The organism is Clostridium sp. (genome assembly GCF_018372875.1).
Taxonomy (GTDB): Bacteria; Bacillota; Clostridia; order Clostridiales; family Clostridiaceae; genus Clostridium.
Genome location: NZ_JAHAIF010000012.1, coordinates 1 through 57,671, shown reverse-complemented (window position 1 = coordinate 57,671; position 57,671 = coordinate 1). Strand labels below are relative to the sequence as shown.

General features: G+C 30.5%; 50 protein-coding genes, 1 riboswitch and 1 other annotated feature (1 of these 52 running past the window's edge). Of the genes, 6 read left to right on the top strand and 44 right to left on the bottom strand.

Features of this window, described 5'->3' with window-relative positions; translation table 11 throughout:
- Both pcrA and KIB46_RS06075 read right to left on the bottom strand, forming a co-directional pair.
- Positions 1 to 698 carry the 5' end (the start) of a DNA helicase PcrA gene (pcrA, locus tag KIB46_RS06080; protein WP_291671185.1) on the bottom strand. 1,552 nt of this gene lie to the left of the window's left edge, so 698 of the gene's 2,250 nt are visible here — the first part of the coding sequence; its start codon is at positions 696 to 698; the stop codon falls past the left edge of the window.
- A gap of 75 nt (positions 699 to 773) precedes the next feature.
- The gene (locus KIB46_RS06075) at positions 774 to 1,451 is read right to left on the bottom strand and encodes a DUF554 domain-containing protein (RefSeq protein WP_291671184.1); all 678 of its coding nucleotides are present in this window, start codon (positions 1,449 to 1,451) and stop codon (positions 774 to 776) included.
- A gap of 140 nt (positions 1,452 to 1,591) precedes the next feature.
- Between KIB46_RS06075 and KIB46_RS06070 the strand changes: the two genes are divergently transcribed.
- The 4 genes from KIB46_RS06070 to KIB46_RS06055 all read left to right on the top strand — a co-directional run bounded on the left by KIB46_RS06070 (position 1,592) and on the right by KIB46_RS06055 (position 4,905).
- The gene (locus KIB46_RS06070; RefSeq protein WP_291671183.1) at positions 1,592 to 2,035 is read left to right on the top strand and encodes a DUF3887 domain-containing protein; all 444 of its coding nucleotides are present in this window, start codon (positions 1,592 to 1,594) and stop codon (positions 2,033 to 2,035) included.
- A gap of 68 nt (positions 2,036 to 2,103) precedes the next feature.
- Positions 2,104 to 2,664 (top strand): hypothetical protein, encoded by a 561-nt coding sequence (locus KIB46_RS06065; RefSeq protein ID WP_291671182.1) that lies wholly within the window; start codon positions 2,104 to 2,106, stop codon positions 2,662 to 2,664.
- Between the two features lie 180 nt (positions 2,665 to 2,844).
- Positions 2,845 to 4,506: a glutamine--tRNA ligase/YqeY domain fusion protein gene (locus KIB46_RS06060; RefSeq protein ID WP_156561041.1), complete on the top strand. Its 1,662-nt coding sequence runs from the start codon at positions 2,845 to 2,847 to the stop codon at positions 4,504 to 4,506.
- A 75-nt stretch (positions 4,507 to 4,581) separates the two neighbouring features.
- The gene (locus tag KIB46_RS06055; RefSeq protein ID WP_111938004.1) at positions 4,582 to 4,905 is read left to right on the top strand and encodes a DUF1622 domain-containing protein; all 324 of its coding nucleotides are present in this window, start codon (positions 4,582 to 4,584) and stop codon (positions 4,903 to 4,905) included.
- Positions 4,906 to 4,946: 41 nt separating this feature from the next.
- On the opposite strand, the gene gltX is transcribed toward KIB46_RS06055, so the two are convergent.
- The 22 genes from gltX to KIB46_RS05945 all read right to left on the bottom strand — a co-directional run bounded on the left by gltX (position 4,947) and on the right by KIB46_RS05945 (position 30,903).
- Positions 4,947 to 6,602, bottom strand: a complete 1,656-nt coding sequence (gltX, locus tag KIB46_RS06050; protein ID WP_156561040.1) for a glutamate--tRNA ligase — start codon at positions 6,600 to 6,602, stop codon at positions 4,947 to 4,949.
- Between the two features lie 52 nt (positions 6,603 to 6,654).
- Positions 6,655 to 6,852: a binding site (T-box leader), on the bottom strand.
- A gap of 437 nt (positions 6,853 to 7,289) precedes the next feature.
- Entirely contained in the window at positions 7,290 to 8,006 is a 717-nt protein-coding gene (locus tag KIB46_RS06045) for a pseudouridine synthase (RefSeq protein WP_291671181.1), read from the bottom strand.
- A gap of 166 nt (positions 8,007 to 8,172) precedes the next feature.
- Positions 8,173 to 8,862 carry a lytic transglycosylase domain-containing protein gene (locus tag KIB46_RS06040; RefSeq protein ID WP_291671180.1) on the bottom strand — a complete coding sequence of 230 codons (690 nt, stop codon included), beginning with the start codon at positions 8,860 to 8,862 and terminating at the stop codon, positions 8,173 to 8,175.
- A gap of 10 nt (positions 8,863 to 8,872) precedes the next feature.
- Entirely contained in the window at positions 8,873 to 10,876 is a 2,004-nt protein-coding gene (locus KIB46_RS06035; RefSeq protein WP_291671179.1) for a triple tyrosine motif-containing protein, read from the bottom strand.
- Positions 10,877 to 11,015: 139 nt separating this feature from the next.
- Entirely contained in the window at positions 11,016 to 11,462 is a 447-nt protein-coding gene (locus KIB46_RS06030; protein WP_156561055.1) for a YaiI/YqxD family protein, read from the bottom strand.
- A 1-nt stretch (position 11,463) separates the two neighbouring features.
- Complete coding sequence (locus KIB46_RS06025) at positions 11,464 to 12,813, bottom strand: glucose-6-phosphate isomerase (protein WP_156561036.1); 1,350 nt, start codon at positions 12,811 to 12,813, stop codon at positions 11,464 to 11,466.
- 290 nt (positions 12,814 to 13,103) lie between these two features.
- Positions 13,104 to 14,405, bottom strand: coding sequence for an O-antigen ligase family protein (locus KIB46_RS06020; protein ID WP_291671178.1), 1,302 nt, complete (start codon positions 14,403 to 14,405; stop codon positions 13,104 to 13,106).
- A gap of 109 nt (positions 14,406 to 14,514) precedes the next feature.
- Positions 14,515 to 16,056: a glutamine-hydrolyzing GMP synthase gene (guaA, locus tag KIB46_RS06015; protein ID WP_291671177.1), complete on the bottom strand. Its 1,542-nt coding sequence runs from the start codon at positions 16,054 to 16,056 to the stop codon at positions 14,515 to 14,517.
- Between the two features lie 63 nt (positions 16,057 to 16,119).
- Positions 16,120 to 17,574 carry an IMP dehydrogenase gene (gene guaB / locus KIB46_RS06010; protein WP_291671176.1) on the bottom strand — a complete coding sequence of 485 codons (1,455 nt, stop codon included), beginning with the start codon at positions 17,572 to 17,574 and terminating at the stop codon, positions 16,120 to 16,122.
- A gap of 148 nt (positions 17,575 to 17,722) precedes the next feature.
- Positions 17,723 to 17,820, bottom strand: a riboswitch (purine riboswitch).
- A 115-nt stretch (positions 17,821 to 17,935) separates the two neighbouring features.
- The gene (locus tag KIB46_RS06005; protein WP_291671175.1) at positions 17,936 to 19,168 is read right to left on the bottom strand and encodes a type II secretion system protein; all 1,233 of its coding nucleotides are present in this window, start codon (positions 19,166 to 19,168) and stop codon (positions 17,936 to 17,938) included.
- 24 nt (positions 19,169 to 19,192) lie between these two features.
- Positions 19,193 to 19,744, bottom strand: a complete 552-nt coding sequence (locus KIB46_RS06000; protein WP_291671174.1) for a type II secretion system protein — start codon at positions 19,742 to 19,744, stop codon at positions 19,193 to 19,195.
- Between the two features lie 18 nt (positions 19,745 to 19,762).
- Complete coding sequence (locus tag KIB46_RS05995; protein ID WP_291671173.1) at positions 19,763 to 20,335, bottom strand: prepilin-type N-terminal cleavage/methylation domain-containing protein; 573 nt, start codon at positions 20,333 to 20,335, stop codon at positions 19,763 to 19,765.
- Positions 20,336 to 20,359: 24 nt separating this feature from the next.
- The gene (gene pilO, locus KIB46_RS05990; RefSeq protein WP_291671172.1) at positions 20,360 to 21,001 is read right to left on the bottom strand and encodes a type 4a pilus biogenesis protein PilO; all 642 of its coding nucleotides are present in this window, start codon (positions 20,999 to 21,001) and stop codon (positions 20,360 to 20,362) included.
- A complete protein-coding gene (locus KIB46_RS05985; protein ID WP_291671171.1) occupies positions 20,994 to 21,539 on the bottom strand; it encodes a PilN domain-containing protein in 546 nt (181 codons plus the stop codon). The genes pilO and KIB46_RS05985 overlap by 8 nt, the downstream gene beginning before the upstream one ends.
- A gap of 6 nt (positions 21,540 to 21,545) precedes the next feature.
- On the bottom strand, positions 21,546 to 22,553 hold the full coding sequence (pilM, locus tag KIB46_RS05980) for a pilus assembly protein PilM (RefSeq protein ID WP_291671170.1): 1,008 nt from the start codon (positions 22,551 to 22,553) through the stop codon (positions 21,546 to 21,548).
- A gap of 16 nt (positions 22,554 to 22,569) precedes the next feature.
- On the bottom strand, positions 22,570 to 23,331 hold the full coding sequence (locus KIB46_RS05975) for an A24 family peptidase (protein WP_291671169.1): 762 nt from the start codon (positions 23,329 to 23,331) through the stop codon (positions 22,570 to 22,572).
- Between the two features lie 69 nt (positions 23,332 to 23,400).
- On the bottom strand, positions 23,401 to 23,796 hold the full coding sequence (locus KIB46_RS05970; protein ID WP_291671168.1) for a type II secretion system protein: 396 nt from the start codon (positions 23,794 to 23,796) through the stop codon (positions 23,401 to 23,403).
- A gap of 59 nt (positions 23,797 to 23,855) precedes the next feature.
- Positions 23,856 to 25,070, bottom strand: a complete 1,215-nt coding sequence (locus tag KIB46_RS05965) for a type II secretion system F family protein (protein WP_291671167.1) — start codon at positions 25,068 to 25,070, stop codon at positions 23,856 to 23,858.
- A gap of 18 nt (positions 25,071 to 25,088) precedes the next feature.
- Positions 25,089 to 26,786: an ATPase, T2SS/T4P/T4SS family gene (locus tag KIB46_RS05960; RefSeq protein WP_291671166.1), complete on the bottom strand. Its 1,698-nt coding sequence runs from the start codon at positions 26,784 to 26,786 to the stop codon at positions 25,089 to 25,091.
- Positions 26,787 to 27,158: 372 nt separating this feature from the next.
- Complete coding sequence (groL, locus tag KIB46_RS05955; protein WP_156561022.1) at positions 27,159 to 28,778, bottom strand: chaperonin GroEL; 1,620 nt, start codon at positions 28,776 to 28,778, stop codon at positions 27,159 to 27,161.
- Between the two features lie 13 nt (positions 28,779 to 28,791).
- Positions 28,792 to 29,076 carry a co-chaperone GroES gene (gene groES, locus KIB46_RS05950; protein WP_049177432.1) on the bottom strand — a complete coding sequence of 95 codons (285 nt, stop codon included), beginning with the start codon at positions 29,074 to 29,076 and terminating at the stop codon, positions 28,792 to 28,794.
- A gap of 336 nt (positions 29,077 to 29,412) precedes the next feature.
- Positions 29,413 to 30,903 (bottom strand): 4Fe-4S dicluster domain-containing protein, encoded by a 1,491-nt coding sequence (locus KIB46_RS05945; RefSeq protein ID WP_291671165.1) that lies wholly within the window; start codon positions 30,901 to 30,903, stop codon positions 29,413 to 29,415.
- Positions 30,904 to 31,095: 192 nt separating this feature from the next.
- Here KIB46_RS05945 and KIB46_RS05940 point away from each other — a divergent pair, with 192 nt between their 5' ends.
- Positions 31,096 to 31,392 (top strand): HNH endonuclease, encoded by a 297-nt coding sequence (locus KIB46_RS05940; RefSeq protein ID WP_156561020.1) that lies wholly within the window; start codon positions 31,096 to 31,098, stop codon positions 31,390 to 31,392.
- Positions 31,393 to 31,598: 206 nt separating this feature from the next.
- On the opposite strand, the gene KIB46_RS05935 is transcribed toward KIB46_RS05940, so the two are convergent.
- The 20 genes from KIB46_RS05935 to KIB46_RS05840 all read right to left on the bottom strand — a co-directional run bounded on the left by KIB46_RS05935 (position 31,599) and on the right by KIB46_RS05840 (position 54,579).
- Entirely contained in the window at positions 31,599 to 32,492 is an 894-nt protein-coding gene (locus KIB46_RS05935) for a DNA glycosylase (RefSeq protein ID WP_156561019.1), read from the bottom strand.
- A 185-nt stretch (positions 32,493 to 32,677) separates the two neighbouring features.
- Positions 32,678 to 33,856, bottom strand: coding sequence for a Na+/H+ antiporter NhaA (nhaA, locus tag KIB46_RS05930; protein ID WP_291671164.1), 1,179 nt, complete (start codon positions 33,854 to 33,856; stop codon positions 32,678 to 32,680).
- 650 nt (positions 33,857 to 34,506) lie between these two features.
- On the bottom strand, positions 34,507 to 35,892 hold the full coding sequence (gltA, locus tag KIB46_RS05925; RefSeq protein WP_291671189.1) for an NADPH-dependent glutamate synthase: 1,386 nt from the start codon (positions 35,890 to 35,892) through the stop codon (positions 34,507 to 34,509).
- Position 35,893: 1 nt separating this feature from the next.
- Positions 35,894 to 36,790, bottom strand: a complete 897-nt coding sequence (locus KIB46_RS05920) for a sulfide/dihydroorotate dehydrogenase-like FAD/NAD-binding protein (protein WP_099329866.1) — start codon at positions 36,788 to 36,790, stop codon at positions 35,894 to 35,896.
- A gap of 255 nt (positions 36,791 to 37,045) precedes the next feature.
- On the bottom strand, positions 37,046 to 37,954 hold the full coding sequence (gene murQ / locus KIB46_RS05915) for an N-acetylmuramic acid 6-phosphate etherase (RefSeq protein WP_291671163.1): 909 nt from the start codon (positions 37,952 to 37,954) through the stop codon (positions 37,046 to 37,048).
- Positions 37,955 to 38,100: 146 nt separating this feature from the next.
- Positions 38,101 to 38,580: a PTS sugar transporter subunit IIB gene (locus tag KIB46_RS05910; protein ID WP_291671162.1), complete on the bottom strand. Its 480-nt coding sequence runs from the start codon at positions 38,578 to 38,580 to the stop codon at positions 38,101 to 38,103.
- Positions 38,581 to 38,599: 19 nt separating this feature from the next.
- Complete coding sequence (locus KIB46_RS05905; protein ID WP_156561015.1) at positions 38,600 to 39,391, bottom strand: PTS system mannose/fructose/sorbose family transporter subunit IID; 792 nt, start codon at positions 39,389 to 39,391, stop codon at positions 38,600 to 38,602.
- Entirely contained in the window at positions 39,384 to 40,169 is a 786-nt protein-coding gene (locus KIB46_RS05900) for a PTS sugar transporter subunit IIC (protein WP_156561014.1), read from the bottom strand. The genes KIB46_RS05905 and KIB46_RS05900 overlap by 8 nt, the downstream gene beginning before the upstream one ends.
- A gap of 25 nt (positions 40,170 to 40,194) precedes the next feature.
- The gene (locus tag KIB46_RS05895; protein ID WP_156561013.1) at positions 40,195 to 40,608 is read right to left on the bottom strand and encodes a PTS sugar transporter subunit IIA; all 414 of its coding nucleotides are present in this window, start codon (positions 40,606 to 40,608) and stop codon (positions 40,195 to 40,197) included.
- Between the two features lie 224 nt (positions 40,609 to 40,832).
- Positions 40,833 to 43,553 (bottom strand): sigma-54-dependent transcriptional regulator, encoded by a 2,721-nt coding sequence (locus KIB46_RS05890; protein WP_156561012.1) that lies wholly within the window; start codon positions 43,551 to 43,553, stop codon positions 40,833 to 40,835.
- 165 nt (positions 43,554 to 43,718) lie between these two features.
- The gene (locus KIB46_RS05885; protein WP_156561011.1) at positions 43,719 to 44,567 is read right to left on the bottom strand and encodes a 3-hydroxybutyryl-CoA dehydrogenase; all 849 of its coding nucleotides are present in this window, start codon (positions 44,565 to 44,567) and stop codon (positions 43,719 to 43,721) included.
- Positions 44,568 to 44,600: 33 nt separating this feature from the next.
- Positions 44,601 to 45,608, bottom strand: coding sequence for an electron transfer flavoprotein subunit alpha/FixB family protein (locus KIB46_RS05880; protein ID WP_156561010.1), 1,008 nt, complete (start codon positions 45,606 to 45,608; stop codon positions 44,601 to 44,603).
- Positions 45,609 to 45,630: 22 nt separating this feature from the next.
- The gene (locus KIB46_RS05875; protein ID WP_156561009.1) at positions 45,631 to 46,410 is read right to left on the bottom strand and encodes an electron transfer flavoprotein subunit beta/FixA family protein; all 780 of its coding nucleotides are present in this window, start codon (positions 46,408 to 46,410) and stop codon (positions 45,631 to 45,633) included.
- A gap of 14 nt (positions 46,411 to 46,424) precedes the next feature.
- Positions 46,425 to 47,564 (bottom strand): acyl-CoA dehydrogenase, encoded by a 1,140-nt coding sequence (locus KIB46_RS05870; RefSeq protein ID WP_291671161.1) that lies wholly within the window; start codon positions 47,562 to 47,564, stop codon positions 46,425 to 46,427.
- A gap of 34 nt (positions 47,565 to 47,598) precedes the next feature.
- Positions 47,599 to 48,384 (bottom strand): short-chain-enoyl-CoA hydratase, encoded by a 786-nt coding sequence (locus tag KIB46_RS05865; protein ID WP_156561008.1) that lies wholly within the window; start codon positions 48,382 to 48,384, stop codon positions 47,599 to 47,601.
- A gap of 288 nt (positions 48,385 to 48,672) precedes the next feature.
- Positions 48,673 to 49,305, bottom strand: a complete 633-nt coding sequence (locus tag KIB46_RS05860) for a redox-sensing transcriptional repressor Rex (RefSeq protein ID WP_156561007.1) — start codon at positions 49,303 to 49,305, stop codon at positions 48,673 to 48,675.
- A 186-nt stretch (positions 49,306 to 49,491) separates the two neighbouring features.
- Positions 49,492 to 50,055 carry a manganese efflux pump MntP family protein gene (locus KIB46_RS05855; protein ID WP_156561006.1) on the bottom strand — a complete coding sequence of 188 codons (564 nt, stop codon included), beginning with the start codon at positions 50,053 to 50,055 and terminating at the stop codon, positions 49,492 to 49,494.
- A 544-nt stretch (positions 50,056 to 50,599) separates the two neighbouring features.
- Positions 50,600 to 52,777: a heavy metal translocating P-type ATPase gene (locus tag KIB46_RS05850; protein WP_291671160.1), complete on the bottom strand. Its 2,178-nt coding sequence runs from the start codon at positions 52,775 to 52,777 to the stop codon at positions 50,600 to 50,602.
- A 16-nt stretch (positions 52,778 to 52,793) separates the two neighbouring features.
- Positions 52,794 to 53,153 (bottom strand): metalloregulator ArsR/SmtB family transcription factor, encoded by a 360-nt coding sequence (locus tag KIB46_RS05845; RefSeq protein WP_156561004.1) that lies wholly within the window; start codon positions 53,151 to 53,153, stop codon positions 52,794 to 52,796.
- Positions 53,154 to 53,511: 358 nt separating this feature from the next.
- Entirely contained in the window at positions 53,512 to 54,579 is a 1,068-nt protein-coding gene (locus tag KIB46_RS05840) for a mannose-1-phosphate guanylyltransferase (protein ID WP_156561003.1), read from the bottom strand.
- A 314-nt stretch (positions 54,580 to 54,893) separates the two neighbouring features.
- On the opposite strand from KIB46_RS05840, the gene KIB46_RS05835 reads away from it, so the two are divergent.
- A complete protein-coding gene (locus KIB46_RS05835) occupies positions 54,894 to 57,542 on the top strand; it encodes a cation-translocating P-type ATPase (RefSeq protein ID WP_291671159.1) in 2,649 nt (882 codons plus the stop codon).
- The last annotated feature ends 129 nt before the right edge of the window (positions 57,543 to 57,671 follow it).

Genomic DNA, 57,671 nt, shown 5'->3' with positions numbered 1-57,671 from the left:
TTTATAAACTCATATTGTGCTCCATTTGTATCTTGGTACTCATCAACCATGATATATTGGAACTTTCTTTGATAAAACTCTAAAACATCTGGATTTTTCTTAAATAATTCTACTGTTTTAAAGATTAAGTCATCAAAATCCATAGCATTGTTTTCTTTTAATCTCTTTTGATACATTAAGTAAACATCTGCTATTTTATTTTCTCTAAAGTTAGATTCATTCTCTCTTTTAAAGCTATCTGCGCTTTGCATCTTATCTTTAGCTCTACCTATCTTACCCATAATTTCTCTTTGAGTAATATCTTTATCATTTATATTTAGAGACTTCATACACTCTGTAATAAGAGTCTTTTGGTCTGATGTATCATATATAGTAAAATTGCTTTTATATCCTAAATGTTGAATTTCTCTTCTTAAAATCCTTACACAAGTTGAATGGAATGTAGATATCCACATATCCTCTGCCTTGTCTCCAACAATTTTCTTAATCCTATCCTTCATTTCCTTGGCTGCCTTATTAGTGAAGGTTATCGCTAAGATTTTATAAGGTGGTATACCTAAATCTTCAATCATATGTGCCATTCTATATGTAAGAACTCTTGTCTTACCTGAACCTGCTCCAGCTAGTATTAAGACCTGTCCCTCTACAGTAATAACACCCTCATATTGTTCCTTATTTAATAACGACTTTAAATCCATAATTAAATTCCTCCTTCCTAATTCTCAACCATTATAACACAACATATGTTCTTATTTATATCTTTCCCCATTTTCTTAAAAGATTCCGAATATTATTGGAATAAATATAGCTGGTAAAAGATTAGCCACCTTAATCTTTGTAACCCCTAGCATATTTAGCCCAAGACCTACTATTAACAAACTACCTACGGCGGACATATTTCCTATAACTACTGTACTTAATATCCCTCCAAGAATTCCTGCACAAAGTGTAATACCACCTTGATATATTAAAACAGCTACAGCAGAAAACATAACTCCTATTCCTAGAGTTGATGTAAATATTATTGAAGATATTCCATCTAATATTGATTTAGCATATAAAGTTGTATGATTACCTTGAAGACCACTTTCTAAAGATCCTACTATAGCCATAGCACCAACACAAAATAGTAAGCTTGCTGTTACAAAACCTTCAGATATTGATTTTTCTCCATTACCTTTATTAATTTTACTTTCTAAATAATCTCCTACTCTTTTCAATCCTTTGTCAATATCAATTAACTCACCTATAAGAGCTCCAACCCCTACAGAAATTATCATCTGAAGAGTATTTTCTCCTTTTAGTGCTCCTGATATTCCTATGTATAAAACACACAAAGCTAGTCCGTTCATTATTGTTGTACTAACTTTTTCTTTTAATCTCCCCTTAACTACTAATCCTACAATGCAACCTAGTATTATTGTTCCGCAATTAACTACTGTTCCTAACATTCTCCACCTCCATACTACAACCTTTTATATTTATACTATATTTTACCACAAAATTATTTTTATAAATTCTTGTCATAAATATTATTATTTATATTAAAATGAAATTATAGTTTATTTATTAGCGCAAGGAGATGAAACTATTGAAAAAGAAATTATTTTCTATATCCCTATTACTACTCTTTATTCCTTCTATTTTTATTGGTTGTGTAAAAAAGCTAGATTATAGTGAGATAAATTCATATAGTGATGAAGTATTATCAACTGTTTTAACTGCTTTAAGCAATAATGATTATAATACATTCTCAAAGCACTTAAGTGACGATATGAAAGAATCTTATGATTATGCTACCTTTCAAAAAGAAAGCGCAATTTTAATCACTACAGTTGGAGTATTCGAATCACTAGAATTTGATTATGGAGAAAAAAGAAACGGCTATAACTTTTCCATATATAACACAAAATTTTCTGATGAGGAAGAAGAGGTTAGAGTATCTGTAGCTTTCAAAGAAGGTGATGAAAATCATAAGGTATATGAATTGTACCTTTCTTCAGATAAACTTGAAAAAGCTAATTCTACCAATTAATTTTTATAGATTTTCCTATAGTTTAAATATATAATTATCTTATAAATTGACAAAAGGAGAATACTCTTATGAGCAAAAAGTCCATATACTTAGTTTTTTCTAGGACAGGCACTTGGTTATCTCGTTCAATCGGATTTGTTACACAAACTAAATACACTCATGTTTCAATAAGTTTAGATTCATCTTTTAGAACAATGTATTCCTTTGGAAGATTAGATCCAGATAATCCTTTTTCGGGTGGTTTAACAACTGAAAATATCTATACAGGAGTTTTTAAGAAGTCTCCAAATGCACGTTGCTTAATCTACCAACTAGAAATAACAGAAAAGCAGTTTCTTGACTTAGAAAAAGAAATCAAATCATTTTTTGATTCTGATATAAATTATAGATATAACTTTATAGGACTTTTCGGAGTATTAATGGACAAGCCAATACATAGAGACAAACACTACTTCTGTTCCCAATTCATAACAACTCTTCTGAAGCAAAGTAATATATGGCATAGTCCAAAGATACCTGAATTAACTAGTCCTACTGACTTATTGAATATACCAAACAAAACCTTAGTCTATGAAGGTTTTATAAATGAACTAGATTTCTCTATTGAAACTCAAGTTGCATTAATATGACAAATATAAATAGTACTTATGTGTGATAATAATATAATTATCTTCATTTTGCACATATTAGTACTATTTTTTTCTTTAAAAATCAATAGTTACTTTATTTTTTTTATATATTAGATTAAAATTAAAGGTAAAAGTAAATAAATATAATTAAGATAAATACATTAGGAGAGGGTAAATATTATGGCAAACGAAATCAACTCATCTAATTTTATTAGAAACATAGTAATAGACGATTTAGAATCTGGAAAACACAAAGAAATAATTACACGTTTTCCACCAGAACCAAATGGCTACCTACATATAGGTCACGCAAAATCAATCTGCTTAAACTTCCAATTGGCAGATGAGTTTAATGGTAAAACAAATCTTAGATTTGACGATACTAATCCAATAAAAGAAGACACAGAATATGTTGAATCAATTAAAGAAGATGTAAAGTGGTTAGGATTCGATTGGGATGAACTACTTTTTGCTTCTAATTACTTCGATATTATGTACGAGAAAGCTCAACTTCTTATAAAGAAGGGAAAAGCTTACGTATGTGATTTAACTCCAGAAGAAATGAAGGACTATAGAGGAAGCTTAACTGCTCCTGGAAAAGAGAGTCCTTATAGAAACAGAAGTGTTGAAGAAAACTTAGATCTTCTAGAAAGAATGAAAAATGGTGAATTTGAAGACGGAAAAAAAGTTCTAAGAGCAAAAATAGATATGTCTTCTCCTAACATTAATATGAGAGATCCAATAATCTATAGAATATCTCACTCTGTTCATCATAATACAGGTGATAAATGGTGTATTTATCCTATGTACGATTTTGCACATCCTATAGAAGATGCTATAGAAGGAATAACTCACTCTATCTGTACATTAGAATTTGAAGATCACAGACCACTTTATGATTGGGTAGTTAAAGAATGTGAAATGGAATCTACTCCAAGACAAATTGAGTTTGCAAGATTAAATCTTACAAATACAGTTATGAGTAAGAGAAAACTTAAACTTCTTGTTGATGAAGGTATTGTTGATGGATGGGACGATCCAAGAATGCCTACTATAGCTGGGTTAAGAAGAAAAGGATATACCCCTGCATCTATTAGAAATTTCTGTTCAGCAATTGGAGTTGCAAAAGCATCTTCAGTAGTTGATGAACAAATGCTTGAATATTTTATTAGAGAAGATTTAAACCCAACAGCTACAAGAGCAATGGCTGTTCTTGACCCATTAAAATTAGTAATTACTAATTACCCTGAAGGACAATCTGAAATACTTGAAATAGAAAATAACCCTAATGATGAATCTGCAGGTACTAGACAAGTAGAATTCTCTAGAGAACTTTACATTGAAAGAGAAGATTTTATGGAAGTTCCAGTTAAGAAGTACTTCAGACTATTCCCTGGAAATGAAGTTAGACTTAAGGGCGCATACTTCGTTAAATGCACTGATGTAATTAAAGATGAAGAAGGAAATGTAACTGAAATCCATTGTACTTATGATCCAGAAACTAAGAGTGGTAGCGGATTTACAGGAAGAAAGGTAAAAGGAACTATTCACTGGGTAAATGCTAAAACTGCTATTCCAGCTGAATTTAGATTATATGAACCTCTTATACTTGATGATGTAGAAGAAAATGAAGGAAAACACTTCTTAGAACAAATAAATCCTAACTCTTTAACAGTTTTAAAAGGATTTATTGAACCATCAGTTAAAGATGCTAAAGCTCAAGAGAAATATCAATTATTTAGACATGGATACTTTAATGTAGACTCCAAGGATTCTAGTACTGATAATTTAGTATTTAATAGAATAGTATCATTAAAGAGTTCTTTTAAATTAAATAAATAGTTAAAATATGAGCATAGTAAGACACTACTATGCTCTTTTAAAACACAAAAGATTAAAGATTTAGGGGGGATTTTTATGTTAGAACACGCTATAAGTACTATTGTTCCTATAGGTATTCACACACTAGAACTTATGGGAATAATAATTATATTTGTAGGTGCTATAAAAGCCTTTTACAAATATGCATTATCACTTATTTCTAAGACAAGCTATCCTATAAAAGTAGAGTTTGCAAAAGCACTAACTTTAGCTTTAGAATTTAAAATGGGTGCAGAGATTTTAAAAACTGTAATAATTAATTCTTTTGATGAAATGTATATACTTGCTGCAATTATTTTATTAAGAGCATTATTAGCATTTGTAATTCATTCAGAAATGAAGGCAGAATCAGCTCATTAAAAAATAGAGTACATTTGTACTCTATTTTTTAATGAATTTTATTATATAAAGTTTTTAAATCTTGATCTAACCTTTTCTTCACCCATTATTTGCATAATAGTATATAAATCAGGTGTATTACTTCTATGAGTTAATGCAGTTCTAACAGCACCAGCTACGTCAGAAATCATTCCTTTGTAGTTCTCTGGATTAGCTTTAAATTCTTTTCTATTTGTACAATATCCTAATTCTGTACCTATTTCTTTTAACTCTTCAAACCAAGCTTCTTGGCTTCCAATATTAAATGTAAATTTATCTGCATATACCTTTATTACTTCTTTCGCAGCTTCTAAAGAAAGAGTCTTTGGTAACTCTATATTTTCATCTGATTCCTTATTAAATAATTCATCAAAGAAATAGAAGATTTTCTCTTTTACATCTTCCCACTTAGCAAAGTCTTTTCTTGGCTTAGGTCCATCCTTATCAATATTAAATATCTCTTTTGACATAGACTCATTTGATGTAACTAAATCATACATCTCTTTATCAAAATCTTTAGCCCAAGCTATATAACTCTCATATACCTTATCAGCTTTCATTTTACATATTAATTCTTTACTTACGTCATTTAATTTTACAATATCAAATAAAGCTCCACTCTTACTCATCTTTTCTAAAGCAACTGGGAATTCGTGATAGTCAGTTGTTGGATTTTCAGCTCTCCAATCTTCATATGTTGAGTTAATAATATTTAATAAATACTCAACAACAGCTTCAGTCGGATATCCAACTTCTCTATAATATGAAACTGCCGCTTCAGCATCTTTTCTCTTTGAAAGCTTTCTCTTTGAACCATTATCATTCTTCATTATTGTTGGAATATGAGCATAATTTGGTCTATCGAATCCTAACACATCAAATAATTGTACATGTATTGGTAATGACGATAACCATTCTTCACCTCTTATAACATGAGTTGTTCTCATTAAGGCATCGTCAATAGCATGAGCAAAATGATATGTTGGTAATCCATCAGACTTAACAATAACTATATCTTGATCATTTTCAGGGAAAGAAATATCTCCCTTTATTAAATCATGGAACTCTACTCTGTTATTTATATTTCCAGGGGATTTTAATCTAACAATATATTTATCCCCAGCTTCTATTCTCTTTATAGCTTCTTCTGTGGATAAATTTCTGCATGTTGCAAACTCTCCATGATATCCTGGAGTGATTTTTTCTGCCATTTGCTTTTCTCTTACAGAGTTTAGCTCCTCAGGAGTACAAAAACATGGGTATGCTAACCCTCTTTTTACTAAGTCTTTAGCAAATGTTGAGTATATTTCTTTTCTTAAACTTTGTCTATATGGACCATAATTACCTATTTCACTATGTTCCCCTGTCATTCCTTCATCAAAATTCATTCCAAAGTTTCTCATTGTTGCAATAGTATCTTCTATTGCTCCCTCAACTTCTCTCTTTTGATCTGTATCTTCTATTCTTAAGAAAAAAATACCATCACTTTGCTTAGCTAATCTTTCATTAATTAAAGCAGCAAATACTCCTCCAATATGTTGGAATCCTGTTGGACTTGGTGCATATCTTCCTACAACTGCACCCTCCTTTAAATTTCTTTTAGGATACTTTTCTAAATAATATTCTGGTGTTTTACCTATCTCTGGAAACAGAATGTCAGCTAATTTTTCTAAACTCATTTTATCACCTTTCCTTTTTTGTTTATAAAATAAAAAAATCCTCCATCCTAAAATATAGGACGAAAGAACTTAACTTCCGTGGTACCACCTAAATTGAATAAACAATAGCCTATTCCACTCATTCTCTTTAAGGGGAGAATCCCATAACAACTCCAAAGCTTCTTTCTATAGCTTTACTTGTTAAGCTTCCACCATATACTTAACTCTCTTTAAAGTTCCACTATATACTCTTCTTCTTCAACGTCTCTAATATATATTATTTACAAACTATTTATTATTATAACTTCTCAAAACATTATTGTAAATAACTTTAAGTTTATTGTCGAATTGTATTATTCATTTCTAATTTATTATGCAAGATTTAATTCATTTGTGAAGAATTGTATTTTTCTCTTATATTTTCTTATCTAAAAATTACTTTTTTAATTTATTAGCCTAAATAATATAAAATTAAAATTTGTTAACTTTTACATCTAATTGTTTTTATAAAACAAAAAAACGCAACCCTTGGGGCTAGGTTGCGCTTTAGCAATAAGCAATAAATAAAAAGGGGGCTATTTATTCCTTTTATTTATCCTTGCACTGATATTATATGTTATTAGATATCAAAATGCAAGAGATTTTGTGAAAAATATTTAACTTTTGATTTATTATGAATGTTTTTCTTGCACTTTTTTTAATTATTCGTTAATAACTCTTTAAAAGAGCCAATTCATCTTCTGTCAGTTCACGATATTCGCCTTCTTCCAATTCTTGGTCTAAAGACAAACCTCCAAATTCTGTTCTTTTTAAATACACAACAGTTTTTCCTAACGCTTCAAACATTCTTTTTACTTGATGATACTTTCCTTCTTGTATAGTTACCATCACTTCTGATCCTTCATTTGATGAACTTATTATTTCTAACTTACCTTCTTTACACTTATATCCATCATCTAAAATTATTCCATTTTTAAATGCTTCAATATCTTTTTCATCTACTGCCTTATCAATTTTTGCATAATAAACCTTATCAACATGCCACTTAGGTGAAATTAATCTATGATTTAATTCCCCATCATTTGTTAATAATAATAATCCTACAGTATCTTTATCTAATCTTCCTACTGGAAATGGATTAAATACCTGATGTTCTACCTCTAATAAATCTATAACAGTTTCTTCTCTATTATCGTATGTTGCAGATATTACACCATCCGGCTTATTCATCATTAAATATATGTACTCTCTATAGAATAAATCTTCTCCATTTATATTTATAACTGATTTTTCCGGATCAATTAATAAACCATTATCTTTTACAACCTCTCCGTCTACCTTAACTAATCCCTTCTTTACTAAAGCTTTTATTTCTTTTCTACTTCCATATCCTAAATTTGATATTATTTTATCTAATCTTTCCACAAAAACAACTCCTAAATAATTAATTCCTTACTATTATACCCAAGGGAAATGGGATAATAAAGATAAAAAGATATTTGTTGATCTATTAAACCATCAAAAATTAAAAAACTCCCTTAGGAGTTTTTAATTCAAATAATTTTATTACATCACTAATTTTACTTCTTTTCTAAAGTCCATTCAAATAATATTTCATAACCTTAGGAACATAGTTTTGAGTTTCCTTTGGCATCTTATATAAATCATCAGCTGAAGTAACACCTCTTCTTTTCACTGTTCCTTGACCAGCATTATATGCCATAAGAGCCATTTCTATATCTCCATCATACCTGTCTATATGTCCTCTTAACTGTTTTACGCCACCCCTAATATTATCTTCAACATTAAAGGGATCTAAAACTCCATCTTCCTCACAATTAACAGGCATTAATTGCATAAGCCCCATAGCTCCAGCAGAAGAAACTACCTTTGGATTGAAATTAGACTCTGCTTTAATTACAGCTAAAACTAAATTAGAGTCCACATCAAACTCTTCTGAGTATTTATTTACTGCACTATAAATTCTTTGCATAGTCTCATCATTACTTATAGTTGATACTTGATTAATAGCCCCTATTGAATAAGCACTTGAATTAATCCCACTTAAATATCTTATAGGTATGTTATTTAAATTCTGACCAACTCCAATACTTATTAAATTAGAACCCTTATCTTTATTTCCTTCTTGACCTTCCATAGAGTTTAATAAAGCTTGATATACTAGCTCAAACTCCATCCCATCACCCAATTGACTTTTTAATGTATTTTGAAGTAATGTCATACCAACTAACTTTTCTGTAGAAATATCATTTATATTCATTTGTTCCTCCTTATGAAACCGTAAAAGAAAGCTCCCCATAGTCCTCATAGTTTACTTTTTTATAAAAACTTTTAGCTAAAACCATCACTCTATATTCTCCTTTTAAGAACGGAATAAAAGTATAGTAATTTTTTTTACTATAGCTTTGAGTTTTTATCCAATTACCTTTTTCCATAATGTAAAATTCATAACATACATCTTTTCCACCAACACTAGTAACTTTAAATGTTACTTCATTATTACATACTACTTCTTCTCTATCACAAAGTATTTTTGTATTAGTTACTGGTGTTGCTTCAGAAACATATATACTTACCTCTTTTTTACTATCAAACTCTTCTTCACACTTTACATTTTTTGAATAAACTTCAAATGTGTATTTTCCTGAACACTTAGGCTTTAATTGTATTTTTTTATTTTGAATAAATCCAGTATCCTCCACCAAATGACCATTTATTTTCGTAACGTATCTAATAAGAACACTTCTTGTATTTTGAACTATAGCTTCTATATCAATTAAATCTCCAACTAAATAACTACTTTTATTCGGAAGTAATATATAATCTATTTCTCCTGGTAAATATTCTTTTGCTCTAACATATATAAAAGTATGACTGTCATATTCTTTACTTGAATATTTATCCTTAACTCTTATTTCTACTTCATATTCTCCCTTTTCATCTGGTGTAAAATTTATCCAGTTAGAATCACTAAAACCTATACGTTCTTTTTCTTTATTGTCTTTATATATTACAAAGGAATATTTTAAACTTATTCCTCCCTCTGCCTTTACCTTCATATTAATAGGTTGTCCTATTAATACAGTTTTCTTATTATCAGTAATAATGTCTACTATTTTTACAGGTTTATCTGCTTTCTTATCAACAGTATAGTTTATTACCTTTTTATCTTCATAATCTCCATCATAAGATATATCCTTTACATATAAGGTTATTGTATACTCTCCTTCTTTTTGTGTTTCCCAAGTATACTCATTTCTTCTTATATATCCTGAGTCTTCTGCAACCTCTCCCTCAACAATATATCTATATACTATTTCTCGTCCACCATCTACTTCAGCTTTAAAATTAATTGTACTTCCATTCATTTGTGGTGAATTAGTATCCGGAGTAAAACTTTTTATACTAATTGGATTATATGCTTTTACAGAATATAGCATTATAGCTCTATCATCATATTCTTTGTTTGAAAGTATATCTCTAACCAAGCATAAGAGCTTATATTCTCCAGCTTCCTTCTCTTGATATGATACTATTCTCCTAGAAGAATAATCCTGGATACAAGTTATCTTTCCATCCTTACTTATCTTTATAAATTTATATAACAAACTTCTCTTATCATCTAATGATGAACTAACTTTAAACACTAACTCCTGATTAATTAATAATTCTTCTGTTAAGCATTTAAAATCAGTGATTTCTATTTTGGTAGGTAATACTACATCAAATTTTATTGTAGTGAACTCATCAAAATTTTCACTTGAATTCACCTCTTTACATTCAATAAGAATTTCTTGCTTTCCCTCCTTATTGGCTGTAAACACTAGCCTATTACTTGTTGTATAATCTCTAATAGGCTCCCAATCTTGATTACCCTTTATCCAAAACCTATATAATAATCCTTGTTCATTACCAAGAACATCTATAGTAATTTTCTCTCCTACAGTTAAATGGGTTTTATCCATATTTACATCTTTAATTAATTTCTCAATTTCTTTTTCTCCAATTACAAACTCTTCCTTTGCAAGATAATCAAAAGGTCTACTTGATCCTTCTTTTTTGCCTTGAACCATAACTATATACTTTCCTTCAGCTGATGGATTCCATATACATGTATCACTTTCAGAAAACTCTTGTATAGTATTCCACACTCCGTCATTACCTATAATAAATTTGTACTGCAATGGCTCTTTACCAAATACCGCTTCTATAAGAACTTCATCCTCTTTATTTGTAGGACTATCTTTATCAAACAAAATAACTAAATCCTCCAATAACCTCACCCCTCTATCTTAATGTCATTATCCATTTTACCATATTTTGTAAGTTATTACCTCATATTTCTCAATTTTATTATACATTTTTTTCTTTTAATAGTTAAGATATGAAAAATAAATACCAAAATAACTTTAATTACTTTGGTATTTCTTGTTTAAATATTAACTTTTTCAAATTCTTTATTAATCTTTCTTCATCTTCTTTACTTCTTTTTTTAGGATTAGGTGTTCTCCCACCAGCCTGCCTTATTTTCTGAGAAATATGTCGTTCTTCTAATAATCTATCTATGTTTTTATCAGTATAAATATATCCTTTAGGATTAATTACTTCAGCTTTTTTAGGTAAACATAATGCAGCTACACCGTAATCTTGAGTAACAACAATGTCATTCTCCTTGGTATTATTCACAACATACATATCAACACTTTGGAATCCACTATCTACAACTTTAACTGTAGAATAATCACTTCTAATATAATGATTTATATCACAATATATTAGAACTTCTATATCATTTTCTCTTGCTATACTTTCAATAATGGGGATGCTTGGACAAGCATCCCCATCTATAATTATTCTCATATTATAATCTTTTTTCAAGCTCAGCCTTCATATCTTCATATCCTGGCTTACCTAATAAAGCAAACATATTCTTCTTATATGCTTCAACACCTGGTTGATCAAATGGATTAACACCTAGTAAGTATCCACTTATTCCACAAGCTTTTTCAAAGAAGTAAACTAATTGTCCAAAGTAGTAAGCTGATAATTCTGGAATATTAACTATCATATTAGGAACTCCACCGTCATTATGAGCTAATAATGTTCCTTGGAATGCCTTCTTATTAACAAAGTCCATATCTTTTCCTGCTAAGAAGTTTAGTCCATCTCCATCATCTGGAGTTTCTTCGATAAATATCTTCTTGCTAACTTCCTCTACATTTAATACTGTTTCAATTAAATTTCTTCTACCTTCTTGAATATATTGACCCATTGAGTGAAGATCAGTTGAGAAATCTACTGCTGCTGGGAATAATCCCTTTCCATCTTTACCTTCTGATTCTCCATATAATTGCTTCCACCATTCATTAAAATAATGTAATGATGGTTCATAGTTAACTAATATTTCAATTGCTTTACCCTTATTGTATAAAGCATTTCTTGCAGCTGCATATTGATAACATGCATTTTCCTTTAATGATGGATTAGAATACTTTTCTCTAGCATCTGCTGCACCTTGCATCATTTCATCTATACTTATACCTGCAACTGCTATTGGAAGTAGACCAACTGCTGTTAATACTGAGAATCTTCCTCCAACATCATCAGGAACTACGAAAGTTTCATATCCTTCTGCATCAGCTAAAGACTTCAAAGCTCCCTTTGCTTTATCTGTTGTAGCAAATATTCTCTTCTTAGCTTCTTCTTTTCCATATTTCTTTTCTAAATATGCTTTGAATATTCTAAATGCTATAGCTGGCTCAGTTGTAGTACCTGACTTAGATATTACATTTACAGATACATCCTTACCTTCTATTACTTCTAATAAATCAGCCATGTAAGTTGAGCTGATATTATTACCTACAAAGAATATTTGAGGTGTCTTTCTCTTGCTTACATCTAATGTACTGTGGAAAGAATGTGATAACATTTCAATAGCTGCTCTTGCACCTAGGTATGATCCCCCAATACCTATAACTATTAAAACTTCTGAATCACTTTGTATCTTTTTAGCTGCTACCTTTATTCTTTCAAACTCAGCTTTATCATAATTTACAGGAAGGTCTACCCAACCTAAAAAGTCATTTCCTGCTCCTGTTTTATTATGTATTTTTTCATGAGCTGCTTTTACTAAATCCTCCATGTAATCTAATTCATTTTCTTTTAGAAACGGAGCTGTTTTTGATAAATCTAATGTTAAATCTCTTCTCATAATTGTTACCTCCAAATATTAATTATGGAAACTTGCCTAATTTATTATATCATAATTAGTATGATTTTTTAAATTACTTATGTATTATTCCCATTTTTTAAGCTACATATTATTTATATTTTAAAATGAAGTATTTATTACTAATAATTATCTCCAATTTCTCTTAAAGCCTTATCACTACTTTACTTAGCTAAGTTAATAATATATACTTTATATATCTTTCTCATTATAGTTTCTTATTCTTGTATTTAAAATATGGAAAAAGCGATGAATTTCTTCATCGCTTTAAATCAATCAGCTATAGCTTGTACTGCTTTTGCTTTATCTAAATCTCTATAGTGCTTCACTGCTGCACCTAGAAGAATCCAATATAATGGTGCTACAGCAATTACACTGTTATTAAAAAAGCTCTGAACTATATATCCTACTATGGTTAACATAAATATCTTAGATATATCATCTTCTCTATGCTTAAATAACTTATAAAGTATCACTGATATTAAAGATATATAACTTAATACTGTTACAAGCCCCCCACATGCCCAATATTCTAGAAATTCATTATGTGCTTTATCTACTATTCCAGATTTTATAGCTAAATCCCAAAATTCATTAGGTTGATACAACACTAATCTTGAATCTAATGTATCTAATCCTGTACCTAATATAGGCTTTTTATATATAGATTTTAAAACCATATCCCATATTCGCACTCTTCCAGAACCACTACTTCCATTAAAGTCCTTCATGTCATTTATAAGTTCATTAGTTCGCCCTACTATTTTATTATTAGATGTAATATTCAGTACCAAAAAAATTGAAACAAAAATTAATATTATTACCAAACATCTTTTTAAACATTCTTTTCTTTTTCTTAATAGTATTAAGGCTACCAGCGCTGAAATAATAAATCCAACCCAACAACTTCTTGTTAATGCAGCTAATAATCCACCAAATAGTATACTTGAATATACTAAGAACATTTTCTTATTATATATAATATAAACAGACAATATTATTATCAATAATATTAAAAAGTATGTCCCAGCATAGTTTCTATTTCCTATAGTTCCATAGCTATCCACAGATGTATCATTGAAAATTAAAAACTTAATCAACGGGTCTATTCCATAAAATTGAGTAATTGTATATATCCCCATTATACTTGATACAACACCAATTACATTCATTATTTTCAAAGTAAACTTATTATATCTATTTGTTACAATAAAAAGAATTATGTATATACCAAATATTATTAGCCCCTCATATCTACCTGTCTTTCCCATTACAGCTGTTTCTATATCAACACTAAAAATTGTTGCTATTATTAAAGATATAAAAAATATACCTAATATCTTCTCTTCAAGTTTAAATTCAAAACTAAGTTTATGCTTTACTCTATCAAATAACATTAGTAAGCAAAGTACTATACCTATCAAATATAAGTATATAGCTTTTCCTACAATATATGGCTGAATAGTTTTAGGTACAACAACAAACGGCATAATTACGATTATCGAATAGATAATCATGTTAACTATTGTTATATTATTAAAATCTTTACTTAAAACCCCACTACTTTTTCTCATAACCCTTCCCCTTCCACAATAATACAATTATAACATAAACTACAACAATTTTCACCACATAAAAAAGATAGTTATAACCTTCTCGCTATAACTATCTTTATATTGTTTTTTATTCAAATTCTATAGTAGCTGGTGGTTTACCAGTACAATCATACATTACACGGTTAACCCCATTTACTTCATTTACTATTCTAGTTGTTACTTTTCCAAGTACTTCCCATGGAAGGTCAGCAGATTCTGCAGTCATAAAGTCACTTGTTGTTACAGCACGAAGAGCAACTGCATAATCATATGTTCTTTCGTCTCCCATAACACCAACTGATCTCATGTTAGTTAATGCAGCAAAATATTGACCTATTTCTTTATCTATACCTGCCTTGGCTATTTCTTCTCTATATATAGCATCTGCGTCTTGAACAATTCTTACTTTCTCAGCTGTAACTTCTCCAATTATTCTTATACCAAGTCCTGGTCCTGGGAAAGGTTGCCTGAATACAAGCTTTTCTGGAATTCCAAGTTCAAGTCCTGCCTTACGAACTTCATCCTTAAATAATAATCTAAGTGGTTCAATTATTTCTTTGAAGTCTACACAATCAGGAAGCCCTCCAACGTTATGATGTGACTTAATTACTGCTGATTTACCTAATCCACTTTCAATAACATCTGGATATATTGTTCCTTGAACAAGATAATCTACTGAACCTATCTTCTTAGCTTCTTCTTCAAATACTCTAATAAACTCTTCACCAATTATTTTTCTCTTTGTTTCTGGATCCTCTACTCCTGCTAGCTTTTCATAAAATCTTTCTTGAGCATTAACACGGATAAAGTTTAAGTCATAAGCACCATTAGGTCCAAATACTTCTTCTACTTCATCCCCTTCATTTTTACGAAGTAATCCGTGGTCAACAAAAACACATGTTAATTGCTTCCCAACAGCCTTTGAAAGTAATACAGCTGCCACTGATGAATCAACTCCACCTGATAAAGCACATAATACTTTCCCATTTCCAACTTTTTCTCTAATTTCTTCAATTGTTTTTTCAACAAAAGAATCCATTTTCCAATCACCAGCACAACCACAAACATTATAAACAAAATTAGAAAGCATCTTCGTACCTTCTTGTGTGTGCATAACTTCTGGATGAAATTGAACAGCATATAAGTTCTTTTCTTCACATTCCATAGCTGCAACAGGGCAAACTGGAGTATGAGCTACTATTTTAAAATCTTCTGGAGCCTTTTCTATGTAGTCTGTATGACTCATCCAACAAATTGTTGTTTCTGAAACTCCATTAAATAATTTCGATTTTGAATCTACAGCAACTTCTGTTTTTCCATATTCACTTACAGGTGCTGTTGCAACACTTCCACCAAGCATATAAGCCATAAGTTGAGAACCATAGCATATACCAAGTACAGGTATTCCTAATTCAAATATAGCTTTATCACATAAAGGTGAATCTTCTCCATATACACTGTTTGGACCACCTGTGAAAATTATACCCTTTGGATTCATTTCCTTAATCTTATCAATACTTAAATTGTGTGGATGAACCTCACAATATACATTACACTCTCTTACTCTTCTAGCTATTAATTGATTATACTGACCACCAAAGTCAATAACCAAAACTAACTCTTTTTTCATGCTGACCTCCAAATAATAGTATTATTTTATATTATCTTACAGTTCTCACTTTTTTACAACATTTTATTGACTCACACTATAGTTTGGTGCTTCTTTAGTTATATTAATATCATGAGGGTGACTTTCTCTTAGCCCTGCAGATGTTTGAACTACAAAAGTTGCAGTTTCATATAATGTATCTAAATCTTTTGATCCTAGGTATCCCATACCTGATCTAATTCCACCAATTAATTGATATATTGTATCTGCAACATATCCTTTATAAGCAATTCTACCTTCAACACCTTCAGGAACTAATTTCTTATTTCCTTCTTGGAAATATCTATCCTTTGAACCACAAGCCATAGCTGCTAAAGAACCCATGCCTCTATATACTTTGTAGCTTCTTCCTTGATATATTTCTATATCTCCAGGAGCTTCTTCACATCCTGCAAATAATGATCCCATCATTGCTACCTTTGCTCCTGCAGATAAAGCCTTTACTATATCTCCAGAATACTTAATGCCACCATCAGCTATAACTGGAACTCCGTATTCTCTTGCAGCTTCAGCACAATCCATAACTGCTGTTAATTGAGGAACCCCAACCCCTGCAACAACTCTTGTTGTACAGATTGATCCAGGCCCAATACCAACCTTAACACAGTCTGCTCCAGCCTTTATTAAATCTACAGTTGCTTCTGCAGTTGCAACATTTCCTGCTATTATTTGAAGTTCTGGATATTTAGCTTTTATCTGCTTAACAGCATCTAAAACACCCTTTGAATGACCATGAGCTGTATCTAAAGTTATAACATCTACCTTAACTTTTACTAAAGCATCAACTCTATCCATCATATCAGCTGTTACACCAACTGCTGCTCCACAAAGTAATCTTCCTTGTCCATCTTTTGCAGCATTAGGATAAGATTTAGTTTTTTCTATATCTTTTATTGTAATAAGTCCTTTTAAGTTTCCTTCCTTGTCTACTAAAGGTAACTTTTCTATTTTATGCTTCTTTAAAATTTCTTTAGCTTCTTCTACAGTTGTATTTTCTGGTGCAGTAACTAAGTTTTCCTTAGTCATTACATCACCTATTTTTTTAGAATAATCTGTTTCAAAAGTAGTATCTCTATTAGTTAATATCCCTACTAACTTTCCTTCAACAGTTATTGGTACACCTGAAATTCTATATTGACCCATTAATTCTTCTGCATCTGCTAAAGTATGTTCTGGTGAAAGATAAATTGGGTCTGTTATTACTCCATTTTCTTGTCTCTTTACTCTATCAACTTCTTTAGCTTGCTCTGCTATTGTCATATTTTTATGTATAATTCCTATTCCACCTTCTCTAGCCATAGCTATTGCCATCTTAGATTCAGTAACTGTATCCATACCTGCACTAATTAGAGGAATGTTTAACGCTATTTTCTTTGTTAAGTTTGTTTTTAATGTTACTTCCCTTGGTAAAATCTCTGATTTGTTAGGTACTAATAATACATCATCAAATGTATAAGCTTGTTTTAAAATTCTTGCCATAATATTGCCTCCCCATATCTTTGAATAATTATTTGCATTTTCAAACTTTCTTGCAAGTATAATTTCATTTATTCATCTATTTTTGAGTACAAAAAAAGCACATTAACTTACCTAAGTGAAGTTAATATGCCTATAGTAACCTATACTAAGTTATATCAAATTCACCCATAGTCGGAAATTTACGGCTTCCGGTAGATACTCCCTGCCTTATTCAGGGGATATACGAGTTGTAAATGTGCTACTTATTAAATTAAACTTATTATAGATTATTTATTCTTTTATGTCAATAAAATATGAAATTAAAATTGCAAAGAAAAATACAGATTATATCAAATTTATTTTGATATAATCTGTATTTTTTTTAATCGTAAACTACATCTCCAACGCCCCATATAGGTGGACCCGGAATACCTACTCCTGGTGCCCAATTATTACATGATCCTGCTATACTATTTACCACATCATTTATCTCATCTTTATTTATTGGAGATAATGTTAACCCCGGATCTTTATCTTCATATGACGGATTAGCTAATTGTAATGATGAAACATATAAATTAACCTTATTGGCAATAATAGTTGACGATCTTAATGATAAACTTGTTACCCCCCCAAAATCTAAAACCCCAGAAAATGTTCCATCACTATTAAGTCCTCCTGATGGATTAAAATCATCCTTTTCACTGTATACTACTACATTCCCACTACAAATAATAACTGTATTATCTATACTAAGATTAGGATTCTCAATAATCAAACTTTTGTTTTGATTAATATTTATATAATATATAGTTATTTTGTTCCCAGGAACACTAGGTAAATTAATTATCTCTTTCTTAACTCCAGTCATAGAAGTTGTTGGATACATTCTTGTTTCCTCTGCAAGTAAATCTAATTCAGAAATAGTATTGACTTCAATATTCCCACTTGCTCTATTATGCTTTAAATCAGGAAGTAAAAATCCATCATTATTGTATTGATCCGGAGAATAAGTAAATGTTTTTCCAGTTCCAGATCCAATATACTTTATATTAGGCATAGAATCCCCATTAATTTTACTTAACTCAGGGAAAAAGGCTGAATCATCAGTACTTGAATCAAATTGATGATATATATTAGTCTCTTTTGCACATATGGAATACATCAATAAGTTATTTCCTCCTGGAGTAACCGAATAAGTCTTTGTTATATTAGCCTTAACAACCTTCTCATTTCCTGTAATAATACTCTTTGCAGTACTAACTGCTTTATATCCATTACCACTTAATAATGGCTCTAATTCCACATAAACTTCAATATTCTTCAAACTAAATTTTATATTTAAATTAAATTTCCACTCTGAATCTAAACCATCTTCTATTCCATCACCATCCACATCAAAATTAGGAGGCGTTGACTTCTCTACATTAGCAATAGCTTGATCAATTCCTGATTCTGCTGCATATATTAGGTCCTGATTTATTTTTACATTATTATTTGAATTTCTTGTATAAGATATTGATCCTATTAGTACTCCTCCTATTATGGTTATTATCATAGCCATAGCTAATAGAAATACTAAAGTGACTCCTTTTTTCTTATTCTTCCTTTTCATAAATTCATCTCCATCTAAATTTATTTATGAATTTCTAGGACTAACCGTAGTAGTAAATTCTTTAGTGCCATCTCCGTTATTCAAACTCAATTTTATTTCTGTACTTTCAGCTTTTTCAATAATTTGTACCTTTTCTATACTTTCAGAAAGCTTAGTTTGAATTTCTAAAGTACTATCTTCTCTTATAAGAAATAGGGTTTTGTTTTTAAGTACATAAGCATATTTTTTTTCTGCTCCAGATGTATCTTTCCTTTTAAATTTCATAATTTCTTTGGCGGGTTTTATATTAGTAGGCAAGTCTTTGGAATATATTTTATCCACTTCACCCAAACTAGTAGAATCTACCAATTCGTTTGTGGTATAAGCTTTACTTCTTCCTATTCTTATATCGTTTTCTAAAGCTAAAAAAGTAATTCTAGCTTCATCTTGTAATCTAGTTTCTTTGTTGATTTTTCCAAACCATTTATTTTGTGTACTTAATAGCGTCATAGCTAGGCCACCAACTATGGTAATAATAGCCATAATAGCAATTAACTCCACTAAAGTAAAACCTTTTTTACATTTTATATTTTTCATATTATCACCTATTTCCTACTAGGTTCTTGGTATAGAACTCGGTCTAAGTACTATTTTCCTATTGACCATACTAGATTGTCCTTTTTTAATATCCCAAGACCATAGGTCTAAATCATAAACATCATTACTACTATCCCAATCAGAATCAATAATAATTGCATACCTTTTTGATGGAGATTTTGTTTTGACTTCATCCATCGCTAGTGTAATATTAACTAATGGATCATTAGACAATATATCTGTTGTAGTCATTGCATATGATTCAGTTTTAACAAATTTATTATTTACGTAATTAGTTAATTCAGTATCATCATTAAATGCAATATAATATTCTCCATCTCTTGTATAAAATGTTGGCGTCGGTACTGGTGGCGGAGAAGATAATGGCTTCTGTGGTCTATTAGTGTACTTTTTCATTAATTCTATAAATGTTTTAGAATTCAAATCTGACTGATACCTTTGTTTGTTCATATAATTATGCTGTATTGATAAAGAAATTATAGATATAATACTTACAGATAAAATGGTGAATATAGCTAAAGATGCCATTAGCTCTACTAAAGTAAATCCATTACTTTTCTTTTTCTTCATTCAAGCACCACCTTACTATAAATACTAATTAAAAGGATTTTGCTTTCCAAAGCTACCCTCATTAAAATCATAGTCTTCCACATCAATACTACCTGCAACATAATATACCACACTTATATTAGAAGAATCTTTTTTACTATTTAACGATATTACCTCTTTAATTCTAGAGTCTGATTCTAATTTATTTATAAAAGACAGTACATTAACATAATCTCCTTTTACATTCATCTGTATTGTAAATACCTGCAATCCACTTTGAGCGTTCTGCTCCTCATTCTCTCCATTTTCATCACTTGCGAATGTAGATGGTTTAGATAGTGTATAATTAGTTACTATAGTACCTGTTGCTGCTGACATGCCCTCAATGTCCTTAATTACTTGTGGATATCTATCTGTTTTAGGAATTGTTTGTGATGCTTTTTCAAACTCTGCTTTTAATCCCTCAAGCTTTCCTTCTTTTTCTTTTATACTTGAATCAATACCTTCTATATTCTGAACTTGTTCTTTTAACACCTTAACCTCCTCTTTAAGAGGCTTAATTTTTCTATTACTTGGTTCTATTATAAGAATATCAATAATAAAAAATAATGAAACTGCACATAATACTGCCATTAATATTTTTTCATTTTTACTGATAGCTCTTCCGTTTTTCCCCATCTTAGCCATTTACCTCTTCACCTCCTAAAGAAATCTCAAGATTAAAAGTAAATGTACCGTTGCCTTCTGTTATACTTGTAATATAGGAATTCTGAAATTGTTTACTCTCTCTAAGATTCCCCCATAATACCCATATATCATTTTTAGATGAAGATGTCCCTGATAACGTAATTTTAGCTTTTGTATAATTCAAATTAGACAATATTATACTTGGGGGAAAATTATCAGACAGACTTTTTAATAATTTATCTGTACTTTTTGATTTTAATACTTCTAAGCTTTTTGCCTTTTCTATATGAGATTTAATAAGACTAATTTCACTATTAAGCCTTTTATCTTTTTCAACCATTTCTTTATTCCTATTTACTTCTTCTATTAAATACTTTTTTTGATATTCTAAATATACTTGCCTACCAAATACATAACCTACTCCTAACCCTACTAAAGCTATACCCCCAGCAGTTACAAGAATCAAATTTTTCTTTTTCTTCTTAGCTTCTTCACCTGCATTATAGACTTGAGGTAATAAATTCAACTCCTTACTCATTAACTATTACCCCCTTCTCAACAATAAACCATAACAATATATATAGTCTTTCAAGTGTATTCTTTTAGGTACTTTAACAGTTGACTTCATATCTAAAAAAGTTGGAACGTTACCAGATCTAGCATTTAAATTAACTTCAAAATACTGCTGAATACCTCTTATTCTACTTGCTGCTCCTACAATAAATATTCTATCTAGATTCTTTTTCACTTTACCAACTGTATAGTATTGTATAAACGAATTAAACTGAATAACCAAATCTTTAAAGTATTTATCAATTAACTCTTCTTCCTCTTTTACTTCTGTTAAATCTATACTATTTATATAGTTATCATATTCCAACTCGTCCTTAAATTTTCTATCAAATCCATTTTCCATTCCAAATATTTGATATTTCTCCAAAACAAGTTTTCCCCATTCAGTTATAGTTATTGAAGAAGAATCATTATCAATAGAAATTATACCTACACTTTTTATTCTCCTTAAAAACGATGGTTTTAAGTTTTTATATACTCTTGCCAACAAATTTGCATATATATCTATAGCTTTTACATTCAGGTTTAATATCTTTCCTAATTCAATATATTCATCTATTTTATCCTTCTCTGCAGCTACAATAAACACATCTGCATTTCCATTGTTCTCTTCCTTATTGTATGATATAACTTCATAATCAAAGTAATATTCATCTATTTTATCTCCTATAAATTGTCTTAATTCAAAATCTACAGAATCCCTCATTGCCTCTTCTTTTACCATTGGCATAACTATATGTCTAGTAATTAAGTCTTCTCCTCTTAATACAAAAGAAACATCTTTAGATTTAATTTTTGACTTTTTTAAATACGCTCTAATTACTTCACCTAACTTATTTACATCTACAATTCTATCATTTATAAATGCACCTTCTGGTGTGTCTAAAATAGTTGCATTGCTTATCTTGTATTTAGTTCCTACTAAAATAGAAATCTTGTCACTATTTATATCTATAGCAATATTTTCTTTTTCAAACATATACTCACCTCTTTTATTACAAGAAAGTATTTACATATAAATTAATAATTTCATTTGGAAATAATAAAGTTATATAGGATGCCATTGCTATATATGGACCAAATGCCATCATATTGCCTTTTTCTTTCTTTTTTAAAACCATAAAACCAATAGCAAAGCTTCCACCAATTATTATTGATAAAAACAAGTTTATTATATTAAACTTACCTATAAGAAATAATCCAGTAACTCCTACAAGCTCTACATCCCCCCAACCCATAGCTCCAAATGCTGAAAAAATAGCCAAGAATATTACAGGTACTAATATACCTATTGCTAAAGCAGATATATTAATTTCATTTCCCATAAAAAACTCTATTATTATAAATCCTATTCCAACAACACCAGTTAATATAACTGTAGAATCATATATATCTTGCGTTTTTAAATCTATAATTCCTATAACTATAAGCAATGCTGTAAATACCATGAACTTAAAAAGTTCAATTGTTAATCCATACTTCAAGTATATTAAAACAAAAAGGACTCCTGTAAGTCCCTCCACCAATGGATACTGCAAAGATACTCTACCTTTACAATATCTACATCTTCCTCTTAAAAATATATAACTAAATATAGGTATTAAATCTAGCACCTTAAGCCTATGATTACAATTCCCACAATGAGATGGAGGATACACTATTGACTCTTCATTTGGAATCCTAAATATACACACATTTAAAAAGCTACCTATTAATGTTCCAAAGAAGAATACTATTACTCCTATTATAAAACTCATTATTTTCTCCTTTTTTTGAAAAAGCCCCTTTAACCTTAATTAAAGGAGCAATATAAATTTATAAATATACTATTTTTTCTCTTCTTGTGGTCCTAAGTCTGACAAAGAACCTGTATAAGTTCCCTCTGCTACTTTATGACATGTATCAACATCTACTGCATCTTTGTCTATTTTCTTCAAATCTTTAAGATTTAATAAGTCTGAAATATTAGCATAAGTTTCATCAACTAAATCACTTACTTTTGCTGTTCCTTCAATAGTTGTAGACGCATCAATATTATAAGATTTTACCGCTAAAGATACTGTCCTACACTCTTCCATAATTTTAGTTTCATTTGCCTTTTTAATATAACCTACAACCTTTGGTGCTAATACTGCTGCTAGTATTGCTAGTATAGCCATAACAGCTATAAGTTCTACTAATGTAAACCCTTTTTTCTTTTTTCTTTTTGCTAATTCATTCATAAATTATACCTCCTAAAAATAATTAAAATCTATATAAATATAAAATTTATATCAAAGCACTACATTGCACTCATTGCATCATACATATTAAACATCGGTAATATTAATGCTAATATAATAACTAATACTACTGCTGCTAATCCCATAATTAATATTGGTTCTATCATTGTTATTAACTTTTCAGTAGCAGCCTCAACTTCACCATCATAATATTCTGATGTTTTCACTAAAATTTCTTCCATGGTACCTGTTTCTTCACCTATTGTTATCATTTGTGTTAGCATAATTGGGAATACACCCAAATCTTCTAATGTTTTTCCTATTTGATTTCCTCTTTTTATATCTTCCTTAGCTTGCATCAACTTACTTTCAACATACTTATTCTCTAGGACCTTCCCAGAAATATCTAAAGCACTTATAATATTAATTCCAGATGAACTTAATATTGCAAAAGTATTAGCAAACCTACCTGCTATCATCTGTCTATTTATATTACCAAATAATTTACCAGAAATTTTTCTTTTTCCTGACATCATTTGATAATTTGGATCTCTATCCAAAAAATATAGTTTATAACCAACTGCTAAAATTCCAAATGCTAAAATCAACATCCATGTTTTCTTTACAAAGGTACTTATCCCCATTAGTATCTTAGTTGGAAGAGGTAATTCACCACCTGTAGATAGCAAATTCTCTATGAACTGAGGAACTATAAATATAAGCAATAAAGTTACTATAATAACTGAAAAAACAACTACTATTTTAGGATACATTGTTGCAGAGCTTATTTTTTGCTTCTGTTTATACATCTTTTTATAATAATTTGATAATTCATTCATTACATAATCTAACCTACCAGAAGTTTCTCCAGCCTGTATCATATGTACCATTAATTCTGGTATATCATCCTCCATCTTAAATGCTTCTGACAGAGGTCTTCCTCTTTGAACCTGTGCATGAGCTCTTTTTAATACTTCCTTAAGTTTCTTTCCTTCACATTGTTCCATAGTTAACTCTATAGCCCTTAGTATTGGAGTTCCAGATTGTATAGCAAATGCAAACTGCCTACAAAAATTAGATAACTCTTTTAATGTTACCTTACTAAACAGTTCTATATCTTGATGCATTATACTTGTTGATTCTTCTTCTATAGTTATTGGATAATATCTTCTTTCTCTTAAATTCTGTACTACATCACTTCTATTATTAGCTTCTAATTTACCATCAATTAAATTTCCTTCTAAATTTTTAGCTTGATATCTAAAAACCCCCATATTTACACCTCCCACTAATTACTCCCTTACTACAGCTACCCTTAGTAATTCATCTACTGTTGTAATTCCTTCATAAACATGTTCCATACATGCCATTCTCAATGTTTTCATTCCATCTTTAATAGCAATATCTTTTAATACATCTGAATTCTTTCCTGCTGTAATTGCATCCCTAACATTTCTTTCAATAGGAAGTATTTCATAAATACCAATTCTTCCTTTATAGCCTGTACCATTACAATGTGGACATCCTTCTCCCTTAGTTAAAATTATCTTTTCATCACTATCTCTACCAAGAATTCTTTTTTCATATTCTGAGGCATAATACTTTTTAGCACACTTAGTACAAACTTTTCTAACAAGTCTTTGTGCAATTATTCCTGTTACAGATGTTGATATTAAATATGGTTCAATTCCCATATCAACTAATCTAGCAACTGAGGATGGTGCATCATTTGTATGTAGTGTACTTAAAACTACATGTCCAGTAATTGCCGCCCTAATGGCAATTTCTGCAGTTTCACCATCTCTAATTTCTCCAACCATTATAATATCAGGGTCTTGTCTTAATATAGATCTAAGACCTGATGCAAATGTTAATCCAGCTTTTGAGTTTACATTTACCTGATTTATACCATCAACCATAAATTCAACTGGATCCTCTACTGTAATAATATTTTTATCTATAGTATTTAATTCATTTAAAACTGCATATAAAGTAGTGGATTTACCACTTCCTGTTGGTCCAGTTACTAGTATTATTCCAAAAGGATTTTGCAATATCTGTTCAAGTTTTTTCATGTCATCCTTTCTCATTCCTAGACTTTCCTTATTCATAAGGCTAGAATCCTTAGAAAGAATTCTTATAACTACCTTCTCACCATTTACAGTTGGAAGGATAGAAACTCTCAAATCAACTGATTTTCCATCTATATTTGTAAGAATTCTACCATCCTGTGGAATTCTTTTTTCTGCAATATTTAAATTTGCTAATATTTTGATTCTTGTAATCAAAGTATTTTGTGATTCTTTAGGTATACTAAGCATATTTTGTAAGCTTCCATCTACTCTTGCTCTTACTCTAACTTCATTTTCAAAAGGTTCTACGTGAACGTCACTTGCACCCATTCTGATAGAGTTTTGTATTATAGTATCTACTAACTTAACAACTGGAGCATTAGCCGTAGCTTTTTCAAGTTCTGAAACTTGCTTTTCTTCTTGCTTTTTCTTAGTATTCTCTTTTTCTTTTTGAACTAAATCTTGAGCCACTTTTTCTGCATATTGCTTCGTATAAAAGTTTTTAATAGCTTTTGATATAGAATCTTTTTTTTCTAATACTTTTTTTACATTAAGTCCAGTTACTACCTTAACATCTTCTACAGCCATTAAATTAAAGGGATCTGACATTGCAATATATATATCATTTCCTTCAATTTTTATAGGTAAAATATTATGTTTCCTAGCAATAGATTCTGATACTGATCTTATCGCATTCTCATCTATATCAATAGAATCTAAATTAACTTTTTTTATTCCCAATTGTAACTCAAGAACAGATAAGATATCGTTTTCACTAACTAACCCCTCATCGACTAGTATTTCCCCTAGTCGTCTTCCGCTTAAAGCTTGTTTCTTTAAAGCCGACATTAAATCTGATTGATTTATTTTCCCCGCTTGTACTAAAATATCTCCTAACCTTTTCTTAGTCCTAATCATCTTCTCACCACTATTCCTACTTTATATTAATTATACACTTTATTGTAATTAAATAAAATAATTACCAATGCTTTTTTTACGACATTTTCCATCATTTCCATATAGATACTTAATCTCAGGTGTTATTTTTTAATTTTATTAAAATTGTATTCATTTTTCTATTTAACTTCATATATTAAAATCAGGATTTCTAATAAACAGGTCTATATATTCTTTTGAACTAATTTGTTCATATACAATCTACTATATCAACATACTATCCCATATATTGTGCAACACTTAATTTCGCTAGCTTACTTACAAGCATATGTATGTGATATTTACAAAAAAAAAGAGGTAATGGACTATTATCCTTTACCTCTTCAAAACTTCTTAGTACATTCCACCCATCGATGGATCTGGAGCCATTGGGGCTTCTTTTTCAGGAATATCTACAACTGCAGCTTCAGTTGTTAAGAATGTTGATGCTACAGATGCCGCATTTTGAAGCGCAGACCTTGTAACCTTAGTTGGATCAACTATACCTGTCTTTATCATATTTACATATTGGTCATGTAAAGCATCGTATCCTATACCCGCTTCACTATTCTTAACCTTTTCTATTATAACTGATCCTTCTACTCCAGCATTCTTAGCTATTTGTCTCATTGGTTCCTCTAAAGATCTAATAATTATATTTATACCAACTTGAGTGTCCGCAACATCAGACTTTAATTCACTTACTTTATTTATAACATTAACATAAGCTGTTCCACCACCTGGTACTATACCTTCTTCAACAGCTGCTTTTGTAGCTGCTAAAGCATCTTCTATTCTAAGCTTTCTTTCCTTAAGCTCTGTTTCAGTTGCAGCACCAACTTTAATAACTGCCACACCACCAGCTAGTTTAGCTAATCTTTCTTGTAACTTTTCTTTATCAAAATCTGAAGTTGTTTCTTCTATTTGACTTCTTATTTGAGTGATTCTTTCTTTTATAGCAGTAGAATCACCCTTACCATTTACTATTACAGTGCTTTCTTTAGTAACCTTAACACTGTCTGCTTTTCCTAACATATCAATAGTTGTTTCTTTTAAATCCATTCCTAATTCTTCAGAAATAACTCTACCACCTGTTAGTATAGCTATATCTTGAAGCATTTCTTTTCTTCTATCACCAAATCCAGGAGCTTTTACACCTACACAAGTAAATGTTCCTCTTAGCTTATTAACTACTAATGTAGCCATTGCTTCTCCTTCAATATCTTCAGCAATAATTAATAGCTTCTTTCCTGATTGAACTATTTGCTCAAGTATTGGAAGTATTTCTTGTATGTTAGAAATCTTCTTATCTGTAATTAAAATATACGGATTATCTAGGTTAGCTTCCATCTTTTCCATATCAGTTGACATATAAGCTGATACATAACCTCTATCAAATTGCATACCTTCTACTACATCTAATTCTGTTCCCATAGACTTAGATTCTTCAATAGTAATAACTCCTTCGTTACCTACCTTTTCCATAGCGTCTGCAATTAACTTACCAATTTCCTCATCAGCAGCTGATATTGCAGCAACTCTTGATATATCCTCTTTTCCTTCTACAGGTTTAGATATTGCTTGTATTTCTTCAACAGCTTTTTTAACTGCAACATTAATACCATTTCTTATTAACATTGGGTTAGCTCCAGCTGTTACATTTTTTAAACCTTCTCTAACAATTGCTTGTGCTAAAAGTGTAGCTGTTGTAGTACCATCCCCTGCTACATCATTAGTCTTTGTTGCAACTTCTTTTACAAGTTGAGCTCCCATATTTTCATATGGATCTTCTAATTCTATTTCTCTTGCAATTGAAACACCATCATTAGTTATAAGAGGTGCACCAAATTTCTTACCTAAAACTACGTTTCTTCCCTTAGGTCCTAAAGTCACCTTTACTGTATCTGCTAGTTTATCAACACCAACTTGCATTGATCTTCTTGCTTCTTCACCAAACATTAACATTTTAGCCATAATAAATCTCCTCCTATTCCACTACTGCTAATATATCTTCTTGTTTTAAAATAGTATATTCTTCTCCATCAACTTTAACTTCTGTTCCTGCATATTTAGAATATAAAACTTTATCCCCAACCTTAACTTCCATTGCCACTCTATTTCCATCTACCATTGCTCCTGGACCTACAGCAACAACTTCAGCCTCTTGAGGTCTTTCTTTTGCACTACCTGTTAAAACTATTCCGCTTTTTGTTGTTTCCTCTGCTTCTAACTTTTTAATTACTACTCTGTCTCCAAGTGGTTTAATATTCATAACAATACCTCCTCTAATTCATTTATATATTTATAACCCTGTTTCTAACCCGACATAGTTAGAACCTATAGTTTTTGTAGGCCTATAAAAACTCACTTTTCTTTTGTTAGCACTCACTTTAATAGAGTGCTAATACAATTATTATAATATCCTCCCTATCCATTTTATTCAAATATTATCTTCTATATTATTACCCTAAATAATCTAATTATAACTAACTAGGCTTAAATATTTTCTATTTGCTTAATTTTTCTAGCTATTTCAAATTATTATTTATACATAAGAAAAAACTATAAGAATAATAGTTATAATATTATTCTTATAGTCTTTAGATACCTATCTTTCTAAATTAATTTCTTCATACTCTTTTAAAGTATCATTTGATAATACAGTCTTCTTAGTGGCTTGAATATTAGTCTTATTAAATACTCCTTTTGCTCTTAAAGATGGAACTATTGTACCTGCACCATTTATACATCCACCTTCACACATCATACCCTCAATAAAGTTACCATCTAATCTTCCAACCTTAGCCATATTCATAGTTTTCTTTATTTCTATTCCACCAGATACTTTAACTGGTTTAAAGTCTACATCTACTCCTGCTTCTTTTATATAGTTTTCTATAGCTGCAGTTAATCCTCCAGCAGCACCAAAACCTCTACCAAATATAGATGCATCATCTACAACTTCATTTTCACATTCTGCTGGATCTATATCAAATGCTTCAAACAATGCAATAAGCTCCTCAAATGTAAGTACATAGTCTACAGCTCCCTTAATACCATCTCTAACAGCTTCACTCTTTTTAGCTGTACATGGCCCTATAAATACTACCTTTGAATCAGGGTCATTCTTTTTAATATATCTACCTGTAGCTACCATTGGAGAAACTGTACCTGATATTTTATCCTTTTGATCTGGGAACATCTTTTCAATATAATTTAAAAATCCTGGGCAACAAGAATTAGTCATATAATTCTCTCCCTTTTCCATTCTTTCAACAAATTCATTACTTTCATGAACAGTAACCCCATCAGCACCACAAGCTGCTTCTACCATATCAATAAATCCTAATTTCTTTATTGCATTTTTAATTTGTCCATATCCTATTTTTGCTCCAAACTGACCAGTTATAGCAGGAGCTACTACTGCATACATCTTTCTTCCCCTTGCTAATCTCTTTGCAACTGGTACAATTAAACTCTTATCAGAAATTGCACCAAAAGGACATGCTGACATACAAGCTCCACAGTTTACACACTTTTCTTCTTTTATAATAGATCTTCTTGTTTCTGGATTAACATCCAATGCTCCTGTAGGGCATACTTTTTTACAAGGTCTCATAACTTCTGAAATAGCATCATAAGGACAAGCTTTTTTACACATACCACATTCTTTACACATCTCTTGATTTATATATGCTCGTCCAGCAATATAGCTAATTGCATTAAAATTACATGCTTCTTGACATCTATGTGCAAGGCAATTTCTACAGGAATCTGTTACACTATACTTATTTATAGGGCACTTATCACAAGCAGCCTCAATAACATAAATAATTTGTTCATCAGGTCTAATATCTATTAGTTCTAAATCTTCTGTGTCCCCATTAGCTAAAAATCCTGATGCAAGTTTTGCTCTTTCTAAAACGATAGCTCTCTCTTTGTAGACACAACACCTATACATTGCTGTATCTCCTTTAATTACTTCATAAGGAACCTTTTCAATTGACTCTTTAGTCAACTTATCATCCTTTGCTAATTTAGCCACAGCTGTTAGCACTTCATGTTTCAGCTTATTTAGTTGCGTTTCAAATTGGAACATAAAATCACCTCTTCATCCTTCTTTAATACCCTATAATTACTCTATCTGTAATTATAATTAAATTATAACATATATACCCATTAGTAAAAATGGTGAGAATTACTGTCGGAATTTTCTGATTTTATTTTGTTTGTATGTATATTTCATGTTATAATTGTTCTTGTCTAAATTCTATATTCATAGGTGATAATTATGATAGCAGTTTATAAATGTGAATTATGTAATAGAGAAGTATCTCAATTAACTGAGCATCATTTAGTTCCAAAAGAACGTGGTGGAAAAGATTTTCCTACAGCTAATTTATGTATTACTTGTCATAAACAAATTCATGCTTTATATACTAATCGTGAATTAGCCGCTAGACTTTTTACCCTTGATCGTTTAAGAAATGATGAAAAAATCAAACGTTACTTAAAATTTATATCCAAGCACTCAGGTGATGCTCATATTACAATAAAAAAATCAAAAGCTGTACGCTGTAAAAACTAAAACTCTATGTGATTAAGTCTTCACATAGAGTTTGTTATTTCTAATTAAACTATTAATTTTCATAATATAAATAATAAGAATTTTTTTAATAAAAGAATTTATTTTAAAAATATAATTTATATTAATAATATTATTTTTATAAGAAATATAATATTAGAGAACCTCAACAATATTCCTCTTTCTTAATAAGTTGATCATAAACTTATTTATTCTTCTCCAACCTTTATCTTATTTTCTCTAGCATAGTAGAACAAATACTGTTGTGCAAAACCAGCTAATTCCCCAAATTTATCTCTAGCAAAAATTCTTATCTTATTTAGGGAGGCATCTTCAGCACCATAGAAGAATATCATGGCTCTCTTTACCCAAACATCAACTGGAAAAGCTGAGTACTTTCTCATAGAGAATAACATTATGCAGTCAGCAACCTTTGAACCAACTCCCTTAAAGTTTTGCAATGCTGTATGGCACTCATCTGCATTAAGCTTAGATATCCTATCCAAATCAAAATCGTAACTACTTTCATTTACTTTAGCTATTGTATCAACTATATACTTACTTCTAAAAGATGCCCCGGTCTCCTTTATTTCCTCTTCTGTTGCATCTTTCAATTGTTCTGGAGTTGGAAATGTGTAATAAGTATTTCCTTTATACTCAATTGGTGTTCCCCACTTCTGAGAAATCTTCTTTATGGTTTTCATTATTGAAGGAATACTATTTCTTGCAGAAATTATAAAACTTATTAGTAATTCAAAATGCTCTTGGTTTAAAAGTCTTATTCCATAGCCATATTCAACACTTTTTCCTAATATATCATCATGCTCCAAGCCCCTCTTAATTTCTGAATAGTCTCTTTTTAAATCAAAATAATCTAACCATATATTATTAAAATCTTCTTCATTAGTATTTAAAATAGTTACTTTATCATTTTCTTGAATAACTTCTATTACTCTTCCGTGAGCTACCCCTATATAATTTAGCTCTCCAACTTTTTCCCATCTAAAGCATTGGCCACACTCTAAAATTTGTTTTATATTAAAATTCCTTACTCCCTCTAAAATCACTTTACCATTCTCAATTACTATATTGTTAACATCCATATACTTCACCTATTTCTCTTATATTTATTATAATATTCTTCCTCTTAATACAAAAATATTATTCATCATTATAACTTATATTATATATTGTTTAATAATCAATATCAAATAATCTCAATTTTATTTCCCAATAATACCTTTGATTTATAATTTTATACTTTCATAGACAGCAAAAAAGAGCTACGTTATACGTAACTCTTCTTACTTCCTAATAATTTTATTGTTATAAAGGCAATTAAACATGATGTTATAGCTGCTAATAGTATTGATATTTTAGCTAAATCAAGAGCCTTATCCATACCAGCAAATGCTATTTCTGAAACAAATATTGACATTGTGAACCCAATTCCTGCAAGCATTCCAACTACTAACAATTCTCTCCACTTAACACCTTTTGGTCTTTCTACTACGTTTAATTTTGATAATACGAAGGTAAATAATATTATTCCAACTGGCTTTCCTACAACTAATCCAATTATAATTCCTAATGATAGCGGAATTGTATCTATTGTTACAGAGCTTAAATTTAAAACTATAGCAGTATTTGAAAATGCAAATAAAGGTAGAATAATTAAATTTGCATATGGACTTAAGGAGTGTTCAACCTTGGATAAAATACATTCTTCCTTTTCATCTCTTGCTATTGGAATAAGCATAGCTAAAAGTACTCCACTTATTGTTGCGTGAACTCCACTTTGATATATAAAATACCATAAAAATAATCCTAAAATTATATATGGTGAAACTTTTCTACACTTAAAAATTTTATTTAAACTAAATAATAAAACCATTATTAATCCTGCAATTATTAAAGGTAACATTCTAACACTTGATGAATAAAACACCCCAATAACTATTATAGACATTAAATCATCTACAACTGCTAGTGTTAATAAAAAAATCTTTAACGCTGGGTTTAAGCTCTTCTTAAAAATCATAAAAGCTCCAATTGCAAATGCAATATCTGTTGATATAGGTACACCAACACCACTAGAATAGCTTGTACCTTTATTTATTAAATAAAATATTATTGCTGGTACCGTAACTCCACCTACTGCTCCTACTATGGGGAAAGATGCCTTCTTTATATTTGATAAATGTCCACTAACTATTTCTTTTTTTATTTCGCAACCTACAACCAAGAAAAATATTGCCATTAAGAAATCATTAACAAATGCATGCATTGTTATACCTCTTAAAACTTCAGTTTCAAAAAAATGATGATATTCATTAACTAAAGACGTATTTGCTATTACTAATGCACATAATGTTGCTGCTAACAACAATGCTCCTGGTAATAGTTCTGATTTAATAACATTTTGTACTATATCTTCTAGCTTCCATCTCTTTTGTGTAAAATCCATATTTTTAACCTTCTTTACTATTTTTTCTTAAGTACCTGAACTAGTATATTTAATTTTTAAAAATAAGGCAATACCTAGCATTGATGGCTATTTAACAATAAAATCTAACCATTTAACCCTTAAAGCAAATAATAAAACTTCTTAAAAAGTTTTACATACCTCTTTAATATTGCTTGTATAAACTTAATTAAGATTTAAGAGTATTTGTTTATATTCTTTTAAATACTCCATATTTTTCTTTTTATGGATTCTAGCAATAATATTTAACGTTTTTGCTATTTATATTAACTTTAACAACCACTTTTTTAATTCTAATTATTGTTAATTTTCTTAATATTTATAACTCACAAATTATTTCCATAACAATTTTAATTATAAAATCTGTATTTTTGTTATTTTTTTAACCATAATCTAAAAATTTTTTTTATTTTTTTAGCTATACCACAGGTTCAAAAACTTGCTTTTGGTGTTCTGTAGTGTCACTATAATTTTTATTTTTAACGTCTTAACAAATATTCATCACTCAAACTCTGTATCCATAAGGTTTTGCTACTGAAAAATTTTTATAGCTGGTCTATAAGTTAAAAACCCTAAATGTGATATATAACTAAAAATCCATCACATTTAGGGTTAATTCCACTTAAATTTTTCTATTTATTTGATAAGTATTCATGAATTCCTGCTGCTGCTTTTTTACCAGCTCCCATTGCTAATATTACAGTAGCAGCTCCAGTTACAGCATCTCCACCTGCAAATACCCCTTCTCTTGAAGTTAATCCAGTATCTTCAGATGCTACTATACATTTTCTTTTATTTATTTCTAATCCTTTTGTAGTAGATGATATCAAAGGATTTGGCGAAGTTCCAAGAGACATTATTACTGTATCTACATCTAAAATAAATTCAGAATCCTTAATCTCTACTGGTCTTCTTCTTCCTGATTCATCAGGTTCTCCTAACTCCATCCTTACACATTTCATTCCACTTACCCAACCTTTTTCATCACATAATATTTCCGTTGGATTAGTAAGAATATCGAAAAGAACACCTTCTTCTTTTGCATGATGCACTTCTTCAACTCTTGCTGGTAATTCAGCTTCACTTCTTCTATATACTACATGCACTTCAGCACCTAGTCTTAAGGCTGTTCTTGCTGCATCCATAGCAACGTTTCCTCCACCAACTACAGCAACTTTTTGTCCTGCTCTAATTGGAGTTGAGTATCCCTCTTTATATGCTTTCATCAGATTATTTCTTGTTAAGAACTCATTAGCTGAAAATACACCATTTGAATTTTCGCCAGGTATACCCATAAACTTAGGTAATCCTGCACCTGAACCTATAAATACTGCTTCAAATCCCTCATTTTCAAATAATTCATCTATTGTTATAGTCTTTCCTATAATAACATTAGTTTCAATCTTTACTCCTAATCTTTTAACATTGTCTATTTCTGTTTTAACTACAGTATCCTTAGGTAATCTAAATTCTGGTATTCCATATACTAAAACTCCACCAGCTTCATGTAAAGCTTCAAATATTGTAACATCATATCCTAATTTAGCCAAATCACCTGCACATGTTAAACCTGCAGGACCGCTTCCTATAACAGCAACCTTCTTACCATTCTCAGGTAATGTTTCAGATAAGTCTATTTGATTCTCCCTAGACCAGTCTGCTACAAATCTTTCTAGCTTACCTATTGCAACAGCTTCCCCCTTAATGCCAAGAACGCATTGTCCCTCACATTGACTTTCTTGAGGACATACTCTTCCACAAACAGCAGGTAAGGCTGATGATTCTGCTATAATCTTAGCTGCTTCTTCAAAGTTTCCTAATTTAACTTGTTCTACAAACCTTGGTATTTTTATACTTACCGGACACTTAGAAACACATCTTGGATTTTTACAGTTTAAACATCTTGATGCTTCCTCCATTGCTTCCTCTTTAGTATATCCTAAACAAACCTCTTTAAAATTTGTAGCTCTTACCTTAGGTGCTTGTTCTGTAATTGGTACTCTCTTCATATTAGGCATATTACTCTTCACCTCCGCAATGTCCACATCCACCATGATGGGTGTCTCCTTCAGCTAACTTTAAAGCTGATCTTCCTTCTTCAGTTTTGTACATAGATTGTCTTCTCATAGCTTCATCAAAATCTATTAGATGTCCATCAAATTCTGGACCATCAACACATGCAAACTTAACTTCTCCTCCTACAGTAACTCTACATGCACCACACATTCCTGTACCATCTACCATAATTGGATTCATGCTTACTATTGTAGGAATATTCAATTCTTTTGTAAGTAGAGCAACAAATTTCATCATTATCATAGGTCCAATTGCTACTACTAAATCGTATTTCTTTCCTTCATTATTAATTAAATCTTTTATTTTGTCTGTTACTAATCCTTTAAATCCAGAAGATCCATCATCTGTAGCTATGTATAAGTTTCCTGCCACTTGCTCCATTTCTTCTTTTAAAATTACAATATCTTTATTCCTTGCCCCAACTATAACATCTGCCTTAATACCTCTTTCAGATAACCATTTAACCTGTGGATATACAGGAGCTGTTCCAACTCCACCTGCAACAAATAGGATATTTTTCTTTTTTAATTCATCTAAATCTTCATGCACCATTTCTGATGCTTGTCCTAAAGGACCAACAAAATCCCTAAAGTATTCCCCAACTTCTAACTCTGCCATTTCTTTTGTTGATGCTCCTAATGTTTGAAAAACAATAGTTACTGTCCCCTTATTTGCATCGTAATCACAAATAGTTAATGGAATTCTTTCTCCCTTTTCATCTATTTTTACAATTACAAATTGTCCTGGATGAGCAGATTTAGCAACTCTTGGTGCTTCAACATCCATAAGATAAATATTTTCTGTCAATAACCTCTTGTTAGTTATTTTAAACACTTTCATCCCCCCATGCTTTTGCTTATTTGGTATTTTATAGTATATTATACAATAATACCTTTCACTTTATCAATAAATTAGCAAAAGAGACTGTACCTAAAAATATATTTTGATACAATCTCTTAATTTCTAATAGCTAGAAACACCATTAACTATATTTACAGGTATACTAATTTATCATCTACAATTAGTTGTTCACTGCAAACCCATAGTAATAAAAAAAGACGCCTTGACGTCTTTTTAAATGCAAAAATCATATAACTACTTTATAGCTTGTAGTGCTTTATAAATTGTATTATCATTTTCTTCTAAAACTTTGATACTTTCTTCCTTATTTAATTGAGAAAGAATCATAAAAACAGCAAGCTTTACTTTCCCTTCACTTATTTCTAAATACTTTTCAGCTTCTTCCCTAGATACTCCCGTACAATCAACAATTATCTTCTTGCTTCTTTCAACAAGCTTATCATTTCCTGCTCTTACATCTACCATGTAGTTACCATAAACTTTACCGCTCTTAATCATAGAACCTGTTGATAGCATATTTAAAATCATCTTCTGAGCTGTACCTGCTTTAAGTCTTGTTGATCCTGTAATGACCTCCGCACCAGTTACAACTTCTATAGCAACTTCTCCAAACTTTGAAAGTTCTGCATTTCTACTACAACTAACAGCTATATGTGCTGCACCTACTTCCTTTGCATACTTTAATGCCCCTTTTGCATAAGGAGTTCTACCAGAAGCACTTAAAGCCACCACTGCATCATTCTCATTTACCTTTAACTTCTTTAATTCTTCTATAGATAGTTCTTCAAAATCCTCTGATCCTTCTTGAGCATAGACAGTAGCATTGTATCCCCCTGCAAGGACACCAACAACTACACCAGGTTCAACTCCAAATGTAGGTGGACATTCACAAGCATCTAAAACACCAAGCCTTCCTGAGTTTCCTGCTCCTACATATATAAGTCTTCCCCCTCTTATCAACCTTCCATGAATTAAATCCACAGCCTTTGCTATGTTTTCCACATCTTCTTTCACAGCTTCTGCCACCTTATGATCTTCTTCATTAATAAGTTTAATCATATCCAATGTTGATAATTTATCTATATTCTTTGTATTTTCATTAACTCTTTCAGTATCTAATTTCCCTAAATCAACTTTTACCATGGTTTATCCTCCTACTAAAAAAGAATGACTTTTTTAGTTAATAGTGAAGATGAAGAATAATTAGCAATTTCTTCGAAATTACATATGTTACTATTCATTGCTACTACTTCACCATTCACCTAAAGTCATTCTCCTATTTATCTTTGCTATTTTAAAATATCTTTTAACTTACAATCTGGATCATCAGGAACCATTATAGCAGATATATCTACTCCTGCATCTAATAGCTTATTGAAATATTCCACATCAGTATCAGTAACATTTACTGATCTCTTTATTGATCTTGTTCCTTCTTTTGCAGCCATATTTCCAACATTAAATGAAGTTATGTCTAATCCCGCTTGCTTTAATTCCCAAATATCTTTAGGATTCTTAACTATTAACAAAACTCTTTGTCCTTCATATTTACCTGCAGAAATATTCTTAATTGCTATTTCCTTACTAATAATAGAAGTTCTAACTGAAGCTGGCGCTACCATTCTTAATAAAGATTTTTGCATTTCATCTGCTGCAACCTCATCATTAACAACCATAATTCTGCTTATTGATAATGAATTTGTCCAGAAGGCTGCAACTTGTCCGTGTATTAATCTATCATCTATTCTAATATGAACTATCCCTTTCATTATTAAAAACCTCCAAATATTATGCTATAATTCCTAAATTAAACAATACTATTGACAATACGATAAGAATTAAAATAACCCTTGTAGAATTCATTTTCTTTCTACCTAATAACCAGTAAGTTAATGCAACAATTGCTACTGGTACTAACCCTGGCATAATCTTATCTAAGATTTCTTGAGCAACTAATTGAGCTTCTCCAGATGTATAAACATATGGTACTGTTGCCTTAACAACCGTTGGTATTAAAGCACCTATTACCATTAGTCCAAGCATTGAAGCTGAATCTGTAATATTTTTTAATACATTTCCTACCGATGCAACTAACTTGGCACCTTGTTTGTATCCAGCTTTTATAAAACCTTTACTGATTATAATCTTAGCTATGTTAGCTAAAATCCACATATAACATCCAATTGAACTTCCTTCTAATGCCATATAAGCTGCAATAGAACCAAATACAGTGTTTAAAGTAACACCGAATAATGTATCACCTATACCAGCTAAAGGTCCCATAAGACCAGTCTTAATTGCTGCAACTGCTTCTCTTGATTTTGCTCCCTCTGCCTCTTCTATAGCTAAATCTGCTCCTAATATGAATTGTCCTGTTACTATATTACAGTTGAAGAATTGTAAATGATTCTTAACTGCTGCATTTAATTCATCTTCATTAGTATATATCTCTCTTAATGCTGGTAGCATTGAATAACAGTATCCTAAACCTTGCATTTTTTCATAGTTCCATGCTGTTTGTGACGCGAATAACCACCTATAGAAAACTTTGTTAATTGTTTTATTACTTAATTTATTCATCTTCGTCTGCACCTCCTGCGAATCCTACATTTACTGCTTTTGCATCTGCATCAGTTGCTTTTTTGAAGTTATATAAAGCTACTGCAAATCCTAATAAAGCTACTCCTAACATTGGTAAGTTGAAGAATGCTGCTAAAACAAATCCTACTATTAAGTATGGAGCGTAAGCTTTAATTGGTAAGTATTTAAGTAATAAAGCTATACCTAAAGCTGGTAATACTCCACCTGCTGCTTTTAATCCACCAATTAACCATTCTGGTGATGAACTAAGTAATGTTTGTACTAAACCTTCTCCAAAGTATAAACAAATAAATACTGGTACAAATCTTGAAATCATCCAAGTCGATAAACCTAAAACGTTCATTAATTCTACTTTGTTATATTTTCTTTCATCAGCATATTTTTCTGCCTTATGTTGAAAGAATACGTTACTCATTCTTGCTAATACATCAAGTTGAACTAGTAATAATGCTGCTGGTACACCTATACCTATTGCAAAATCAACTCCTTGACCTGTTGAGATTGCAAGTGCTCCTGCAATAATCGTTGCTGTTGCGTAGTCTGGAATTGTTGCTCCACCGTAACTGCCTATACCTAATGTCATTAATTGAAGAGTTCCTCCCACTAATAAACCTGTTTTTACATCTCCTAAAATAAGTCCTACAATAAGTCCTGTAATTGCTGGATTTCTAAATCCAATTTTCATATTTGTTTCGTCCCATTGAGCTATACCACCTAATAGGCCCAGAATAATGATTTGCCATAATTGTATTTGCATATAAAAATCCTCCTATGATTTTTTTCTATTCATCATCATCATCTACAGCAGATGATGGTGGAATCATAATTGCATCTTGAGCTGAAGTTTTTAAACTTTCCATTGAACTTTTTAAATCTCCACCTCTTAATAAAGTTGCTTCAATTAATAAAGGTAAATTAATTCCTGCTATAACTTCTACATTTTTATATTTACCTTTGATTTCTAACATCGCTGTATTGAATGGAGTTCCTCCAAACAGGTCAGCTAAAACAAGAATTTCTTTCCCATCTTCGTAAGCTTCCTTCATTATGTTATCTATTTTTTCCTTGAACTCTTCAACACCAGTTTCAGTTAAGCCTACAGAATATACATCGTCTATATCATTTGTAAACATCTTTAATGTTGATTTAAATGCTTCTGCTAAAGGACCATGTGTTGCTATAATTATTTTGTACATTCTTTATCCTCCTGTTTCTCTATTTGATTTTCACACTTATTTATATTAGCAATTAACGTGCCAACTTTTTATTATTTAAATTTACATACAAGAAATCTAGTAAAATAGCCACTTTTCAATTCAAAAAACTTCATAAAATTCTAGTGTCACACTCAGTTTCTTTCTGTCATACCTACAAAACCTAAAAAGACATGACACTATTTACAAGTGTCATGCCTTTAAATTTATAATTCTATTTTTCCTATTCTTGATTCTATAATAGTTTGAATTATAGATATTTCTTTGGTGGTAATACTTAAATTATATTCTCTTAATAAAGGATTAAAAATCTTATTAGTTATTTCAATGAATTTATTATTTTTATCTTCGTAATCTCTTTCACCAATCTCAAACTCTAACCCTTGTTTTAGCATTAATCTTTCTATAAGTATACTAACATGTATATATAAAGTCATTTTTAATTCGCTACAGAATATTGCTCCTAGTATTCTTTCATAATTAATTATAATATCCTCTACCTCATTAATTATTTTTCCTGGATTTAATATAGTCATCCTAGACACAAGATTTTCCATAGAAAACATTTTTACTAAGTCTTGACGAATCATATCAATATTTTTATCCAATGTTATTTCTTTTAAAGCATTAACAAAAATATCATCACTATCCCCACTCATAAGGTCTTGTAAAAGAAGACATTCTGCCCCATCAATATCTATCTTAGTAGTGCTAATAATTAATCTAACATCATAATCGCTAAAAATCTTATCTTCTTTTCCCATTAAGCTTAATTTAGAGTATTCATATTCCTTCACTTCTATATCAGCAGTTCCAATACACTCTCTTATTAGTTTTTTAAGCTTAACAGCTGTACCAATTCCAGATATACAAGTAGTCAAAATAGCTTTCTTCTTTTTCTTTCCCTCTATATACTTACAAGACAGCACATTATTTTTTTCTATTCCTTCTATCATTGAACGAACGTCTTGCCCATTAATTATTCTTCCTGCAATATCGAGGGCTATATTTGTTGTTATATTATTAATTATCCCAAGATCTCCCTCTATTACATCTCTTAAATCTCTATCTATATTTACTAAAGAACCCATATCTACTAAAATAATAGTTCCTTTAGAAGTATCAATACCACTTATATATTGCTTTATTTGATTCTTAACTTCTATAGGAGACATGTCCACTGGCATATCAAATGCTTCAAATATGAACTGTTCAAACATTTGGTTTGCTACACTTGCTATACTACTAGCTGTTGAATATCCATGAGCAACTATAATAGCATTAATTTGAGTACTTTCATTATTCATCATAGCAAAAAAATACATTAAAATAATTAACTCAATTCTAGGGTCTAATTTATAATCTAAATTAGATTCTAGATTTCTTATAAGTTTCTCTGCCACAATAGATGCTTTACTTAATTTTTTAGCAACTATAGATTTTATGATATTTATACTATTAAAGCTACTATTAGATAGTACATCTAAGTTATTATTTTTAAAATACAATAAAATTTTTGTTATTATTTTAGATGTATTGCCATAATATTTAATTCCGTACGTTCCTTCAACAGCTTTTAGGGTATTGGTTACTGTATCTAGATATAAACTCTCAATTAAATCATTTCCTTCATTAGAACTCTCCTCATAAACCATCAATCCAAGACTTCTATTAAGTTCTATATTTATTTTCTTTTTTAACTCTTCTATTGATACTTTATTTTGTATATATTCATTTAACACTTTTTCTACTTCATATATAATTTCATTTATTCTTATGAAGTTATCATTACTTATTGTATGAATTTCTTTTAAACATTCCCCTTTACTACTTATGTACATAAAATCATCATAAAAAAACTGTTTTACATTATTTTTTTCTACACCTTCTAAATCTTTTAGATATTCTTTTCCTATTATGATTATCTCCTCATCTTGTTGGTCTTTATAAGACCACGCACAACAAAGCTTAATTAAATTCTTTAAACTCCCTATATTTCCAGCTTTCTTTTGCGATAAAATATAGTTTATTACATCCTTACTTACATTAATATCTTTATCAATTTCCTTCGCCTCAATACTAAAAAACTTATATATCATTGTTAATCTTTCATCAATAGGTCTATCTCTTAACTTAGGTATATTTACCACTAGCGGAATTCTTCTTGTGAAAGTTTCAAGTAATGTTTCTTCAGGACTTTCTGTAGTTGCAAAAATAAATCTTACATTAGCTTTTCTCTCCGCCTTACTTTCACCAACTCTTTTGAACAACCCTTTATCCATAAAAACAAAAAGTTTTTCTTGACCTTCGGGAGATAATCTATGTACTTCATCTAAAAATAGATATCCACCATCCGCTAACTCTAATGAACCTATATGGTCTTTGTCTGCACCAGTAAAGGCACCTTTTTTATAGCCAAACAAGTTTGCTGAAAGTAATTCTGGATTATCAGCATAATCAGCACAATTAAATACAATAAAAGGGGCTCCCTCCCCTATCCTTCCTCTTTGTTCTGCGTATTTGTGTAATAAGTTAGCTATAAAACTCTTACCAACACCACTTGGCCCAGTTAATAATACCGACATATCTTTACTAGGGTAAAACGCCGCTGATTTACATTGCTTTACAGCAGTTTTTAAACTTCCATTATATCCAACTAATTCTCTAAAAATATCCTCTCCATCATTTCCAGATGAATTCATTTTTTCATTAGAGTTTATATATGTAAATAAAACTGGTCTAGTCCTCGATTTTATAGCTTTTTTCTCATCAACTAATTCATTTAGATACTGACTTACAACATTTCTTCTTAAATCTAACTCTTCTGCAATAGTTAATGTATCTATTCCACAAAAATCTTCTTTCCTATTATTATCTTCAGTTAATCTCTTTAATATCTCTTCTACCTTTTGTTTATTATTTGCCATATTTTTTAACCCATCCTATAGTTTATTATATGTATACATTATCATCCCATAATATTTTTGTCACCTATCTACTGTTGCTGAATATAATTATAATAAAAATAGACAAGTATTTGCTTAAAAAAACAACACTTGTCTATTTTTTACATTTAATATATTAAGGATATATTATTTTGAATAATCGTAGAATCCTTTTCCTGTCTTTCTTCCTAACCATCCAGCTCTAACATACTTCTTTAATAAAGTATGAGCTCTGTACTTAGAATCTCCAGTTTCATTATAAAGAACATCCATTATAGCAAGACATACATCTAAACCTATAAGATCTCCTAAAGCTAAAGGCCCCATTGGGTGATTAGCTCCTAATTTCATAGCAGTATCTATATCTTCTACAGATGCTACTCCATCAGCATAAATTCCAACTGCTTCATTAATCATTGGAATAAGAATTCTGTTAACTACAAATCCTGGCGCTTCAGCAACTTCTACTGGTACCTTCTTTATAGCTTCAGACATTTCTTTAACTGCATCAAAAGTTTCTTGAGAAGTTTTAGCGCCTCTTATAATTTCAACAAGCTTCATTACTGGAGCTGGATTAAAGAAGTGCATTCCTATAACCTTATCTTCTCTCTTTGTAGCATTAGCAACTTCTGTTATTGATAAAGAAGATGTATTTGAAGCTAAGATTGTTTCTGGCTTACAGATCGAATCTAATTCTGCAAATATTTCCTTCTTAATCTTCATATTTTCTATAGCAGCTTCTACTACTAAATCACAATCAGCAGCTAAGCTCATATCAGTTGTTCCAGAAATTCTAGAAAGTATTTCTTCCTTAACTTCTTCTGTCATTTTTTCCTTAGCAACTAATTTGCTTAAGCTCTTATTTATTCCAGCTATTCCTCTTTCAACGAATTCATCTTTAATATCTCTTACTATAACTTCAAATCCATTTTGTGCGAATGCTTGAACTATTCCAGCACCCATTGTTCCAGCACCAAGTACGAAAACTTTTTTCATTTTTATTCCTCCTAAAAACTCAATATTTTTATATTATTCAGCTGCTTTCATTTCTTTAGCTTGAGCTATTAATTCAGGTATTACCTTCTTAACATCTCCAACTATACCATAATCAGCAACTTGCATTATTGGAGCAGTTTCATCTTTATTGATAGCAATAATTAATTCTGAATCTTGCATACCAGCTACGTGTTGGATAGCTCCTGAAATACCACAAGCTATATAGATTGTTGGCTTAACTGTCTTACCAGTTTGTCCAACTTGGTAAGCATTTTCAACCCAACCCTTTTCTACTGCTGCTCTAGAACCTGCAACAACTCCACCTAAAGCATCTGCTAATTCTTGTAGTAAAGCAAAGTTTTCTTTACATCCTACACCTCTACCACCAGATACTATAATGTTTGCTTCAGATATATCAACTATATCTTTCTTTTCCTTGATTATTTCAAGAACCTTAGTTCTAATATCACTATCTGCTAATTTAACTTCTACTTTTTCAATCTTACAGTTTGAAGCATCAGTATTTACCTTTTCAAATACACCTGGTCTTACTGTAGCCATTTGTGGTCTATGTTCTGGACATACGATTGTAGCCATTAGGTTACCACCAAATGCTGGTCTTGTAGCTAAAAGATCTCCAGTTTCAACTTCAACATCTATTGAAGTACAGTCTGCAGTTAATCCTGTTGTTAATCTTGCAGCTATTCTTGGTCCTAAATCTCTACCAATAAAAGTAGCTCCTACAAATAATATTCCTGGCTTTCTTTCATTTGCTAAATCACAAATAACCTTTGTATAAGCATCAGTTGTATAATGTTCTAAATTCTTATCATCAGCAACTAAAACTTCATCTGCACCATGTTCACCTAAAGTTTTTGCTAATCCTTCTACATTGTGTCCTAGTAATAAAGCAGTTAACTTTACTCCTAATTTATCTGCTACTCTTCTACCTTCACCAAGTAATTCTAAAGATACTTTTTGTAATTGTCCTTCTCTTTGTTCAGCAAAGACCCAAACGCCTTTGTAATCTGCTATATTCATAATAAATTACCCTCCTATTATCTTAGATGTAGTGTTTTTCTTTTAATTTTCCTAAAACATAAGTTGCAGCTTCTTTAGCGCCTTCTTTAACTAGTTCTCCTGCTCCCTTAACTTCCTTAGTCATTGACTTCTTAACCTTTGTTGGAGAACCCTTAAGACCTAATTCTGACTTATCTACATCTATATCCTCTGCACTCATAACCTTGATATCATTGTCACTAGTTGCAAAAATATTACCAACATTCATGTATCTTGGTTCATTTAATGTTTCGATTGCAGTTAATAGACATGGAGTCTTAACTTCTACTATTTGATGTCCATCTTCTAGTGCTCTGTTAACTATTAAAGAATCACCTTCAACTTTTACATCTTGAACATATGTTACTTGAGGAATATTTAAGTGTTCAGCTATTTCTGGACCAACTTGCGCTGTATCTCCATCGATAGCTTGTCTTCCTGCAAATACTATATCATAATCTAACTTCTTAATTACTCCAGCTAGAGATTTTGAAGTTGCTAATGTATCAGCTCCTCCTAGCACTCTATCTGTTAAAAGGATAGCTTCATCAGCTCCCATACATAAAGCTTCTCTTAATGCAGCCTTAGCCATTGGAAGTCCCATTGAAACAACTGTAACCTTTCCACCATGAGCTTCTTTTAATTGTAATGCTGCTTCTAATGCATGCTTATCTTCTGGATTAATAATTGATGGAACACCATCTCTTATTAATGTACCAGTCTTAGGATCTATCTTAACAACTGTTGTATCTGGAACTTGTTTTACACAAACTACTATATTCATCTTATAACTTCCTCCTATCTGAATAAGCTACCTGAAATAACCATCTTTTGAACTTCTGAAGTTCCTTCATAGATTTCAGTTATCTTAGCATCTCTCATCATTCTTTCTACTGGATATTCCTTAGTGTAACCATATCCACCAAAGATTTGAACTACCTTAGTTGTAACATCCATAGCTATTTCTGCTGCAAATAACTTAGCTCTAGCAGCATCTATTGAATAAGGTTGTCCATTTTGTTTTCTCATAGCAGCTTTGTATACTAATTGCTTAGCAGCTTCTATCTTTACATCCATTTCTGCCATGTACCATTGTAAACCTTGCTTAGTGTAAAGTGGCTTACCAAATTGTTTTCTTTCTTTCATATAAGCCACTGCTTCTTCAAAAGCACCTTCAGCTATACCTAAAGCTTGAGCAGCTATACCAATTCTTCCTCCATCTAGAGTCTTCATTGCTATACCAAATCCCTTACCTTCTTTACCTATTAAGTTTTCCTTTGGTACTATACAATCTTCCATTATTAACTCAGTAGTAGATGATGCTCTAATACCCATCTTGTTTTCTAACTTACCTATTGAGAATCCTGGGAAGTCTTTCTCTACTATAAATGCAGATATTCCTCTTGTACCTTGGCTCTTATCTGTCATAGCAAAAATTATGAAAGTTTCAGCAACTCCACCGTTTGTTATGAATATCTTTGACCCATTTAATACATAGTGATCTCCATCTAAAACTGCAGTAGTTTGTTGTCCTGCTGCATCTGTACCAGCACCTGGTTCAGTTAAACCGAAAGCACCAATCTTCTTACCAGAGCATAAATCTGCTAAATACTTTTCTTTTTGTGCTGGAGTACCATGTTCATTGATAACTGAAGCACATAGTGATGTATGAGCTGAAAGGATAACTCCTGTTGTTGCACATACCTTTGATAATTCTTCTACAGCGATTATGTATGAAAGAACATCTCCGCCTGCTCCCCCTACTTCTTTAGAAAACGGAATACCCATCATTCCTAACTTAGCCATTTTTTGAACATTTTCCATAGGGAATCTTTCTGTTTCATCAATTTCTGCAGCTATTGGTTTTACTTCATTTACTGCGAATTCTCTAACCATTTGTTGTACTAATTGTTGTTCTCTAGTTAATTCGAAATCCATTTGATTTGACCCTCCTTATATTTAAAAAAACAATTTATTTGTTTTGGAAGTTCTTCTCTGCTCTCTTTTCTAAGAATGCAGTCATTCCTTCTGTTTGATCTTCTGTGCTGAAGCATTTTCCAAAGTCTTCTGCCTCTATTTCAATTGCTCTATCTATATCTACTTGCATACCTCTATCAATAGCATCCTTACATAACTTAACAGCTATTGGCGCATTAACAATTATTGCATTAGCCATAGCTCTAGCTTCCTCCATAAGATTTTCTAGAGGAACTACCTTATTTACAAGTCCTATTCTTAAGGCTTCATCTGCCTTAACCATAGCTCCTGTATAAATCATTTCTTTTGCTTTTCCTAACCCAACTATTCTTGGTAGTCTTTGAGTACCCCCAAATCCAGGAGTTATTCCTAAACCTGATTCTGGCTGAGCAAATCTTGCTCTTTCTGAAGCTATTCTTATATCACATGCCATTGATAATTCACAACCACCACCAAGAGCGAATCCTGATATCGCTGCAATTACAGGCTTGTCTAACTTTTCTAATCTTCTGAACACCTTATTTCCAAGCATTCCAAATTCTTTACCTTGTTCTTCATTTAAATCTCTCATTTCTGCTATATCAGCACCTGCAACGAAAGACTTTTCTCCTGCCCCAGTTAATATAACAGCATAAATATTGCTATCATTTTCCAAATTATCAAGAACTGTGTCAAGATCCTTTAATGTTTCTGAATTTAATGCATTTAAAGCTTTTGGTCTATTAATAGTAACAATAGCTAAATGCTCTTCTTTTTCAAGAAGCACGTTTTTTAATTCCATCCCCTCATATCCTCCTTATTTACACTCTTATTTTTCTTAATCTTTTTTAATTTTACAAACTCTCCAATATTATACATCAAATAGTAGCATGAGTCTGTCGAATTGTCTGAAAATAAATACTTTTTCTTATTATTTTTGTTAATAATATAACAAACTTAGATAAAAAAATAATTGAAGTTTTTAACAAACTTCAATTACGATTATAATACCTTGTTAATTTTTTTTCAATATCAAATTGAGATTTTATGTTAATTTTATAAGCTATAACCAAGGATATTTTTTCTATTTTTATTCATTATTACTGTGTAATAAATAAATAAGTGTCATTAAACTTTCACTTAAATGAACATTTTCAACTCTTACATCTTCTGGTACTGTCAAATCTACAGGAGCAAAATTCCAAATTCCCTTAACTCCACCATCTACCATTTCGTCACAGACCTTTTGAGCATTTATTCTTGGAACACAAATTATACCTATATCTATTTTATTCTTACTTAAAAAAGATTTTAAAGTATCTATTTCACTTATTTCAATATCCCTTATTTTAAGTCCAACTAGCTTAGGATTTGCATCGAATATTCCAACTAAATTTACACCTTGTTTATCAAACTTATAATTTGCAATTGCTTGCCCTATATTACCTGCACCTACAATTACAGTATTATATTTTTGACTTAATCCAAGAATGCTACTTATTTGATTATATAATTCTCTAACATTATACCCATATCCTTGTTGCCCAAAGTCACCAAAGCAATTTAAATCTTGACGTATTTGAGATGCTGTAAATCCTATCTTTTCACCTAATTCTTTTGATGATATTCTATCTACATCATTTTTCATTAATTCATTCAAATATCTATGATATTTTGGCAGACGTTTAATTACAGCCATAGAAATATTTTTTTTCTTTTCCATACTGCACCTTCTCTCTAAATTTTATCTATTTTTTAACAAAGTTATGTAAATTCTACACCTTACTTTCCACGCAACTAATACACCATTTATTATATTACCATAAAACTTCATTATTAATCCATTACTTTTCTTAAATAATATTTTCACTTTCAATACAGCGAGCATGAATTTTGTCGTTTTTTCGTATTACTGTTTCAAAAGATGTTCTATTAATATTTTTAATCCTATTAAAATTAGAACAACGCCTCCGAATATCTCTGCTCTACTCTTAAAGATTTCTCCTAACATTTCACCTATATACACAGCAATAAAACTTAAAATAGCTGTTACTATTCCTATTATTAATATTGCTAATAATATATTTACATTTAAAAAAGCAAAGCTTATTCCTACGGCCAATGCATCTATACTAGTAGCAATAGCTAATATTAATAATGTTTTATTTGAATAAGTTTTCTCTTCTTCACTCTCTTCTCCTTTTAACGCTTCATAAATCATCTTCCCACCAATAATAGCTAATAAAATAAAAGCTATCCAATGATCCATCATTTCAATATACTTAGTAAAGTTTCTGCCTACAGCCCAACCTATAAAAGGCATAATAGCTTGAAAAGCACCAAAAAATAAAGAAGCTTTAAAAGCCATCTTTATTTTACTTTTTTTATTAGAATTAATACCAATAGTAATCGAAACAGCTAGAGCATCCATAGCTAACCCCAATCCTATCATTAAAATAGATATAACACTCATATTTTCCCTCCTAAATAGCACATATTTATTTTATACATTTTTTATCATTATAAACACTAATGAATAAACTTTATTAGCATTTAAATATTAAACTTATCTCCAATTTAATTACAAATATAATTTCCTAAAGAATAAAAATGTGTAGCGGATATTTATTTTGCTTGTTCCGTCGCAAGCTCCAAGTCACATCAAAACAAATATCCACCCCACCCATACTAAAGGTAAGGAAATTATAAAATTACTATCCTTTATGTTATATTTTTTAATATGAAAATGTAATAATACCTTTGATTTATATCTAATTGAAATTTTATACTTGGTCTAGACAGTAAAAAAAGACTTATGTATAACGCAACCCTAATCCGTTATACATAAGTCTCACAATTTAAAACAAAGCCAGATGATTATATCATCAGTATGTTGGCCTTATTACAGAGATAAAACATCTCTGCATGCTACTCCCTCATGCCTGAAAGTTTCTAATTTCAACGTTAATAATTATACTTTTATCGACAAACTTTGTCAACAAATATATTTAATCCACTTATTTCCTCAAAGCTCTCATAGAGTTTAATACAGCTATTAAAGTAACCCCTACATCTGCAAATACTCCTTCCCACATATTTGCTATTCCAATAGCTGCTGGAATTAATACTGCAATTTTAACTCCAAGTGAAAAAATTATATTTTGCCATAAAATTCTATTTGTCTTTCTTCCTATCTCTATAGCATCAACCAATGATGACGGGTTATCTCTCATTAGTACTACGTCTGCCGCTTCAATAGCAGCATCAGATCCAATGCCTCCCATAGCTACCCCAACATCTGCTCTCGCTAGAACTGGGGCATCATTAATTCCATCACCTACAAAAGCTAATTTTCCCTTTTCTGACTTTTCCTTTAATAGCTTTTCAACCATAGCAACTTTATCTGTTGGTAGTAATTCAGCATATACTTCATCTAATCCTAACTCTTCTGCAATTTTTTCTGCTACCTTTTTATTATCACCAGTTAACATTACACATTTCTTAACGCCAATCTTTTTCAACATTTCTATAGCTTCTTTAGAATCTTCTTTTACTTCGTCAGCTATTACAATATTACCTTTATATTCATTATCAACAACTACATGAACTACTGTTCCAATCTCTTCACTATTATTATATTTAATTCCATTAGAATTCATAAGTTTATAGTTTCCTAATAAAACATCTTTACTATCTATATTAACCTTAATACCATTTCCTGAAATTTCTTCATAATTAGATATTATAGATTTGTCTACTTCTTTTCCATAAGCTTTTAATATAGATTGTGCAATAGGATGATTAGAAAAACTTTCTCCTGTTGCTGCTATTCTCAACAACTCAGCTTCTTCTATATTATTTGTATTAATCTTTACAACCTTAAAAACACCCTTTGTAAGAGTTCCTGTTTTATCAAAAACAACTGTTTCTACATCTTTTAAAGCTTCAAGATAATTTCCACCTTTTATTAAAACTCCATTTTTAGAGGCTCCACCTATTCCAGCAAATAATCCTAAAGGAATAGAAACAACTAACGCACAAGGACAAGACACTACTAAAAATATTAAAGCTCTATATAGCCAATCTGAAAATAATGCACCATCAACTACTAGTGGAGGTATTATAGCTAATGCAACTGCTGATAATACTACTACTGGAGTATAATATCTAGCAAACTTCGTTATAAACTTTTCTGTTTGAGCTTTCTTACTACTTGCATTTTGTACTAATTCTAAAATTCTAGATACAGTTGATTCTCCAAATTCTTTTGTTACTTTTACTCTTATTACACCAGTTAAATTAATAACCCCTGCTAATATTTCATCATTTAGTTCAATATTTCTTGGTAATGATTCACCAGTTAAAGCTGATGTATCTAAGGAAGAATTTCCTTCAATAACAATACCATCTAAAGGAACTCTCTCACCTGGTTTAATTACTATAACATCATCTATTTTAATTTCACTAGGATCTACCTTTTTCTCTTCTCCATCTATGATTAAATTTGCATAATCTGCTCTAATATCCATAAGAGAAGATATTGATTTTCTTGACCTATTAACTGCATAGCTTTGGAATAGTTCTCCTATTTCATAGAAAATCATTACTGCTACACCTTCTGGATGATTACCTATAGCAAAAGCACCTAAAGTTGCAACTGTCATTAAGAAATTTTCATCAAATACTTGCCCTCTAAATATATTTCTAATGGCACTTAATACAACTTTACCTCCCACTAATACATAACTTAATGCATATATATATGGAACATAACTTTTTTCTTCTCCAATAAATATAGCAATAGCAAATAATATAAATCCTATTGCTAAGGATACTTTATCTCTTAAAGAGATACCTTCACTATGATTATGCTCATGGCTTTCTTCATGTTTCTCTTCAACATTATGTGCATGTCCATCACAACATTCACTAGTACATACATTTTTCTTTTCTTTTATATTATTATCATATTTTGATACTATAACATGAGGTTCAAGCTTATTTACTATAGTCTTTATTTCTTCTTCAACTTTATTTACATCACTGTTTTCCTTTAAGTTTACTATTAATAAACTTAATGAAAAGTTCAAAACAACTTCTTCTACGCTTTCTAATTTGTTTACCTTATTCTCTATCTTATTTGCACAGTTAGCGCAATCTAGTCCCTTTAAATATAATTTTATTTCATTTGCCATAATACCCTCCTATTTTCTATTCAGTTATGTGTCTTAAACCTTCATCAAAAATATGCTTAATATGTTCATCATCTAATGAATAGTATACAATTTTCCCTTCTCTTCTATACCTTACTAGTCTTGCACTTTTTAAGGTTCTAAGCTGATGCGAAATTGCTGATTGCGAAACTCCTAATAAAGCCGACAAATCACACACACACATTTCAGCCTCAAATAAGGCACATATTATTTTTATTCTTGTTGAATCACCAAAAACTTTAAAAAACTCTGCTAAATCATATAAAGTTTCCTCTCTAGGTAGCTTGTCTTTTACTTCTACAACAACATCACCATGAATTATATTACAACTACATTTTTCTAAATTATTATTTTCCACTTTAAATTCCTCCTAACGTATGAGCATCTGTTCATATGTTAATTTTATTATATGAATCCCGAGTGCATTTGTCAACAATATTTTTGATTTATTTTCCACAATCCTACTAAAGGTAAGAAAAATAAAAAGTGTGTAGCGGATATTTATTTTGCTTGTTCCGTCGCAAGCTCCAAGTCACAGAAAAATAAATATCTATTCCCTTCTTACTTAATGTAAGGAAATTATAAAATTACTATCCTTTATTTTATATTTTTTAATATGAAAATCTAATAATACCTTTGATTTATAGCTAATTGAAATTTTATATTTTCCTAGACAGTAAAAAAGTATAGCCGTTACACAATGTAACGACTATACTTTATAGAAACCTATGGTACTCTTCATTTTTACTTAAATTATTTAATAAATGTTTTATTTCTTGATCCCTGGCCCTATCCATAACTAATATAACATCCCCTGCATCTACTACAACTAAATCTTTTACTCCTAGTCCAATAATTAAGTTTTTCTCTCCAAATATTGAACAATTCTCGCACTCTTCAAGATAAACATTTTTAGAAACATTATTACTCCTATAACTCATTAAAAATCGGCTTAATGCTGAAAAACTTCCTATATCGTCCCATGGAAAATCACATCTAATTACATATGCCTTCCTAGTTTTTTGCATTACTCCAAAGTCTATTGAAATACCATCTATTAATTCATATTGTTCCTTTATAACTTCTTCCTCATCTTCTTCTCCAACATGCTTATATATTTCCATTAAAGCCTTATGCATCTTAGGTAAATATTTTTCAATCTCTCTTAATATTACATCAGCTCTAAAAACAAACATTCCAGAATTCCAAAGATAGGTTTCCTTAACTAAAAAGTCTTTAGCAACTTCTACATTTGGTTTTTCTGTAAATCTAGCTACTTTATAAGTGGCAATATTCCCACTAACTCTTTCTCCCATTTCAATATATCCATACCCTGTTTCTGGTCTAGTTGGCTCTATTCCTAAAGTAACTATTCCTCTTCTTCTATTAGCTAACTCTACAGCCTGATTTAATGTTTCTACATAATTTTTTTCATTCTCAATATAATGATCTGATGGAAGAACAACCATAACTGCATCTCCATCTTTCTTTAAAAGCTTAACAGCTGAAAGACCTATACATGTAGCAGTTTCTTTATTACTTGGTTCAGTAAAAACATTTTCTTCTTTAATATCACTTAACTCGTTTCTTATTTTATCCTCATAGTCTCTATTAGTTACTACATAAATATTCTCTCTACTTATTAAAGGTACAATCCTATCCACAGTATTAACTAAGAAACTATTATCGTTAATTAGTTTTAAAAACTGCTTTGGTTGATCGGCTCTTGATAGGGGGTATAGTCTACTACCCTTTCCTCCAGCTAAAATCAGCCCGTATATCACAACTTTTCAACTCCATGTAATGTTATATTATAGTATATGAACTATTTATCACTTTGTGTATTTAATAATTTTTTCAACTTTCAACTTAGTTTCTTGACATTTTTACATTTCCAATTTATTATAAAAATATAATCAAATATAAATTTCTTTATTAAGAGGGAGTAGTTTAAAATATAACATCAACAATCGCGGTTATTTTAACCTGGTGTTATATACCTAATAATCAAGGTTACCAGACTTTTAATATAATTTTCGCAACGCGTAAATTATATTAGGGGTCTTTTTTTATTACTCAAAAAAGGAGAGAAGATATTATGGACAAGTTTTTTTCAAAATCAGCCACGGATGTTTTAAATCACTTTAACGTGACTAAAGAAGGTTTATCTACTGAACAAGTAAATAAATCCCAAGAGGAAAATGGATTTAATGAATTAACAGAAAAAAAGAAAAAGAGTGTATTAGTTGTTTTCTTAGAACAATTTAAGGACCTTTTAGTAGGAATCTTAATAGTAGCCGCACTTATTTCTATGGCTACAGGAGATGCTGAAAGTACACTTGTAATTTTTGCCGTTATTATTATGAACGCTATTTTAGGTACAGTACAAAACGTAAAAGCAGAACAGTCTCTTAATAGTTTAAAAGCACTTTCTTCACCTAATGCTAAGGTTATAAGAAATGGTGTAAAGATAGAGATACCTTCAAGGGAAGTTGTTCCTGGAGACATAGTTATATTAGAGGCTGGAGACCTAGTTGTTGCAGATGGTAGAATAATTGAAAGCTTCTCATTACAAGTAAATGAAAGTGCACTTACTGGTGAATCTGAAAGTGTTAATAAATTTGAAGATGTAATTGATAGTGAAGAAGTTGCACTTGGTGACCAAAAAAATATGGTATTCTCAAGTTCACTAGTTACTTATGGACGTGCTCTTATTGTAGTAACCAATACAGGTATGACAACTGAACTTGGAAAAATAGCTACTTTAATGGAACAAACTAAAGAAAAGAAGACTCCTCTTCAAATAACTTTAGATGACTTCAGTAAAAAGCTTGCTACAATTATCTTAATAATTTGTATTATTGTATTTGGTTTAAGCGTATATAGACAAACTGAAATATTAGAATCATTAATGTTTGCTGTTGCACTTGCTGTTGCCGCTATTCCCGAAGCCTTAAGCTCTATTGTTACAATTGTACTAGCTTTAGGTACTCAAAAAATGGCTAAAGAAAATGCAATTATTAAAAATATTAAGTCTGTAGAAGGACTTGGTTGTGTATCTATCATCTGTTCAGATAAAACAGGTACATTAACTCAAAATAAAATGACTACAAAACAAATTTTTGTTGATAACAGCTTAATTGAATCAGGAGACATAAAATTTAATGACAACCTAGTTCAAAAGGATTTAATGAGAGCCGCAATTCTTTGTAATGACTCCACTTCTGTAGATGGTAAAGAAATAGGTGATCCTACTGAAGTTGCTCTTGTTAACTTAGGACATGTTCATTCATTAAAAGAACAAGATTTAAGAGATGAATTTAAGAGATTAAAAGAAATTCCTTTCGATTCAGACAGAAAACTAATGAGTACATTGCACTACATAGATAATAAATATGTTATGTATACAAAAGGTGCATTAGATGTTCTTCTTGATAGAACCACTCATATAAAAACTTCTGAAGGTGTTAAAGAAATAACCCAAGCTGATAAAGATAGAATTTTAAATACAAATCAATACTTATCAGAAAATGGTCTTAGAGTTCTTTCTTTCGCATATAAGGAATTAGATTCTGAAAAAGAATTAAGTCTAGATGATGAAAATAGCTACACTTTCTTAGGATTAATTTCAATGATAGATCCTCCAAGAGTTGAGTCTGCCGAAGCTGTTAAGGACTGTATCATGGCAGGTATAAAACCTATTATGATTACTGGTGACCACAAAATAACTGCTTCTGCTATTGCTAAACAAATTGGTATTCTTCAAGAAGGTGATATGGCTGTAACAGGTCTTGAACTTGATAAAATGTCTGATGAAGAATTAAGCGAAAAACTTTCTCATATATCTGTTTATGCTAGAGTTTCACCTGAAAACAAGATTCGTATAGTAGATGCATGGCAAAATAAAGGAAAAATTGTTGCTATGACAGGTGATGGTGTTAATGATGCTCCTGCTTTAAAACAAGCTGATATTGGTATTGCAATGGGTATTACAGGTACTGAAGTTTCTAAAGATGCTGCTTCAATGATTCTTACAGATGATAACTTTGCTACAATAGTTAAATCTATTACTAATGGTAGAAATGTTTATAGAAACATAAAGAACTCTATTAAGTTCTTACTATCTGGTAATATGTCAGGTATAATAGCTGTTTTATACGCTTCAATCATGGCTTTACCAGTGCCATTCAAGGCTGTTCACTTATTATTTATAAATCTATTAACTGATTCACTTCCTGCTATTGCAATAGGTATGGAAAAATCAAATAAGGATCTATTAAAGGATAAACCTAGAGATAGCAAAGAATCTATCTTAACAAAGGACTTTATGATAGAAATAGCATTTGAAGGCTTATTAATCGCACTATTTACTATAATTGCTTTCCACATTGGTTTATCTACTGGAAACCATGAAGTTGCAAGCACAATGGCATTCTCTACTTTATGTTTAGCTAGATTATTCCACGGATTTAACTGCAGAGGTAAGAAATCTGTATTTGCCCTTGGGATATTCTCTAATAAATTTAGCTGGTATGCATTTGTAGCTGGATTAGTATTCTTAAATGCAGTACTATTTATACCACCACTACAAAGCTTATTCCAAGTTGCTAAGTTAAGTGGTTCATTAGTTTTAGCTATATACTTATTAGCTTTCTTACCAACACTTATAATCCAAGTGTACAAGGTATTTGCTAAAGATAGTGATAGAGCTGAATCAAAAAATGCAGAAAAAAACTTAAGTATTTAATGCAAAAGTAGGGGCTGTATCAGATTAAGGTTTTTACCTTAGGCTGATACAGCCTTATTTTTATAATTTTAAATTTTATTCATAACTTTATATGTATTTATTTCCAAAATATTTATTTTTGAGCATAAG

Coding starts and splice junctions, on each gene's coding strand:
- KIB46_RS06075 (WP_291671184.1), bottom strand. CDS start 1,451: ATGTTAGGAACAGTAGTTAATTGCGGAACAATAATACTAGGTTGCATT.
- KIB46_RS06065 (WP_291671182.1), top strand. CDS start 2,104: ATGAGCAAAAAGTCCATATACTTAGTTTTTTCTAGGACAGGCACTTGG.
- KIB46_RS06060 (WP_156561041.1), top strand. CDS start 2,845: ATGGCAAACGAAATCAACTCATCTAATTTTATTAGAAACATAGTAATA.
- KIB46_RS06055 (WP_111938004.1), top strand. CDS start 4,582: ATGTTAGAACACGCTATAAGTACTATTGTTCCTATAGGTATTCACACA.
- gltX (WP_156561040.1), bottom strand. CDS start 6,602: ATGAGTTTAGAAAAATTAGCTGACATTCTGTTTCCAGAGATAGGTAAA.
- KIB46_RS06040 (WP_291671180.1), bottom strand. CDS start 8,862: ATGAATATAAATGATATTTCTACAGAAAAGTTAGTTGGTATGACATTA.
- KIB46_RS06030 (WP_156561055.1), bottom strand. CDS start 11,462: ATGAGAATAATTATAGATGGGGATGCTTGTCCAAGCATCCCCATTATT.
- KIB46_RS06025 (WP_156561036.1), bottom strand. CDS start 12,813: ATGAGAAGAGATTTAACATTAGATTTATCAAAAACAGCTCCGTTTCTA.
- KIB46_RS06020 (WP_291671178.1), bottom strand. CDS start 14,405: ATGAGAAAAAGTAGTGGGGTTTTAAGTAAAGATTTTAATAATATAACA.
- guaA (WP_291671177.1), bottom strand. CDS start 16,056: ATGAAAAAAGAGTTAGTTTTGGTTATTGACTTTGGTGGTCAGTATAAT.
- guaB (WP_291671176.1), bottom strand. CDS start 17,574: ATGGCAAGAATTTTAAAACAAGCTTATACATTTGATGATGTATTATTA.
- KIB46_RS06005 (WP_291671175.1), bottom strand. CDS start 19,168: ATGAAAAGGAAGAATAAGAAAAAAGGAGTCACTTTAGTATTTCTATTA.
- KIB46_RS06000 (WP_291671174.1), bottom strand. CDS start 19,744: ATGAAAAATATAAAATGTAAAAAAGGTTTTACTTTAGTGGAGTTAATT.
- KIB46_RS05995 (WP_291671173.1), bottom strand. CDS start 20,335: ATGAAGAAAAAGAAAAGTAATGGATTTACTTTAGTAGAGCTAATGGCA.
- pilO (WP_291671172.1), bottom strand. CDS start 21,001: ATGGCTAAGATGGGGAAAAACGGAAGAGCTATCAGTAAAAATGAAAAA.
- KIB46_RS05985 (WP_291671171.1), bottom strand. CDS start 21,539: ATGAGTAAGGAGTTGAATTTATTACCTCAAGTCTATAATGCAGGTGAA.
- pilM (WP_291671170.1), bottom strand. CDS start 22,553: ATGTTTGAAAAAGAAAATATTGCTATAGATATAAATAGTGACAAGATT.
- KIB46_RS05975 (WP_291671169.1), bottom strand. CDS start 23,331: ATGAGTTTTATAATAGGAGTAATAGTATTCTTCTTTGGAACATTAATA.
- KIB46_RS05970 (WP_291671168.1), bottom strand. CDS start 23,796: ATGAATGAATTAGCAAAAAGAAAAAAGAAAAAAGGGTTTACATTAGTA.
- KIB46_RS05965 (WP_291671167.1), bottom strand. CDS start 25,070: ATGGGGGTTTTTAGATATCAAGCTAAAAATTTAGAAGGAAATTTAATT.
- KIB46_RS05960 (WP_291671166.1), bottom strand. CDS start 26,786: ATGATTAGGACTAAGAAAAGGTTAGGAGATATTTTAGTACAAGCGGGG.
- groL (WP_156561022.1), bottom strand. CDS start 28,778: ATGGCTAAAATGTTAATGTTTGGTGAAGAAGCAAGAAGATCAATGCAA.
- groES (WP_049177432.1), bottom strand. CDS start 29,076: ATGAATATTAAACCACTTGGAGACAGAGTAGTAATTAAAAAGTTAGAA.
- KIB46_RS05945 (WP_291671165.1), bottom strand. CDS start 30,903: ATGTTCCAATTTGAAACGCAACTAAATAAGCTGAAACATGAAGTGCTA.
- KIB46_RS05940 (WP_156561020.1), top strand. CDS start 31,096: ATGATAGCAGTTTATAAATGTGAATTATGTAATAGAGAAGTATCTCAA.
- KIB46_RS05935 (WP_156561019.1), bottom strand. CDS start 32,492: ATGGATGTTAACAATATAGTAATTGAGAATGGTAAAGTGATTTTAGAG.
- nhaA (WP_291671164.1), bottom strand. CDS start 33,856: ATGGATTTTACACAAAAGAGATGGAAGCTAGAAGATATAGTACAAAAT.
- gltA (WP_291671189.1), bottom strand. CDS start 35,892: ATGCCTAATATGAAGAGAGTACCAATTACAGAACAAGCACCTAAGGTA.
- KIB46_RS05920 (WP_099329866.1), bottom strand. CDS start 36,790: ATGAAAGTGTTTAAAATAACTAACAAGAGGTTATTGACAGAAAATATT.
- murQ (WP_291671163.1), bottom strand. CDS start 37,954: ATGGTAAAAGTTGATTTAGGGAAATTAGATACTGAAAGAGTTAATGAA.
- KIB46_RS05910 (WP_291671162.1), bottom strand. CDS start 38,580: ATGAAAGGGATAGTTCATATTAGAATAGATGATAGATTAATACACGGA.
- KIB46_RS05905 (WP_156561015.1), bottom strand. CDS start 39,391: ATGAATAAATTAAGTAATAAAACAATTAACAAAGTTTTCTATAGGTGG.
- KIB46_RS05900 (WP_156561014.1), bottom strand. CDS start 40,169: ATGCAAATACAATTATGGCAAATCATTATTCTGGGCCTATTAGGTGGT.
- KIB46_RS05895 (WP_156561013.1), bottom strand. CDS start 40,608: ATGTACAAAATAATTATAGCAACACATGGTCCTTTAGCAGAAGCATTT.
- KIB46_RS05890 (WP_156561012.1), bottom strand. CDS start 43,553: ATGGCAAATAATAAACAAAAGGTAGAAGAGATATTAAAGAGATTAACT.
- KIB46_RS05885 (WP_156561011.1), bottom strand. CDS start 44,567: ATGAAAAAAGTTTTCGTACTTGGTGCTGGAACAATGGGTGCTGGAATA.
- KIB46_RS05880 (WP_156561010.1), bottom strand. CDS start 45,608: ATGAATATAGCAGATTACAAAGGCGTTTGGGTCTTTGCTGAACAAAGA.
- KIB46_RS05875 (WP_156561009.1), bottom strand. CDS start 46,410: ATGAATATAGTAGTTTGTGTAAAACAAGTTCCAGATACAACAGTTGTT.
- KIB46_RS05870 (WP_291671161.1), bottom strand. CDS start 47,564: ATGGATTTCGAATTAACTAGAGAACAACAATTAGTACAACAAATGGTT.
- KIB46_RS05865 (WP_156561008.1), bottom strand. CDS start 48,384: ATGGAATTAAAAAACGTGCTTCTTGAAAAAGAAGAGCATTTAGCTATT.
- KIB46_RS05860 (WP_156561007.1), bottom strand. CDS start 49,305: ATGGAAAAGAAAAAAAATATTTCTATGGCTGTAATTAAACGTCTGCCA.
- KIB46_RS05855 (WP_156561006.1), bottom strand. CDS start 50,055: ATGAGTGTTATATCTATTTTAATGATAGGATTGGGGTTAGCTATGGAT.
- KIB46_RS05850 (WP_291671160.1), bottom strand. CDS start 52,777: ATGGCAAATGAAATAAAATTATATTTAAAGGGACTAGATTGCGCTAAC.
- KIB46_RS05835 (WP_291671159.1), top strand. CDS start 54,894: ATGGACAAGTTTTTTTCAAAATCAGCCACGGATGTTTTAAATCACTTT.